General features: G+C 69.3%; 41 protein-coding genes. 15 read left to right on the forward strand and 26 right to left on the reverse strand.

All coding sequences use genetic code 11. The annotated features are described in order from the left end of the window. Positions 1-225 (reverse strand): response regulator transcription factor (locus tag KBX39_RS00525; RefSeq protein WP_210868669.1); only part of this gene is annotated, 225 nt, incomplete at its 3' end. Then, on the reverse strand, positions 222-1,442 hold the full coding sequence (locus KBX39_RS00530; RefSeq protein WP_210868671.1) for a sensor histidine kinase: 1,221 nt from the start codon (positions 1,440-1,442) through the stop codon (positions 222-224). The genes KBX39_RS00525 and KBX39_RS00530, both read right to left, overlap by 4 nt. A gap of 171 nt (positions 1,443-1,613) precedes the next feature. On the opposite strand from KBX39_RS00530, the gene KBX39_RS00535 reads away from it, so the two are divergent. The 4 genes from KBX39_RS00535 (at position 1,614) to KBX39_RS00550 (ending at position 6,720) form a co-directional block, all read left to right on the forward strand. Continuing rightward, the gene (locus tag KBX39_RS00535; RefSeq protein WP_043325348.1) at positions 1,614-2,705 is read left to right on the forward strand and encodes an FtsX-like permease family protein; all 1,092 of its coding nucleotides are present in this window, start codon (positions 1,614-1,616) and stop codon (positions 2,703-2,705) included. Next, positions 2,702-3,385, forward strand: a complete 684-nt coding sequence (locus KBX39_RS00540; RefSeq protein ID WP_210868673.1) for an ABC transporter ATP-binding protein — start codon at positions 2,702-2,704, stop codon at positions 3,383-3,385. The genes KBX39_RS00535 and KBX39_RS00540 overlap by 4 nt, the downstream gene beginning before the upstream one ends. Positions 3,386-3,514: 129 nt before the next feature. Next, entirely contained in the window at positions 3,515-4,264 is a 750-nt protein-coding gene (locus KBX39_RS00545) for an ABC transporter ATP-binding protein (RefSeq protein WP_210868675.1), read from the forward strand. Further along, positions 4,261-6,720 (forward strand): ABC transporter permease, encoded by a 2,460-nt coding sequence (locus KBX39_RS00550; protein ID WP_210868677.1) that lies wholly within the window; start codon positions 4,261-4,263, stop codon positions 6,718-6,720. Before KBX39_RS00545 ends, KBX39_RS00550 begins: the two co-directional genes overlap by 4 nt. A 42-nt stretch (positions 6,721-6,762) precedes the next feature. Here KBX39_RS00550 and KBX39_RS00555 read toward each other — a convergent pair whose 3' ends face one another. The 5 genes from KBX39_RS00555 to KBX39_RS00575 form a co-directional block, all read right to left on the reverse strand. Beyond that, positions 6,763-7,545, reverse strand: a complete 783-nt coding sequence (locus KBX39_RS00555; protein ID WP_210868679.1) for an aminoglycoside adenylyltransferase domain-containing protein — start codon at positions 7,543-7,545, stop codon at positions 6,763-6,765. 67 nt (positions 7,546-7,612) lie between these two features. Beyond that, the gene (locus tag KBX39_RS00560) at positions 7,613-7,822 is read right to left on the reverse strand and encodes a hypothetical protein (protein ID WP_043325343.1); all 210 of its coding nucleotides are present in this window, start codon (positions 7,820-7,822) and stop codon (positions 7,613-7,615) included. A 179-nt stretch (positions 7,823-8,001) separates the two neighbouring features. Beyond that, complete coding sequence (locus KBX39_RS00565) at positions 8,002-9,231, reverse strand: nitroreductase family protein (RefSeq protein ID WP_198033290.1); 1,230 nt, start codon at positions 9,229-9,231, stop codon at positions 8,002-8,004. A gap of 77 nt (positions 9,232-9,308) precedes the next feature. Beyond that, positions 9,309-10,559, reverse strand: a complete 1,251-nt coding sequence (locus KBX39_RS00570; protein WP_209960892.1) for an amidohydrolase family protein — start codon at positions 10,557-10,559, stop codon at positions 9,309-9,311. Further along, on the reverse strand, positions 10,556-11,536 hold the full coding sequence (locus KBX39_RS00575) for a hypothetical protein (RefSeq protein WP_147265147.1): 981 nt from the start codon (positions 11,534-11,536) through the stop codon (positions 10,556-10,558). Before KBX39_RS00575 ends, KBX39_RS00570 begins: the two co-directional genes overlap by 4 nt. 445 nt (positions 11,537-11,981) lie before the next feature. Between KBX39_RS00575 and ileS the strand changes: the two genes are divergently transcribed. Next, a complete protein-coding gene (gene ileS, locus KBX39_RS00580) occupies positions 11,982-15,101 on the forward strand; it encodes an isoleucine--tRNA ligase (RefSeq protein WP_043325338.1) in 3,120 nt (1,039 codons plus the stop codon). A gap of 90 nt (positions 15,102-15,191) precedes the next feature. On the opposite strand, the gene KBX39_RS00585 is transcribed toward ileS, so the two are convergent. The 11 genes from KBX39_RS00585 to KBX39_RS00635 all read right to left on the reverse strand — a co-directional run bounded on the left by KBX39_RS00585 (position 15,192) and on the right by KBX39_RS00635 (position 26,394). Next, the gene (locus KBX39_RS00585) at positions 15,192-15,716 is read right to left on the reverse strand and encodes a flavin reductase family protein (RefSeq protein WP_233514709.1); all 525 of its coding nucleotides are present in this window, start codon (positions 15,714-15,716) and stop codon (positions 15,192-15,194) included. A gap of 134 nt (positions 15,717-15,850) precedes the next feature. Beyond that, positions 15,851-16,120 carry a phosphopantetheine-binding protein gene (locus tag KBX39_RS00590; protein ID WP_069087898.1) on the reverse strand — a complete coding sequence of 90 codons (270 nt, stop codon included), beginning with the start codon at positions 16,118-16,120 and terminating at the stop codon, positions 15,851-15,853. Between the two features lie 10 nt (positions 16,121-16,130). Continuing rightward, positions 16,131-17,702: a class I adenylate-forming enzyme family protein gene (locus KBX39_RS00595; RefSeq protein ID WP_210868681.1), complete on the reverse strand. Its 1,572-nt coding sequence runs from the start codon at positions 17,700-17,702 to the stop codon at positions 16,131-16,133. Next, on the reverse strand, positions 17,699-18,583 hold the full coding sequence (locus KBX39_RS00600) for a hypothetical protein (RefSeq protein ID WP_147265146.1): 885 nt from the start codon (positions 18,581-18,583) through the stop codon (positions 17,699-17,701). The genes KBX39_RS00595 and KBX39_RS00600 overlap by 4 nt, the downstream gene beginning before the upstream one ends. Positions 18,584-18,620: 37 nt before the next feature. Next, entirely contained in the window at positions 18,621-19,409 is a 789-nt protein-coding gene (locus tag KBX39_RS00605) for a hypothetical protein (protein WP_210868683.1), read from the reverse strand. Positions 19,410-19,431: 22 nt separating this feature from the next. Next, a complete protein-coding gene (locus tag KBX39_RS00610) occupies positions 19,432-20,610 on the reverse strand; it encodes a YcaO-like family protein (RefSeq protein ID WP_210868685.1) in 1,179 nt (392 codons plus the stop codon). Positions 20,611-20,619: 9 nt separating this feature from the next. Beyond that, positions 20,620-21,549 (reverse strand): nitroreductase family protein, encoded by a 930-nt coding sequence (locus KBX39_RS00615; protein ID WP_064447342.1) that lies wholly within the window; start codon positions 21,547-21,549, stop codon positions 20,620-20,622. After that, a complete protein-coding gene (locus KBX39_RS00620; protein WP_210868687.1) occupies positions 21,549-22,703 on the reverse strand; it encodes a hypothetical protein in 1,155 nt (384 codons plus the stop codon). The genes KBX39_RS00615 and KBX39_RS00620 overlap by 1 nt, the downstream gene beginning before the upstream one ends. Before the next feature lie 155 nt (positions 22,704-22,858). Then, positions 22,859-23,029, reverse strand: a complete 171-nt coding sequence (locus KBX39_RS00625; protein WP_157539106.1) for a hypothetical protein — start codon at positions 23,027-23,029, stop codon at positions 22,859-22,861. 215 nt (positions 23,030-23,244) lie between these two features. Continuing rightward, on the reverse strand, positions 23,245-24,216 hold the full coding sequence (locus KBX39_RS00630; protein ID WP_210868689.1) for a ParB/RepB/Spo0J family partition protein: 972 nt from the start codon (positions 24,214-24,216) through the stop codon (positions 23,245-23,247). Positions 24,217-24,741: 525 nt separating this feature from the next. Next, on the reverse strand, positions 24,742-26,394 hold the full coding sequence (locus tag KBX39_RS00635; protein ID WP_210868691.1) for a condensation domain-containing protein: 1,653 nt from the start codon (positions 26,392-26,394) through the stop codon (positions 24,742-24,744). A 75-nt stretch (positions 26,395-26,469) separates the two neighbouring features. Here KBX39_RS00635 and KBX39_RS00640 point away from each other — a divergent pair, with 75 nt between their 5' ends. Genes KBX39_RS00640 through KBX39_RS00670 form a run of 7 tightly spaced genes read left to right on the forward strand, consistent with a single transcriptional unit; the run spans position 26,470 to position 32,580 of the window. Beyond that, positions 26,470-27,558, forward strand: coding sequence for an ATP-binding cassette domain-containing protein (locus tag KBX39_RS00640; RefSeq protein WP_312245201.1), 1,089 nt, complete (start codon positions 26,470-26,472; stop codon positions 27,556-27,558). A 5-nt stretch (positions 27,559-27,563) separates the two neighbouring features. After that, the gene (locus tag KBX39_RS00645; protein ID WP_307851547.1) at positions 27,564-28,397 is read left to right on the forward strand and encodes an ABC-2 family transporter protein; all 834 of its coding nucleotides are present in this window, start codon (positions 27,564-27,566) and stop codon (positions 28,395-28,397) included. Further along, positions 28,387-29,190, forward strand: coding sequence for an ABC transporter permease (locus KBX39_RS00650; protein WP_210868693.1), 804 nt, complete (start codon positions 28,387-28,389; stop codon positions 29,188-29,190). Before KBX39_RS00645 ends, KBX39_RS00650 begins: the two co-directional genes overlap by 11 nt. Positions 29,191-29,248: 58 nt before the next feature. Further along, positions 29,249-30,187 (forward strand): hypothetical protein, encoded by a 939-nt coding sequence (locus tag KBX39_RS00655; RefSeq protein ID WP_210868695.1) that lies wholly within the window; start codon positions 29,249-29,251, stop codon positions 30,185-30,187. Further along, a complete protein-coding gene (locus tag KBX39_RS00660; protein WP_210868697.1) occupies positions 30,184-31,521 on the forward strand; it encodes an AMP-binding protein in 1,338 nt (445 codons plus the stop codon). Before KBX39_RS00655 ends, KBX39_RS00660 begins: the two co-directional genes overlap by 4 nt. Then, positions 31,518-32,252, forward strand: a complete 735-nt coding sequence (locus tag KBX39_RS00665; protein WP_069087888.1) for an SDR family NAD(P)-dependent oxidoreductase — start codon at positions 31,518-31,520, stop codon at positions 32,250-32,252. The genes KBX39_RS00660 and KBX39_RS00665 overlap by 4 nt, the downstream gene beginning before the upstream one ends. 49 nt (positions 32,253-32,301) lie before the next feature. Further along, positions 32,302-32,580, forward strand: a complete 279-nt coding sequence (locus KBX39_RS00670; protein WP_051611113.1) for a phosphopantetheine-binding protein — start codon at positions 32,302-32,304, stop codon at positions 32,578-32,580. A 78-nt stretch (positions 32,581-32,658) separates the two neighbouring features. Here KBX39_RS00670 and KBX39_RS00675 read toward each other — a convergent pair whose 3' ends face one another. Next, positions 32,659-33,135, reverse strand: a complete 477-nt coding sequence (locus KBX39_RS00675; RefSeq protein WP_231915556.1) for a MarR family transcriptional regulator — start codon at positions 33,133-33,135, stop codon at positions 32,659-32,661. 8 nt (positions 33,136-33,143) lie between these two features. After that, a complete protein-coding gene (locus KBX39_RS00680) occupies positions 33,144-34,391 on the reverse strand; it encodes an NAD(P)/FAD-dependent oxidoreductase (RefSeq protein WP_210868699.1) in 1,248 nt (415 codons plus the stop codon). Between the two features lie 91 nt (positions 34,392-34,482). On the opposite strand from KBX39_RS00680, the gene KBX39_RS00685 reads away from it, so the two are divergent. Both KBX39_RS00685 and KBX39_RS00690 read left to right on the forward strand, forming a co-directional pair. Beyond that, the gene (locus tag KBX39_RS00685; protein WP_043325311.1) at positions 34,483-34,866 is read left to right on the forward strand and encodes a PadR family transcriptional regulator; all 384 of its coding nucleotides are present in this window, start codon (positions 34,483-34,485) and stop codon (positions 34,864-34,866) included. Then, positions 34,863-35,759 (forward strand): hypothetical protein, encoded by an 897-nt coding sequence (locus KBX39_RS00690; protein WP_210868701.1) that lies wholly within the window; start codon positions 34,863-34,865, stop codon positions 35,757-35,759. The genes KBX39_RS00685 and KBX39_RS00690 overlap by 4 nt, the downstream gene beginning before the upstream one ends. A 178-nt stretch (positions 35,760-35,937) precedes the next feature. Here the strand turns inward: KBX39_RS00690 and KBX39_RS00695 are convergent, their stop codons facing one another. The 3 genes from KBX39_RS00695 to KBX39_RS00705 form a co-directional block, all read right to left on the reverse strand. Next, positions 35,938-36,885, reverse strand: a complete 948-nt coding sequence (locus KBX39_RS00695; RefSeq protein ID WP_124778781.1) for a matrixin family metalloprotease — start codon at positions 36,883-36,885, stop codon at positions 35,938-35,940. A 231-nt stretch (positions 36,886-37,116) separates the two neighbouring features. Continuing rightward, positions 37,117-37,332 (reverse strand): hypothetical protein, encoded by a 216-nt coding sequence (locus KBX39_RS00700; protein WP_166457144.1) that lies wholly within the window; start codon positions 37,330-37,332, stop codon positions 37,117-37,119. A 73-nt stretch (positions 37,333-37,405) separates the two neighbouring features. After that, complete coding sequence (locus KBX39_RS00705; protein WP_210868703.1) at positions 37,406-38,494, reverse strand: epoxide hydrolase family protein; 1,089 nt, start codon at positions 38,492-38,494, stop codon at positions 37,406-37,408. Between the two features lie 406 nt (positions 38,495-38,900). On the opposite strand from KBX39_RS00705, the gene KBX39_RS00710 reads away from it, so the two are divergent. Further along, positions 38,901-39,878, forward strand: coding sequence for a phosphotransferase family protein (locus tag KBX39_RS00710; RefSeq protein WP_210868706.1), 978 nt, complete (start codon positions 38,901-38,903; stop codon positions 39,876-39,878). Positions 39,879-39,886: 8 nt separating this feature from the next. On the opposite strand, the gene KBX39_RS00715 is transcribed toward KBX39_RS00710, so the two are convergent. From KBX39_RS00715 to fmdA, 3 genes are all read right to left on the reverse strand, one after another. Beyond that, positions 39,887-40,300 carry a nuclear transport factor 2 family protein gene (locus KBX39_RS00715; RefSeq protein ID WP_209964135.1) on the reverse strand — a complete coding sequence of 138 codons (414 nt, stop codon included), beginning with the start codon at positions 40,298-40,300 and terminating at the stop codon, positions 39,887-39,889. A 75-nt stretch (positions 40,301-40,375) separates the two neighbouring features. Beyond that, positions 40,376-40,705 (reverse strand): cupin domain-containing protein, encoded by a 330-nt coding sequence (locus KBX39_RS00720; RefSeq protein ID WP_210868708.1) that lies wholly within the window; start codon positions 40,703-40,705, stop codon positions 40,376-40,378. A 13-nt stretch (positions 40,706-40,718) separates the two neighbouring features. Beyond that, a partial coding sequence (fmdA, locus tag KBX39_RS00725) for a formamidase (RefSeq protein ID WP_210868710.1) occupies positions 40,719-41,966 on the reverse strand: 1,248 nt, incomplete at its 5' end.

Consider the following 41,966-nt stretch of genomic DNA (forward strand, 5'->3'; position numbering starts at 1 on the left):
GATCCGGGCGGTCGCCTCGGCGCCGCCCATGCCCTTGCCGAACTGCAGGTCCATCAGCACGACGTCGATGTCGCCCGCGGCGGCGCGGGTGACGGCCTCCTCGGCGGTGGCGGCTTCGGCCACGACGACCAGGTCGGGTTCGGTTTCCAGCACGGCGCGCAGTCCGGCCCGTACGACCGGGTGGTCGTCGGCCAGGAGGAGGCGGATGGGAACGTCGTCGGTCACGGTCGGCCCTCGGGCTCGGTCCTGGTGGTCGGGGCGAGGGGAAGCTCGGCGGTCAGGGCGGTGCCCCGGCCGGGCGCGGACGCGACGGCCAGGGTGCCGCCGAGGGCGGCCATGCGGGCGCGCATGGCCGCCAGGCCGAAGCCGCCGCCGTCGACGTCGGGAGCGGGCAGCTGTTCCGGGTCGAAGCCGCGCCCGTCGTCGACGACGTGCAGGGCGATGCGGTCGCCGAGATAGCTGAGGGTGACCTCGGCCGTCGTGGCCCGGGCGTGGCGGACCGTGTTCGCGACTGTGGACTGGGCGATACGCAGGAGCGCCACCTCGTGGGCGGTCGGCAGCGACACGGGGTCGCCGGTGAGGTGGAAGCGGGCGGTGAGGCGGTGGCGGGCGCTGGTGGTGCTGCACAGGCGTTCCAGGGCCCCGGCCAGGGTGGTGCCTTCCAGGGTGGGCGGGGTGAGCGCGGCGACGAAGCGGCGGGCCTCGGCGAGGTTGTCCACGGCGACCTGACGGGCCGCGTCGACGTGACCGGAGGCGGCGTCGGGCCGGCCGGGCAGGGCGCGCTCGGCGGCGCGCAGCAGCAGCTGGATGCTGGACAGGCCCTGGGCGAGGGTGTCGTGGATCTCGCGGGCCAGACGCTCGCGCTCGGCGAGTACGCCGGCGGTGTGCTCGGCCCGGGCCAGGTCGGCCCGGGTGGCGGTGAGTTCCTCGATCAGCTGCCGGCGCTGTTCGCTCTCCCGGTACAGGGCCTGGTATCCCCACACCACCCCGACGGCGACGGCGGCGCCGAGCGCGGGACCGATCACCGTGGCCGGGGTGAAGGAGCCGGTGTGGGCGCCGAACCCGGCGACGGCCGCCACGGCGGTGACGATCACGGCGGCCAGGCCGGCGCGGCGCGGCAACAGGTGGAGCTGGAGGATGTACAGCGGGAACGCCACCCAGATCGCGTCGGGGGACAGGCCCAGCAACACCAGCCACACGGCGCCGACGGCGGCCAGCCACCACGCGGCGGCCCGCCGCGAGCGCCGGATGCGGGGGAGGAGCGGCCCGACGGCGTACGCCAGACCGCACGCCACCGCCACCGCCACGATCGATCCGGCGTGCGGCCGGTCGTCGGCCACCGCCCGGCCCGCGGCCAGGACGAGCAGGCCGATGATCAGCAGGTGCAGGCACCAGGCCAGGGCTCGGGTGGTCGGGGTCAGGGCAGGGGCAGCGGTGCTCACAGTGCGTCCCACGTTACCGACGCCGGCGCCCCGGGGGCCTCTATCGAAAGTTAGAACCCGGGCGTCGCCTTTCGGCCCGCGAAGTGCTGTCCCACGCCGGACGCGCACGCCGGCGCCGGCCGCGATCGTGGATGCATACCGTTCCACCGCCCGAAAGGACAGGCCACTGCCGTGTTCGTCGCCTGGAGAGACCTGAAGTTCGCCAAGGGGCGCTTCGCCCTGATGGGGACCGTCATCGTGCTGATCACCCTGCTGGTCGGGCTGCTGTCCGGGCTGACGGCCGGACTGGGCCGGCAGAACATTTCCGCCATCACCGGCCTGCCCGCCGACAGGATCGCCTTCCAGGCGCCCGGCGACGGCCAGGACGTGTCCTACTCCAACTCCACTGTCACCGAGCGGCAGTGGCAGCAGTGGGCCGAGGCCCCCGGCGTGACCGGCGCCGAACCGCTGGGCATCACCACGACCAGGGCCACCGCCGGAAACCGGAGCGTCGGGGTCTCCGCCTTCGGCGTCCGGCCCGGCTCCCGCCTGGCCCCCGACAGCGGCCGGATCGACGACCGCTCGGCGGTGCTGTCCACCAAGGCCGCCGCCGACCTCGGTGTGCGGGCCGGCGACTCCGTCACCCTGGCCGGGCAGCAACTGACGGTGGCGGCCGTACGCGGCGACGCCTCCTTCAGCCACACCCCCGTGGTGTGGATCAGCCTGGACGTGTGGCAGAAGAGCGCGCCTCCCACCGGCACCGGTGACGGCAGCCAGACGGCCACCGTCGTCGCCCTCACCACCACCGCGGACGCCGACCTGGGAGCCACCGACCGGCAGGCGGGCACCAGGACGGTCTCCGTGGCCGACTCGCTGTCCGCGATCGGCTCCTACACCTCCGAGAACGGCTCCCTGCAGCTGATGCGCGGCTTCCTGTTCGCCATCTCCGCCCTCGTCATCGGTGCCTTCTTCACCGTCTGGACCATCCAGCGCAGCGGCGACGTCGCAGTGCTCAAGGCACTCGGCGCCCCCACCGCCAACCTCCTCAAGGACGCCCTCGGACAGGCCGTCGTCCTGCTCACCGGCGGCACCCTGCTCGGCACCGGCATCGCCGCCGCGCTCGGCGCCCTCGTCGCCGGGTCCACGGTGCCGTTCCTCCTCACCCCGGTGACCGTCCTCCTTCCCGCGGCCGTGATCGTCGTCCTCGGCGCCCTCGGCGCCGCTCTGGCCATCCGCCGCATCACCTCCGTCGACCCGCTGACCGCCCTGGGGAGCGCCCGATGAGCCTGAACCTGACCGACGTCACCCTCACCTACCCCGACGGCGAGGGCCGCCTGACCGCCCTCGACCGCGTCACCCTTGACGTACCCAAGGGCAGCCTGACCGCCGTGATCGGCCCCTCCGGCTCCGGCAAGTCCAGCCTCCTCGCGGTCGCCGCGACCCTCATCACCCCCGACTCCGGCACCGTCACCATCGACGGCACCCCCACCACCGGAATGACGCGGGGCGAACTCGCCGACCTGCGCCGCCACAAGATCGGCATCGTCTTCCAGCAGCCCAACCTGCTGCCCTCCCTCACCGCCGCCGAGCAACTCCAGGTGATGGTCCAGATCGACGGCCGCCCACCGGCCGGAGCCCGTACCCGGGCCGTAGAACTCCTCGACGCGGTCGGCCTCGCCGGTCAGGCCGACCGCCGGCCGCACCAGCTCTCCGGCGGCCAGCGCCAGCGCGTCAACATCGCCCGCGCCCTGATGAACGACCCCACAGTCCTGCTCGTCGACGAACCCACCAGCGCGCTCGACCACGAACGCGGCGCCGCCGTCATCGAGCTGATCACCCGCCTCACCCACCAGCAGACCACCGCCACCGTCCTGGTCACCCACGACCGCACGCACCTCACCGCCGTCGACCAGATCGCCGAGGTCCACGACGGCCGCCTCCACCTTCCGGCGCCGGCCCGCTGAGATACGGGTCGGAGGTGGTGCCTGCTGTACCCGGACTGGGCAGCCCGCTGGATGGTCGCTGTTCCACCAGCTCAATAGCGTTTCTGGTGCGCGCAGTTGCTGCCGATGACACGGAGAGAGGCCACCAGAATGGGACAGACCGTCGAGCCGGCGGTACGCGTCGAACAACTCACCCGCGTGTACGGCGCCGGCCGCAACCAGGTGACCGCGCTCGCGGGCGTCGACGTCGGCTTCGGCCGGGGCACCTTCACCGCGGTGATGGGACCGTCGGGCTCCGGCAAGAGCACGCTGCTGCAGATCGCGGCCGGGCTCGACCGCCCCACGAACGGCCGGGTGCTCCTCGGCGGCACCGACCTGTCCGGGCTGTCCGAGACGCGCCTGACCGAGCTGCGTCGTACCCGGATCGGGTTCGTCTTCCAGGCGTTCAACCTGATCGGCGCGCTCACCGTCGAGGAGAACATCGTGCTGCCCCTGCGTCTGGCCGGCGTCCGTCCGGAGCGGGCCTGGCTGACCCACGTGGTCGAGCGGGTCGGCCTCGCCGACCGGCTGCACCACCGGCCGGCGGCGCTCTCCGGCGGCCAGCAGCAGCGGGTGGCGATCGCCCGGGCGCTGGCCACCCGCCCCGAGGTCATCTTCTCGGACGAGCCCACCGGCGCCCTCGACTCGCGTACCGCGACGGAGGTGCTGACGCTGTTGCGCGCGGTCGTGGACGAACACGGGCAGACGGTGGTGATGGTGACCCACGATCCGATCGCCGCGTCGTACGCGGACCGGGTCCTCGTGCTGGCCGACGGCGCGATGGTCGCCGACCTCCCGCAGCTCGGCGCCGTCCGGATCGCCGAGCACCTGGCGTCGCTGGACCGGCGGGTCCTCCGATGACCGGCCTCGCCGCCCGCCTGCTGCGGCACCGCACCGGCCCCGCCGCCGCGACCCTGCTGGCCCTGATCGTCGGCGTGCTGATCCTGGTGGCGATGGGCACGCTCGTCGAATCGGGGCTGCGGTTCCGCCCGGAGCCGCGGCTCTGGGCGAGTGCCGACGTGGTCGTCGCCAACCGCACGATCAGCCACACGTTCCGGGAGTTCGACGGTGACACCACCACGAGCACCGTGGCGCTGCCCGAGGGCGGCACCGTGGACGCCGACCTGGTGGACCGGATCCGCCGGGTGCCGGGCGTCGTGGCCGTCACCGGCGACGACCGGGTGCCGATCGGCTCACCCGCAGCCGTGGGACACGGCTGGGACACGTACGTCTTCACCGGTCGTCGCCTCGCCGCGGGCGCCGCGCCCCGGACCGACGACGAGGTGGTGGCCGACACCCGGCTCGGGGTGTCGCCCGGCGACCCCATCGAGCTGGTCGTCGGCGGAATCAACCGGTCGTACCGGGTGAGCGGAACCGCCGAGACCGGTACGGCGGCGGTGTTCTTCACCGACGCGCAGGCCGCGCGCCTGTCCGCCCACCCGGGCCGGGTGGACGCGATCGGCGTACGGATGGCGCCCGGCGCCGACCTCGGCGCGGTGCGCGAGATCGCGACGGCGGCCGGCGCCACGACGTACGCCGGAAAGGACCGCGGGAAGGCCGAGCAGTCGGAGAACCTGGCCGCCCAGAGCCTGCTGGTCGGGGCCGGGGCGGCCTTCGGCGGGTACGTCGTCCTGTTGATCGTGTTCGTGGTGGCCGGCACCATCGGGCTGTCCGTCCGGCACCGTCGACGTGACCTGGCGTTGCTGCGCGCGGTCGCCGCCACGCCGGGGCAGGTGCGCCGCATGCTTGTCGCCGAGGCCGCGCTGCTCGCCCTGGCCGGCTCCGCGATCGGCGGCCCGGTCGGCCTGCTGGCGGCCCGCTGGGTGCACGGCGAACTGTTCGTGCCGGCCGGCTTCCCGATGGCGGGCGGTCTGTTCGCGGTGCCGGCCGCCATCGGTACGGCCGTCCTGGTGGCGGTGGTCGCCGCGCTGATCGCCGCGCGCCGGGTCACCGCCATCAAGCCGATCGAGGCGCTCGGCGAGATCGCCGTCGAGCCCCGGCGCAGCGGCCCGGCACGGATGATCGCCGGCGTGCTGACGCTGATGGCGGCCGGCAGCGCCGGGGCGTTCACGCTCGGCGGCGCCGGGTCGGCCGGGGCGCTGGCCGGTGCGGTCGGCATGCTCTACCTGTTCGTCATCGCGGTGGCGCTGCTCGCACCGATGATCAACGCCTACGCGGCACGCCTGCTCACCCCGGTGCTGCCGCGCATCTGGCGGGCCGGCGGCTACCTGGCCGCAGCCAACCTGCGGGCCAACGCGCAGGGCATGGCCACCGTCCTGACGGCCCTCGTGCTGTCCGTCGGGTTCGGCGGCTCGGTCTGGTTCCTGCAGGACAACCTGGAACGGCAGACCGCCACGCAGAGCAGCGCCGGAACGCTCGCCGAGCGGGTGCTCACCGCTCCGGGCGGACTGCCGGCGGACGCGGCCCGGGAGATCCGCGAGCTGGCCGGGGTGCAGGCTGCCACCGGGGTACGCCGCACCCAGGTCGTGGTGCGGGCGCTCGGCGGCATCGAGCCGGTCGGCGCGCAAGCGGTCGACCCGGAGGGCCTCACGTCGACGATGGACCTCACCGTGCGCAAGGGCGCCCTGGCCGAGCTGCGCGCCGGTACCGTCGCACTGTCCACGACGCAGGCTTCCTCGTCCGGCTGGGACGTCGGCGACAAGGCGGAACTCTGGCTGGGCGACGGCACCCCGGTCACGTTGGACGTGATCGCGATCTACGACCGTGGCCTCGGCTTCGGCGACGTCACGGTGGCCGCCGAGACGGTCGCCGGGCACACCGCGGCGAACACCGTCGACGAGGTGCTGGTCCGCGGCGGCCCGGACGCCGGCACCGCGTTGGCCACGTGGGCGGCGGCGCGGCCCGGCGCCGAGATTCTCGACGCCGCCACCCGTACGCGCCTGCTCAGCACCGATCTGGCGCTCGGCGCCTGGCTGAACCGGCTGCTGATCGGCGTGATGGTCGGGTACGCGGCGCTGGCGGCGGCCACCACGATGGTGATGGCGGCGCTGGCCCGCCGCCGCGAGCTGGCGTTGCTGCAACTCGTCGGGGTCACCCGCCGTCAGATTCGCGGGATGGTCCGGGCCGAACAGGCCGGGCTGCTCGGCACCGCGGTACTGATCGGCGCGACGATCGCGGTGCTGACGCTGGCCGCGATCGTCAACGGACTGACCGGCAGCCCGATCCCGTACGTGCCGCCGCTCGGGTGGGCGGCGGTGCTCGGCGGTACGGCACTGCTGGCGCTGGTGAGCACGGTGTGGCCCGTCCGGCGGCTGCTCGGCGCTCCGCCGATCGACAACATCGGCCTGAAGGAGTAGGTCCATCGGGACGTGCGGCAGCCTGATCGTCAGGGCGTCGAACTACAGGTGTCCGCCGGATGCTTCCGCCTTGCGTTCCTCGGCCAGGACGGTGGCGCTGACCTCGTGCACGAACGCCCGGACCTCGTCGAACCGGCCGGGATCGCTGTCGTGGCCGGAGTCGTACCACCAGTCGCGCGCCCAGACGATCAGGTCCGCCCATCGCGGCAGGTCGTCGGCGGTCTGCTGGGCGGCCTGCCGCTTGGACAGTTGCCGCCCGTCGCACAGGCGCTGGTAGGCGCGGCAGAGCGTGAGCACCGCGTACGACTGGGCTCCGGGTGGGGTCATGTCGAGCACCCAGTCCGGCCAGTCGCGCACGTGGTCCCGCAGGGCGGCGCGCACGAGGCCGGGTTCGACGGCGGGCAGCAGCCCGCCGGCCGGCGGTCCCAGCAGCGTACGGCCGTAGTCGTGCACGGCGGCCCAGGTCACGACGCGGTGGGTGGTGGCGGGCAGCAGGTGCAACGACTCCCCGGGACTGATCCGGGCGATCACGTGGTCCCGGCCGGGAACGAGGCGTACCGCGTCCAGTGACACGTATTCCACCTCGATCCGGCCGGCCCACAGCGGGTGCCGCCGGTCGAGGTCCGCGTGCAGTTCGGCGAGGACGCCGAGGAGCTTCCCGTCCGGGTCCCTCGCGAGCACCGCGAGCAGGTCGAGGTCGCTGCGGTTCATGTCGAAGTCGCCTGCCACGAGCGACCCGTGCACGTACAGGCCGAGAAGGTCGTCCGTCAGCGTGCGGCGCCACGCCTCGCGGAGGTCGGAGAGAACCGTGTCGGGTGGGACCACCGGGTGATCCTGCACGGTGGGTCGCCGCGGGGCCACCGATAAAACCGGCCCGCACCGCCGGTCGTGCCTACGTGCTCGGCGGGTTGCGGTGCCGCTCGGCGAGGCCCGACGCGATCTGCCGCTGCGCGTCGTGCCGGTGCTGGTCGGCGCCGGCCTGGCGAACCGCGGCCGGATCCTCGTCCGACGGGCGCCTCGTCCGGTCGCGGCGGGCGACGAAGACGACGAGCGCGAGCACCACCACCACGATCACCGCGAGCGACACCAGCATCGTTCTCATGCCGTCGACGCTACGGCGTACGCGCCAGCCCCGCCGTGGTGACGGTCGGAGGGCTGCTGCGTTCGCCGCAGGACGGCAGGCTCACGTGTCGTGATCGATGACGTCGCGCAGCGAAGCCGGGCCGTTCCGCCGATGACCGACTCCCGGCCCGGCGAATGAACGCCCGGTCTCCCGGGGCGTCATTCGCCGGCTCGTTCGGTCCCTTTTGGCCGCCCCAGCACTGCCTCACCGATGACGGCGCCGGTTCGGATGCCCTCTCCCAGTCCCGCGGTCGTCGCGAAACCTCCACCCATCGGGCAGAAGGACAGCCCTCGATCGGCGCTCACCAGGGCCATGGCCTGGAGCGCGGCACCCACCTCTTTCAACGCGGTCGCATAGACTATGGAGTCGTAGGAACGGGCGGGGCGGGCGTAGTCGAGCACGAACAGCACCATCGCCTGAATCGACGTGTGCGGGATGCCCGTCAATCGATGGGCGAGGCCCAGCCACCGGTCGATCGCCGGCGCGGGTCCTGACGCCGGCGCGAGTTCGTGGCTCACGGCGTCGTATTCATATGCCCCGCGTTCCAGGTCATGGGCCGAAGCCGCGATGACGACGGCGGACAGCCCCGACAGCGCCCCGCCGGTCGGCATCGAACGCCACGCTCGCTCGCTCGCGACGGTACGCTCCAAGCGGCGAATCCGAAGTGACGCATCGAGGACGGCGCTGATCTCCGCGCTCCCGATGGGCGGACCGCCATGGTCGCGCAGCGATGACCTGGCGGAAATCGCCTCCTGGAGCGTCATGCCCTCCTGCGAGCGGTCGTCGTGGCCGAGAGCGATGCGCTCCGCTGTCATCGGGCGCCTGACCGGGTTGTCGATCTCCCAGTGAGTTGTTCCGATCTTGGCACCGTACAGCCCGAAGCTCGTGTCCAGGCGCGTCGCCCCGTGGAAGAGCGAGTCGTGAAACTCCCACTCCTCCGAATGCTGGTTCCGCCCGGTGACCAACAGGCCGGCCCGGCTCAGCAGGTCGAGCAGTTCACTCTCCGGGGCAGAGTCGACCTCGACATCCGCCCGTGCGATCAGACGTGCGGCGAACTCGACGGCCCATGTCGAGGTCAGGACGACGCGATCTGCCGAGTTCCCGCCGGCCAGTTCCGGCCCGTCGGGACCGAAGCGCATGTGGGCCGACGGAAGGGCGCGAACCGGCCGCACGTACGGCGACGGCGGGGAGTGGCGGACCCGGCGGGCGCCCGGTTCATGTCGCGCGAGTACGTGCTGTTCATGGACGACTTCTACGCCGAGGACGCCGCGGGCGTCGAGTTTGGCCAGCTCCTCGCCACCTCGCGAGGTGAGCTCCCGGGCGGACGACAGCCCGCCGACGGCCGCGACGATCTCCCTGCCGACCTCGGGCGGCATGCGGACGGTCATCCGGCGGCCGCTGTGGGTCAACGCGAGGCCGTCGGCGTCCGGTTCGATGCTCCACCCCGCTGCCGGGGCCCAGCGCCTCATGAGGTCGACCCGATGGGCGGAAGGACTGTGCCCGGAGCGGAGGACACCGCCATTCCGTGTAGCCGCGACAGTGTGTCCAGGCGAACGAGACGCCCGGCCTGGATCACGGCTTCGACCTCTCTGCACGCGGATATGTCGACGAGCGGATTCGCGCGGAGCAGAACGACGTCTGCCATCGTGCCGTCGCACAGGGAGCCCAGATCCGGACGACGGAGGGCCTCGGCTGCCCTGCACGTCGCTGCCGCGAGCGCTTCGTGCGGGGAGGCGCCCCAGTCAACCATGGCCTCCAGCTCGGACGGCAGGGAGTCGAAACCCACCCCGGCGGCTCCGGCGTCCGTCCCCGCGATGAGTGTGACGCCGGCCGCCAGAGCTCGCTCGAAGCTGCGTCGTGCCTCCGGGAGTTGCCTGACGGCCATCTCCACCAGACTTTTGCCTCCCTGCCGGATCCAGAGCTGCGGCCGCCTCACTATCGATTGGAGCGCTACAGCGGTGGAGCAGAGGGCGGTGCCTTGTTTCGACATCGCACCGGCAGCGGCCTCCGATATCGCGAAGCCGTGCTCCAAGGTGTCGCAGCCGGCTTCCACGGCCGCGTCGATCGAACGCTCCGAGAAGTTCGCGTGTACGGCTACGGGGATGTCCAGCCAACGGGCCTCGGCGACCGCCTCCCTCAGTTCCTCCGGCCGGAGTTCCATCCGGCGCGCCGCGCTGCGCATCACCAGCTTGATCACATCCGCGCCGTCGGCGGCGTTTCGACGCACGAGCGCGCCGATGGATCCGGCTCCTTCGGATTCGACACCGAGCCAGCTTCCGTGCCCGCCGACTGCGGTGATGACCGGACCGGCGACGAACGGCCTGGCCCCGACGAACAAGTCCCGGGCCCAGGCGTTGCGGATGGAGTACCCGAGGTCACGCGGAGCACCCAGGTCGCGGACCGTCGTGATCCCACTGCGCAGCGCGGTCGCCAGATTCGCGACAGCCGTCAGCGTCATGGTGGTGGCCGAGATGTCCGACCAGCTCGACGCGGTCCGGCCATGAGGATCGCTGGTCGCGTGGACGTGCATGTCGATGAGCCCGGGAACGGCGAACAAACCGGTGCCGTCGAGGTGTGGGAGGTCGGCATCTGCGGTGGTGCGTGTGCTGACTGAACCGGAGATGATCGACAACGAGCCGAGGGTGGTGGTGCCGGAATCCGGATCGATGACGGTGCAGCCGGCAATGGTGAAATCCGCGGTCGGCGTGGCCGTCACGACGATCCTTCGGAGACGCGGGCAGCGCGCACTGCCTCCCCGTGCCATCCCCGCGCGCGCGACAGATTCACGGCCAAGTCCACCAGTTCGTCCGCCTCCCGGCCGCGGCCGGCCATGTGGTGCCAGCGCGCCAGCTCTGCCAGCGCGAGGATCCGGGCGCCCAGGTAGGCGTGCCGGCCGGTGCCCGTATCAACAGGCGACGTCATGGCGTCGGTCGCCTGACGGACGGCAGCGAGCAGCCATGACTCCGGGTCTGGAGCGATGCCCACCAGCGCCTCGAGCGCGTTCGCCTCGTCCTCGGGCACCTCGCGGGAAGCGGCTAGGGCGATTCCCGGCGCGAGGTAGGCGTAGACCGGCTCACGGTGGGCGCCGGTAAGCCGGACGTGGTCGAAGTATCGTCCTGTCGCTTGAAGGGCGGCGCGGGCCGAGTCGTGACGTGCGGCAGCGAACGCCTGGTGCGACAGGATGAAACCGAACTGGCGGAACGCCTTCGAGGCGAGTTCGGTGTCGCCGCCGTCGCGAACCTGACGGAGGAGATCTGTCGCGTGCTCGTACGAGGACCAGGCGCCCGCGACGTCACCGGATGCCAACTGGACGTATCCCATGTTGTGCCACGACTGGGCGGCAGCCATCAGATCTCCGGTGCCGAGGCGCACCTGGATCGCCTCGCGGAAGTCGTTCACGGGCGGATCGTCGTCGAAGTGGTGAAACCGCCATACGCCGATGGAGTGGCAACATTCGGCGAGAGCCGACAGGGCCTCCGAATCACGGAGAAGATGTCTCGCTGTCTCCGCCAGCTTGATTGCCTCCGCCCCTCTGCCCTGCTTCTCCACCGCCCACGCCGTGTTGAGCAGTGCTCGCCCCTCCCCGGCGACATTCGCGGAAGCGGCGCATTCCGAAGCGGTCCGGGAAAACCGTTCCTCTGCCTCGACGTAGCGAGCGGGATCGTCCAGACCTAGCTGAGCTGGCGTGAACAAGGGCGGTCACCTCGACGTCGTCGACTGATTGCTGAGATTGACGCCGATCGTAGCGTTCGGGTGGCTTGTTCACGAGGGTGTGCGACCTGTCGGCAGTTGATGCGCGCCGTGCCTGTGAGGCACGTTCACCACCCACTTTCGCGTCCGTCATCCTCCTTGCCGCCGCCATCGGCCGAACGGCGCGATGGGCTACACTGGCCCGGAAAGGCGTCGATAGGGACGAGTACCACTGCACGCAGCCAGCAGAGACCCGGGGATGGTGGAAGCCCGGGGGTGTGCGCAGCGGGAAGATCACCCTGGAGCCGTCGGAAGAAAGGCGTCACGCCGAGTAGACCCGACCACAACTTAACGAGAGGGCCGCGCGCTGTGGCCAAGGAGGGTGGTACCGCGGGGCCCGGGCCTCGTCCCTCCACCGAAGTTCGGTAACCGCTTCGTTGGAGGATCCATGTACCGCGCTGTGCCCGCGCAGGCGAGCTTTCCCGATATCGATCACGGCATCCTCAAATTCTGGAGTGATCGTAAGGTCTTCGCCCTCAGCCTGGAAAGATCGCAGGGGCGGCCGGAATGGGTCTTCTACGAGGGGCCCCCAACGGCGAACGGCATGCCAGGGGCGCACCACATCGAAGCCAGAGTGTTCAAGGACGTCTTTCCCCGGTACAAGACGATGAAGGGCTTCCATGTCGCGCGGAAGGCCGGCTGGGACTGCCACGGACTTCCGGTGGAACTGGCTGTCGAGCGCGAACTCGGCTTTTCCGGTAAGCGCGACATCGAGGCCTTCGGTATCGCGGAGTTCAACGCCCGGTGCCGCGAGTCGGTGACCCGGCATACCGACGAGTTCGCCCGGCTGACCGAACGCATGGGCTACTGGGTCGATATGGACGACGCCTACCGGACGATGGACCCGGAATACATCGAGTCGGTGTGGTGGTCGCTGAAGCAGATCTTCGAAAAAGGGCTGCTCGTCGAGGACTTCCGCGTGGCGCCCTGGTGTCCTCGTTGCGGGACGGGGCTGTCCGATCACGAGCTCGCCCAAGGGTACGAGGTGGTCACCGACCCGTCGGTGTTCGTGCGGTTCCCACTCACCTCGGGCCCCCTGGCGGGCCAGGCTTCCCTGCTCGTGTGGACCACGACCCCATGGACGCTGGTCTCCAACGTCGCGGTCGCGGTCAATCCCGACGTCACCTACGTCGTAATGACCGACGGCCAGGAGCAGCTCGTTGTCGCGGAGGCGCTGGCGGGCAGCGCACTCGGTGAGGGATGGACCGTCGTCGGCGACTCCTTCAGTGGCAAGGACATGGAACGCTGGACCTACCGGCGGCCATTCGACCTGGTCCAGGTCGAGGACGCGAACTTCGTCATCCTCGGGACGTACGTGACGACCGAGGACGGCACCGGCCTGGTGCACCAGGCGCCGGCATTCGGCGCTGACGACCTCGCCGCGTGCCGTGCGTATGGTCTTCCGATGGTCAACCCCGTCCGTCCGGACGGCACGTTCCAGTCCGACCTCGCGCTCGTCGGCGGCACGTTCTTCAAGAGTGCCGACGCGGTCCTGGTGGCGGATCTCGCCGAGCGGGGACTGCTCTTCCGCGAGGAGGCGTACGAGCACAGCTACCCGCACTGCTGGCGTTGTCACACGGCGCTGTTGTACTACGCGCAGCCGTCCTGGTACATCCGCACCACGGCCATCCGGGAAGCGCTGCTGCGCGAGAACGAGGCGACGACCTGGCAGCCGCAGAACATCAAGTACGGCCGCTACGGGGACTGGCTGAACAACAACGTCGACTGGGCGTTGTCCCGCAGTCGGTACTGGGGCACGCCGTTGCCTATCTGGCGCTGCCCGGACAACCACCTGACCTGCGTCGGCTCGCTGGCCGAGCTGAGCGAGCTGGCCGGGACCGACCTGTCCGAGCTGGATCCCCACCGTCCCTATATCGATGACGTCACCTTCGACTGCCGATGCGGCGCCACCGCGCGCCGGGTGCCCGAAGTCATCGACGCGTGGTACGACTCGGGCTCGATGCCTTTCGCGCAATTCGGGTATCCGCACAAGAACGTCGAACTCTTCGAGAAGCGGTACCCGGCGAACTTCATCTCGGAGGCGATCGACCAGACCAGGGGATGGTTCTACACCCTCATGGCGGTGGGCACCCTCATCTTCGACAAGTCGGCCTACGAAACGGTCGTCTGCCTGGGCCACATCCTCGCCGAGGACGGCCGCAAGATGTCGAAACACCTGGGGAACATCCTCGAACCCATCCCGCTGATGGACGAGCACGGTGCCGACGCGGTGCGCTGGTTCATGGCCGCTGTCGGTTCCCCATGGTCGGCCCGGCGCGTCGGGCACAACACGCTTCAGGAAGTCGTCCGCAAGACTCTTCTGACCTACTGGAACACCGTGTCCTTCGGGGCGCTGTACGGCCGTGCCGCCGGCTGGTCGCCGTCGGCGGCAGATCCCGCGCCCCGTAGCCGCCCGCTGCTGGACCGATGGCTGTTGTCGGAGCTCAACAGCCTGGTACGCGACGTGGACGCCGCGATGGAGCGCTTCGACACCCACGAGGCCGGCCGGCTGCTGTCCACGTTCATCGACGATCTTTCCAACTGGTACGTTCGCCGCAGCCGCCGGCGTTTCTGGCACGGCGACCCGGCCGCCCTGGCCACGCTCCACGAGACGTTGTCCACCCTGACGCTCCTCCTCGCGCCGATCACACCGTTTGTGACCGAGCGGGTATGGCAGGACCTGGTGGTTCCGGTCACGCCCGGTGCGGCGGAGTCCGTGCACCTCGCCGCATACCCCACCGGCGACCTGTCCCTGATCGACCCGGAACTGTCGGCGCAGATGCTTCTCGTGCGTCGGCTCGTCGAACTCGGCCGCTCCGCCCGCGCCGACTCCGGCATCAGGACGCGCCAGCCGCTGTCTCGCGCGGTCGTGTCCGCGGCAGGTTTCGCCGACCTGCCGGCGGAACTCCTCGCCGAGATCGCGTCGGAGCTCAATGTCGTCTCGGTGGCACCCATCACGGCCACCAGCGGTTCACTCGTGGACACGACGGTGAAGGCGAACTTCCGTCCCCTGGGCAAGAGGTTCGGCAAGGCGGTCCAAGGCGTCGCCGCGGCGATTATGGCGGCCGAGCCGACCGCCCTCGCCAACGCCCTCCGTACGAGAGGTGAGGCGACCGTCGACGTGGACGGTGAGGCGGTGGTCGTCACGGTGGACGAGGTCGTCATCACCGAGACTCCACGCGCCGGATGGGCGGTCGCCAACGACGCAGGTGCGACGGTGGCGCTGGATCTGGACATCACGCCGGAACTCCGCCTCGCCGGGATCGCGCGGGACGTGATCCGCCAGATCCAGGAGGCCCGCAAGGCCACCGGCCTGGAGGTCGCCGATCGCATCGAACTCCGCTACGAGGCGACCGCTGACACCCTGACGGCGTTGACGGAGCATCAGAAGCTGGTGGCCGACGAGGTGCTCGCGACGGACTTCACCCTCGGGCGGCCGACGTGGGCAGACGCGACGTCCTTCACCGACGAGACGCTCGGCCTGACGTTCTGGCTGCGTAAGGCATGAGGAGCGCCGGGGCCACGAGCACGCCGCCCGTTCGGCCGTGCGTCGTGGCCCCGGCCCGTCGTATCGGCCGGCGGTGGGCCGAGCGGCGGGTCAGCGAACCCCGTGGACGTCCGTGGCCAGAACACTGAACCGCCCGGTGTGGAACACCAGTGCGTCGGTGCGGTCGCCGTGGCCGATGTCCAGCACCGAGCCGAGGAATATGGAGTGGTCGCCGCCCTCGTACACGGCGGCGAGCTCGCACTCCACCCAGCCGAGGTTGCCCTCGATGATGGGGGAGCCGGTGTGCTCGCCGGGCCGGAAATCGACGGTACGGAACTCCCGCTCGTCGCGCGGCCGGCTGGGACTGGCGAAGTAGCGCGCCAGTTCTTCCTGTCCTGCGGCGAGGATCGACACCGCGAACATCCCGTTCGCCAGGATTGTGCTGTGCATTGCGGCGGACTGCTTGACGCACACCAACACCATCGCCGGGTCGAGCGAGACCGACGTGAACGCGTTGGCGGTCATGCCGTGCGGGAGTTCCCGCCCGGACGTCACCACCGTGACGCCCGTGGCGAACGCACCCATCACCGCCCGCATGTCGACGTGACGGTCACCGCCGCAGCGGTCGCGGGACACGGGCTTCTGCTTCGCGGCTGTCACCGTTCACCTCTTCCGTCAGCCACCGGGGCCGTCAGCACGTCGCGCATCATCCACAGCGCTCCCTTCCCCGTCAGGTGAGTGGTCGGCGGCATGCGCGCACCGGCCTCGGCTCAGTCGCCGGAGCCGGCATCGATCGCCGACCGGGTGGAACTCCTCGCCACTATCTGCTCGGCGGTCGCTCGTATCGTCAGCCAGCCGACGTTCGCGGGGTCGTCGAAGCCGGCGTCGGGGAAGGTTCCTTCCAGCCGCGCCAACAGCTCCACTGCGAGGAGGGAGTCTCCACCCGCCGCGATGAAATCGTGGTCGACGTCCACCGCATCCGTCTCCAGCAGTTCCCGCCAGAATCCGCTAACTGTTTCGAGTACCTCAGACGAATCCACGTCGCTCTCCTCAGCGAAGCTCCGAAAGCGTGCCCTCGCCGCGCGCAATCGAATTCTTTAAATCGTTCTTCAGGATCTTGCCGTTCTCGGTCACGGGCATCGATCCGACAGCGAACACGCGGCGCGGTATCTGCTTCGGTGGCAGACGCTCGAGCAGGTGCACGCGAATGTCGTCCAGGCTCGTCCGGCCCGGCCGGAGCACCACGACCGCGGCGACGTACTCACCCAGCCGGGGATGCGGGAGTCCGAGCACGGCTGCGGCCTCGACCATCGGGTGCGAGAGGAGGGCGATCTCGACCGGGCGTGCCGAGAGCTTCTCCCCGCCGACGTTGAGGACGTCAGAGACGCGGTCGCTCAGATGCAGGTTGCCCTCCTCGTCGAGATGGCCGATGTCTCCGGTCGCCGTCCAGCCGTCCGGAAGGAAGGTTTTCGAGGGCACTGAGTCGTGCAGGTAGGAGCGGCGTCCGCGGAACCGCGGACAGGACATCTCCACGCGGCCGTGGACGCCCGGGCCGACGACGAGCCCCGTCTCCAGGCTCCTGATGCGGATCCGGGTGCCTCGTGCCGGTCTCCCGACGACATCGGGATCCGCGCCCGCTGACGGCATCTCCACCATCGCGGGCCAAGCCTCGGTGGTTCCGTACGCGTTGACCACCCGAACGGACGGCAGCATCCGGCGGATTCGTTCCACATGAGCCGGATTCAGCGGCGCCGAACCGCAGTGGATTACCTCCAGAGACGCGAGCATCTCACGTTGCGACGAGGTGAGCGTCGTGAGATGTGCCAGCATGGCAGGCGTCAGGAACAACAGGGTGACCTGACAGTCGGCGACTGCCTTGCACACGTCATTGGTGTTGAACTCCGGCAGCGCCGCGACCGCCCTGGTGATGGGATGCGTGAGCCCGGGCCCGTCGATGCCCTGGAACGGGGCGTACAACATCATGAGCGCGGCCGCCGTACCGATCGGGAAGGCGTGCAGGATCGGCGGGCCGATGCCGCCGTGAGCGGACGGCGGGCGGGCGTAGACCTCCGTGAAGAGCGCGTGCGGCGTCACGACCGCCTTGGGCAGGCCGGTCGTGCCGGACGTGTAGAGGATGTCGGCCGTCTGCTCGGGGCGGGTCGTCGCCGGCGGGGGAACCCGGTCCCCACAGCGCGGAGGCTCGACCGGAAGAACCTGATACGGATCGCCGCCCGGGCCGTTCCCCACCGGCGACGGGTCCGCAGCGATCCATGCGGAGATGCCGGCGTCCTGGGTGATGAAGTCGCGGACGGACGCCGGAGCTCCCGCCGAGACGGTGACAGTGACCGCGCCCAGCCGTTGCACCGCGAAGTAGGCGACGCACAGATCGATCCAGTGCTTGCGGTCGAACAGCAGACCGACACGCATGCCACTGGTGATCCCTGCCTCGGAAAGGCGCGCGGCCAGCGCCACCGAGTCGTGCAGCCACTCCGCGAAGGTGAGACCACGCACGAACGGTTCGACCAGCGCGAGGCGGTCGGGAACCTCCCCGGCGACGCGCTCGAGCAGCCCGAACGTCCCCGGGCAACGGTCCGTCGCGCCGCCTGCCCCTCTCGTCGTCACGGTGCCACCCGGGTCGCGACGTATCGGTGGCCGGCGCCCTCCTCGTCCGCGACGTAGGCGGCTGCGAGGTGATGGACGAACGGCTGGAGGCCGAGCGCTGACAGAAGAGCGGGGTCGGTGAAGCCCGTGCGGGTGGTCGAGCTGACGCCCTTCGCGCGAAGAGCGCGACCGACTTCCGCGCTCAGCCGTCCGCCGTCGACGAGGAAGCCGCGGAACGCCTTTTCGTGGCGATAGCGTCTCCGGTAGGCGGCGAGATCGCCGAAGACCCCGATGGCGAGGGGAGCCAGGACGTCAAGTCGCGGATCCGCCGCGGCGTCCATGGACGCCAGGCGGACTCCTGAACCGTACGAGGCGGGGTCGGCCACAGTGACCAGGACGCGACCGTCCACGCGCGACACGATCAGTAGCCCGTGGGCCGCTCCGTAGCTGTAGAGCAGCTCGGCCGGGTGCACCGCCTCGCGCAACCGTCGGCGATTGGCGCGCACCCGGGTGAGAGCGGTCCAGACCACCGCCGCCCACGGTTCGGGAATCTGCTCCCGGCGACCCTGGGGGACAGCCGGCTCGCGCAGGGCATCGAGGTCGTCTTGCGAGAACAGCCGCAGCGCCGATGCCCGGAGGCCACCAGTCGAATCCGCTCCGTCGCGAAAATGATCGATTCCGCTCCAGGCGTGGTAGCGGCGCACCGGCCCCCACGACGTGCCGTCGGCACCTTCGCGTTCGACCAGGAGACCGAGGCGGATCAACTGCTGTACGGCCGGGTCCTCGAACTCCTCGGCGACGACCTGGTGCAGAAGCCGCTCGACGCGGCCCGCGTCCAGGCGCCACGACCGGCCCAGCGCCGGTGCGCTGATCCGGATGGTGTCGGAGCCCTCGTTCTCCATGGTCGTTCCCGCAGCCCACGTGTACGCGGCTCCCATGTCACAGCCCTGCCCAGCAGACAGCACCGACAGCCAACTGTCTGCCGGAGTCCAGCCCGACGACGTCATGGAATCCGGCGAGCACCGCATAGTTGCCGCGCGTCGCCCATCCCAGGTCCGAGCCGTACCCTTCGAGCTCGCCTATCGCGAGTCCTCCGATCCAGAGTTGCTCCATGTACTCGTCGGCAGCGTCCCGCTCGGCGTCGACGGACACTGATACGACGACCGATGCGCCGACGTCGAACTCCGCCCGGCCGTACGCGACCGGAAGAAGGGAGGACAACTCCTCGCCGAGGTCGTGCCGGCTTCTCGGGATCAGCAGGGTCCCGTCCGGGCTGTACCACCCGGGACCCAGTTCGCCGGCGTCGACAACCGCGACGTGGAACCCGACCCCCTTCGCCGCATACCGCCGGCGGCACCGACCCACCGCGCCGAAGAGTTCTGCGGGCGACAGACGTGCCCCGCTCACGACAGGCGGGTAGTGCTCGACCACCGCTCCCATGTTCGACGGGTCGGGAAGCGCCTCGGGCATCGACAGCGTGCGCGGCGACGAGCCGTTCCTCATCGCGTCGCTGACGAGGTCGAAGGCGGCGCCCCATCCGTGCTGCTGCCACGGTGCCCGATCACTGCCGGACGTGGGATATGACCGCCACCCATCCGACTCGAAGACGACGACGGCCTGATCGGTCGGCAGCACCGGCGGGCCTCCGCCATGCCGCGACGCGCCAGGCGCCCCGCCGCCGGTGAACGGCGCGTCGGCGATCTGGCGCTCCTCGACGACCGCGGGCACCGGTTCCGCCGGAGTTCCTGGACTAGACAAACGGATGGTCATTGTTCACCCCGCCACCCGAGCGACGGAGGAACGCCTCTACCTCGGACGGGAAGCGCGGAGCGTAAAGCAGCGGGAACGGATTGATCTGGAGATGGAGCAGGGCAGGGACCACCGCGCGAGCGACCACGGCGCCGGCGGCCCATGCCGGGGTGATGTCGCTGTACGCCCAGCGGAACCCCTCTGCGGAGATGGCATCGCCGATCTCGGTCCAGGTACGTCCGCCCGAGGTCGGGCCCTGGGCTTCAGCCACCTGGTCGACGAAGTAGTCGCCCAGGTGGGCGCGCCCGTGCCTCGCCCACCACAGCGCCCGGGTGTTGATGCCCACCGGCCGCTCCTCGGGGTCTCCCCGGCGGAGCAGACGCCAGCCGAGGTGAAAGATGTGCACCGCTTCGATCGCCGCTGAGCGGATCGCATCCGCCGCGTCCGCATGGGCGGCCGACCCGAAGGCCACCTCCGGCAGTCCGTCGCGGGTGCCGACGATGGCGGCCAGCGCGACCTGCAATCCGAAATGGCTGCCGGGCAGCAGCCCGACGACCACGTCAGCCGCACCGCCGAGAATTTCCGCGATGTCGTGAACGGAGTACCGGTCGTCGCCGGGACGGACTCGGGCCGCGCGGCGCCCGGAGTAGACGGCCGCCGCAACGGCGTGCCGTTCCACGACCTCAGTGAGCGCGCGGGTGAGGGCCGTGTCCCAGTCGACCCCGCAGGCGGCGCCGATCGAGGTCATCGGTTTGACGCGGGTCGGATCCGAGTCGTGGACCCGCATCCGCTCGACGTCGGCGGGTACGAACACCTCGCCGTGCGGAGACTGCATCGTCACCCAGGTGTTCTGGGAGTGCGCGTTCCATGCGAACGGGCGGAGCAGCGGCTCTTGCGAGCACTGTTCCGGGCTGAAGGTCGCCCGGTCGTCGAGACGGATGGCCTTCGAGTCGAGCTCGTTCGCGGACGCACGCACAGGTGCGAGGGCTGGCTCGTGCAGCGCGGCGCGCTCGACAGCCTCACCCAGTGCTCTCTCGTCCGCCCGTGCGGGGTCAAGATCCCACGCGACGCCGAGCACGTCGTCGTCCGCCTCGACGACAGAGCCGAAGAGCCCGTCGAAAGGACTCGTGAATCGGACGCATTTCCAATCATCGCGGACGACCGCAGCGGTGAGTGCCATTTTTGTGGGTCAGCCTTTCCTGCTGGTCTTCCGACCGAAGGTGATGGTGTAGACCGGTGCCTCGTCATCCGAGAGCCCGAGCAACTCCGCCAGCACGTTGTCATTTGTCGCCGGGGTGATCAGCGCGCCGCAGTCGTACGACTCCGCCGCGATGATGAATTTCTGCGCGACTCGACCTACCTCGACGTACAGTTCGCGCAAGGCCCTCTCGTAGGGGAACATTTCCTGGCGGCGGGGGAAGTCGACGATCAGCACGATCGTGGCGCTTGCCGTCATGGGTGCCTGCATGCCGCACATCAGATCGGCCATCTCCTGGCGGAAGCTGCCGGAGGTCAGCTGATCGGCTCGCTCGCCGGCGAGGTCGAGAGCCCAGATGCCCGAATCGACGCCGTTGATCGCGTACACGACGGCGGCCATACGCACGCCTGCCAGCGAGCCGGACGGCTCGAAGGGTGCCATGAGCGCGGAGAAGCAGCGGAAGATGGCGGCGACGGTCTCCCGCGACAAGGGCTCCGGCTCGAATTGGCGGGCCGTGCGTCGTCGTACCAGCAGTTCACCGACGCTGACCCCGCCGGTGCCGGCCGTAGTGCCTTCTTCTGCCCAGTTCCACTGCGGCGTCGACGTCGCTGGACGCGTCGGCTGAGCCTGACTGCCGCGGGCCGGATACCGGGCCTCCCGCCTGCTCTCCGAGATCTGCTCGGACCAGTTGAAGTAGTCGAGGCTCGGACGCCACCCGTTCGTGACCCAATCGGTCGAGATCGAATCGAGGTCGTCCGACGGAGACAGTTCGCGGGCCCCGACCTCGGGGGCGTCCGACACGAGTTTCCGGGCGAGTTCGGCGGCGTCGAAGCGGACCGACTGCGCCGACTGGGAGTCTTCGAGAACGGCGGCGTCACGGTCGGGTCGGATGACGAGGAGTGGCGACCATGTCGTGGACATCAATCCCGGCTTTCTGCAGGCTGATCGGCTGCGTGTACGAGAGTCGCTGCGATTGTCGCCTCGACGCGGTGGTCGGTGCCGAGCGCGTCCGCGACCTTTTTGCCGTCGAGGTGCTGGGCATGCCGGACCGCCCAACCGTTCGCGCGGCTCAGGTACTCGGCAGTACCCATGAGGTGGCCCACATCCATGTGCACCGTCCGGAAGGTCCTTGGTTCCCGGTAGCGGTAGCGGTTCCGGGCGAAATAGGAGTTGAAGAATATGAGTGCGTAGGGGCGGTTGTCGTCGGCGATACCCGACAGGTCCGCCAGGTCGCGTGACGAGGCGTCGAGGTGATCCATGCGGTCTAGCGCACCGTCGACGGTCGCGACTTGGTAGACACCGTCGTCGATCCCGTCGACGGCATGCGTGACGACGGAGAACTCCGTCGGATGGCGACTACCGCCGGAAGGGCTCGTCTTCCGCAGCAGGTTGGCCGATTCCGCGAACGGCATCCTGGCCTGACGAATCGGTCGGGTCAGCAGGGAGAGCAGCGACGCAAGGCGGTCGTAGTCCAGCGGCTGCGCCGCTACCGCAAGGTTCGTCGCCGCCGAAGCGGTCGCGGGGAACAACTCCGGAGCGGGGTCCGGCAGTGCGTACAACTTCTCCTGGTCGTGCAGCCGGGGCCGGGCCCGATCGACGTCGGGCTGCTGCGCGTTGTACGCGACCATCCGGCGTACGTCCTCCGCGGAGTTGCCGTCAGCCTCGTAGAACTCGAAGGGGTATCCGTAAGTACGCGCGTGATAGCGGGAGGCGGCCCGCCATCCATTCTCGGCCCACGATTCCAGCCACCGCCGCGTCTTGATCGCCTCGGCGTCGTCATCGCGCACCAGGTACTCGTGGGCGACCAGCCACTCGGCGATCAGCTCGGCCCTGCGCACGGAGCCGATCGCCGCCATGATCGGCTCCGACAGGGAGTAGATGGTTCCCGGAGCGAAGGCGGCAACGAGCAGACCCGCAGCCGACGCGGGAACCTTGTGTCCGTTCAACCTGTCGTCTCGGCTGATGAGCCACAGGTCACTGGCCGCCGGCTCGATGCGCACAAGAGGGTGCGCGCGATACGTTGCGGAACGGGCGTCGGTGCCGTTTTCTGCGGCAGCCTCAGCTAGCGTCTCCAAAGCAGGGTCCTATCTCTTGTACGCTCCGACCGGTTGACTTTCTGGACAACCTGAATGATTGACATCCTGTCGGCGTTCCCGGATACGGCTGCCCGATGACAGGAAAGCGCGTGCTAACCGGCCGAAAGACGGCCGGTTAGCACGCGACAGTTGGATCACAGGGACGTGAAGCCGCCGGTGCAGCCGCCCTGGATGAGGGCCGTCGAGAAGAGGTCGACCTCCTCGAAGAGACCCTCGATGTTGTCGATGGACGATTCCTCGGCGGTCTCGTTGAGGGAGACCTCTGCGTTTTGCGCGGACATTTCCTGCGCGGTGGTTGTCATCATGCAAAAAGCATTACAGGGCTATTTAGCTATGTCAATGAGTGCAGCTGCGGCGGGCGCAGTCCTGGCTCTTCCGGACATATTTGCGCCTCGACGTCGACGCGACGAGCGAGCGTCCGGCCACCGCCCGGCGCCGGGCGGTGGCCGAAGAAGTGCCAAGGCTGAGGTGCGGTGGGGCGGACGATCGCGGCGTGTGGACGGTCGGCGGGTTTGGCCGCTCAACCCACCTCGGTCTGGACGCGGATCGCCGCTCGCGCGGAGAGTTGCTCCCACTGCTGCGACAGTCCGCGACTGAGGCGGGCCACCAGCGGGAGGCAGTGCGGTGGAAGAGCGTTGATGATGTCGTGGTCGGAGACGAGGCTGAGTTGTTGATGCAGCATGCGCAGCAGGGTGCGCCCGGCCTCGGTGTAGCGCACGGACGGATCCTTGGCGAGGTTCTCCAGCGCCAACGCGGTGACGTCCCGGCTCGGCTCGGGCGCGCCGGGCGCCTCCTTGACCGCGGACAGTGCCGGTGCCGGCGACGGTGAACCCGCCGCACCTTCGTTCTGTTTGCGGCGTATGGTGCGGACCGTGTTCGGTGAGACGCCGGCCAACCGGGCGATTTCCCGCAGCGAAGCATCAGGTCGTTCGGCCAGGAGCGCGACGACAGCTTTCCGGCCGGCGTCGGCGTCTGTCGGCCGGACCCGTCCGTCCCGGCCGGTCCGCTCGGCCGGCATCGGCTGGCCGCTGCGCTGCCTCAATGTGCTGATCGTCTTGGCCGACAGCCCGGTGGCGCGGCCGAGTGACCGGTCCGACCAATGCGCGAACATCTCCAGCAGACGTTCGGCCGCCGCCCGGCGGTCGGCCAGGGTCAGCGGCAGGCCGTGCTTGATGTTGCTCGTGACGCTGCGCAGGAAGGCCATCTGGTCGTCGTCGTCGAGCATCAGCGCGTGAATCGAGTCCGCACCACGGAGCAGTGCCGCCTGCAGACGATGCATCCCGTCGATGACGCGCATGGTGCTGCGCTGCACCAGGATCGGCGGGTGCTGGAGTTCGGACTGGGCCAACAGCTGTACGTGCGTCTCGTCGACCCCGTGCCGGCGGGGGCCCTGACCGGGCAGGAGCGACCGGATCGGTACCGATACGGCCTCCTGCTGGCTTCCTTCGGTCCAGCTCTCCACAACCTGCAGCGGATCGTTGGCGTCGATCAACCTGTCCTCCCCGTGAACAGCTGCTGATGCCTCGCTGACCGGCTCTTCGTGGGCTCAGTCGTCGCCTCTCGTGAGTGGAACCGGTCCGATAAATCAGAGAACAACTTGTCGGAAATTTCGGGCTCCGGTGATGCTGCTGGTAATGGGCCGATCCTGAGTGCTCTGGCGGCCCGCGGCATGTGCAACTGTAGCTTCTGACCGCTTGCACAGGTGCCCCGTGGCACCCGGAAATTTCTCGGATTCAATGCGTCGACGCTCTTTTCCCTGCTTGGCGGTCGGTCTCGCTGTGGTGTAGGGCAGGGGGTCACCTACGCGGTCGCGGGTGGCATGCCGTGCGACCCGGTGTCGCGTGCGCAGCTGCGGAACCGCATCACTGCCGCGCCGGGATTCTCGGTGCCTTTCCGTAACTTCCGGGAGTGAGAGGGCCATGGCGACCTGGGCGCCGCCTACCGGTTCGAGAGCGACTGCGGCCTGCTGTCGTCGCGTGCCCGGGCACCCGGGCCGCGAGGCGGTCCACGTCGCTGATCAGTCCTGTACATCCCCTGCCCTCGAGACGAACCGGTGCGGGCGCATGCCGACCCGGCAGCCACGAAGCGCCTCGACGACAACGGCGTCGGAAGGAGCGCTGGTCTCGCGGCCGCTCTGAGGACTGGCCACCATCGCCACCAGGGAAGCCTCACCACCGGGAGTCTCAACCGCAAGTCGTAGGGTCATGCCCGGAAGCGCCGCATGCAGGCGTGCCGCCGTGGTGGGTAGGTGGATCCAGCTGTGGTCGATCTTGACCCAGTCGTCCGTCGCGCGGAACGACACGACGCCGGTCTCCGCGACGAGAGCGTCCGCGCTGAGCTCCGGTCGCAGGACCGCGGTGACGAGAATCGACTCGAACGCACGCAACCACTGCTCCGCCTCGGCGGGAGCGACATAGGCGGTGTCGACGAGCATCAGCACTTCGAGTATGTCGTCGCGGCGGTCCAGGTAGCAGAAGAGGGTGCTCGTGCTGCACTGGTCGCCGCCCAGCCACCGGACGGAGGTCCTGGCCGCTTCCTCCCGTATCCGCGCGGCGTTCGGTGCCTCCGCGGGGAGCGGCACGAACAGTCGGCTGTTGAGCCAGTAGGAGAGATCCAGCGGGAAGCCGCGCCGCTTCTCGACGCGCTCGCGCACCTCCATCAGGCCTCGGTGCGGGAAGCGCCCGGTCAGTGTCGCGTGGTGGATGGCGCCGGCGGATCGCCGCAGCAGTGCGTCGAAGTCGGCGTCGTCGATCGCCACGCAGGTGGGAACGTCCTGGGTGAGGCAACCCACCACGGCAGCCGTGTCCCGACCGGCCCGGTTGCTGACGCACACCTGGAGGTGGGCCCGGCTCAGCCCGCTGACGTGGGCCAGCACGAGGGAGAGGGCCGCGTGGCCGACCGCCGTCTCGCTGACCCCGTGCCGCTTGGCCAGGTGACTCAGGCACCACGCGCCGGCTGACGTCTGCATCACCACGTACCGATAGCGGGGATGCAACGGCTCGACCGGGAGCCGGGGCAGCATGCTCTGAGGCATGCGTGCAAGGCTCCGTTCGTGCCGGAGCAGCGCACGGGCCCCTTCCCGCCGGCCGGCCTCACTGCTCTCCCAGTGGCTGACATCGACGGGGTGGATCGCCGACGGCTCGCCGTCGGAGAAGTCAGCCTGGAGGACGTGGCGGAGGTGCCAGGTCATCCAGTGAGCGCCGAGGTAGTCCGACGCGAGATGGTTGATGGCCAGCAGGACGAAGGCCGGGCCACTCCGATCGGTCAGGATGCCCACGCGAACGGGGAGGTCGTCGGCCCCGAACGGGGTGCCCGCCAGCTCGGCTGCCGATTCGAGAGCCGATGTGAAGGTGGCTGTCACGGCGGTGATCACCGCGACGTGCAGGACTCCCTCGGTTGTGACCCTTTGCTGTGCGGAGGGCGCGTCCGGCTCGAACAGGGTTCGCGCGGACTCGCAGGCCTCGACCATTCCTCTGATGGCGGACGCGACCTCGTCGGCTTTCAGACCCGGCTTGATCCGGTGAGCGAACTTGAGGTTGAGTGAGGCGTTGTTCGGCTGGAGATCCGCCATCAGTTGCGCCATCCTCTGCTGTCCCCAGGTCAGATCGGCGGTTCGCCCGGACGGCGCACGAAAACGAATTTCCAATTTTTCTCCGTCCCGCAGTGACATCTTCTCCGTTGAACAGGACACCGAAAACAATTCGATTCAGAGAGAGGCTTGCGTCGAAGGCTATCGCTGGCATCCGTGCAGGGCAAGGTGGTTGGCGCGGCGATGGAAATGGTGCATGCTCGTCCGGTGACATTGATCCAAGTCGCAGGACTGCGTAAGGTCTTCCGCAAGCCGGAGAAGGCGCCGGGGCTACGCGGTTCCCTCCGGCACCTGCTCCAGCGTAGATTCTCCGAGCACGTCGCTGTGGACGGCATCGATCTGTCTGTGGCACAGGGCGAGGCAGTGGCCTACGTCGGTCCGAACGGCGCCGGCAAGTCCACCACGGTGAAGATGCTTTCCGGGATCCTGGTCCCGACCGCTGGACAGGTCCTCGTCGACGGCTTGGTGCCGTACCGGGCGAGGGTGGAGAACGCGCGACGCGTCGGCGTCGTCTTCGGGCAGCGAACGCAGCTGTGGTGGGACCTGCCCGTACGTGACTCGCTCGAACTGCTGCGGGACATGCACGGTCTGGGCGCCGCGCGGTACCGGGAGACACTGGCCCGCCTCGACGACGTCCTCGGCTTGGCCGACCTTCTCCCGGTGGTCGCCCGTAAGTTGTCGCTGGGGCAACGCATGCGGGCCGACCTCGCCGCGGCGCTGCTCCACGAACCGCGGATCGTCTACCTGGACGAGCCGACGATCGGCTTGGACATCGCGGTGAAGGACCGGGTGCGTTCCTTCGTGCGTCGGCTGGTGGCGGACGGGACGACGGTCATGCTCACCACCCACGACCTCGCCGACATCGAGGACATCTGCCGGCGCATCGTGATCATCGACGCGGGACGTGTGGTGTACGACGGTGACCTGCAGTCGGTGAAGGACACCCATGTCCGCGAGCGGTCGATGTCCTTCGAGCTGGCCGCCGGCTTGGCGGGCGTCGATCGGATCGCCGCGCGACTGCCGGGCGCTCAGGTCCGCGCGGGGTCGGACGACCGCGAGCTCACGGTCACCTTCGACCGGATGACGCTCGGCGCGCGAGAGGTGCTGGCGGCAGTGCTCGCCGAGGCGGAGATCGTCGACATGCACATCGACGAGCCGGCCATCGAGACGGTCGTCCGGAAGGTGTACGCGGGGCAGTTGCGGCCCGAGCCCGGCGGCGGGGTCGATCGGGAGACCGTGTCATGACATTCGTGACCGCCGGTGCGGTGCCGTTGCCGGCTGATACCCGATCACGCCGGATACGTGCCTATCGGAGCATGGCCCGGATGGCGCTGAAGAGCCTTCTCGCCTATCAGACGAGCTTCCTCTTCGGCATGCTGGCCTCGGCGTTCGGCGTCCTGTCCATGCTGTACCTGTGGCGCTCGGCACTCGCCGCCGGCCCTCGGCAAGGATTCGACTGGCCGCAGATGAAGGCGTACCTGTTGGTGGCGTTCGTCGTCGGTTCGCTGGTGTCCAGCTATACCGACTATCGAATGGCCAATCGCATCCAGCAGGGCGACGTGGCCATGGACCTGGTTCGGCCGGTCGACTACCAGTGGTCGCGCCTGGCCGAGAGCGTCGGGTTCGCCGTCTACGAAGCCGGCACGGCGATCGTGGTCGTCCTGGCAGCCGCCGCGATCTTCGGCGGCATGTCGCCGCCGGACCGGGACACCGTGCCGCTGTTCATCCTGTCCGCCTTGCTGGTGCTGCCCCTGCGGTTCGGAATCGTGTACCTGAGCGGTCTGCTCGTCTTCTGGACACAGAACTACGTGGGTGTGCAGGCCGCCCGGATCGCCCTGATCACGCTGTTCTCCGGGGCACTCGTACCGCTGGCCTTCCTGCCCGAGTGGATGCGGGTCATCGCCACGTACCTGCCGTTCGTCGGAATGGCGTCGACCCCGGCGCTGCTCTACACCGGCTCACTGGACGGCAGCGACGCGACGACCGCCGTGCTGGTGCAGGCGGCCTGGGCGGTCGCGCTGTGGTGGTTGGCGCGGTTGATGTGGTCGGCCGCCGCTCGGAAGCTGACGGTCCATGGTGGCTGAAGTACGACGAGCGCTGTGGCTCTACCGCCGTCTGCTCGGTGCCCAGGTGCGCGCCACTCTCCAGTACGAGGCCGACTTCTGGATCATGAGCCTGTCGGCAGTTCTCGTGCAGGCCGTCGGCGTGGTCTTCCTGTGGGCGATCTTCCGGAGCATCCCGGAGATCAACGGCTGGCAGTTCTGGGAAGTCGTGCTCATCTACGCGCTGGTGGTCGTCGCGGAAGGGCTGAGCGTGCTGGTCGCGCAGGGAGCCTGGACTCTCGCGGTGACTGTCAACTTCGGACAGCTGGACGCGATGCTGTTGCGGCCCTATCCACCGGTCCTCCAGGTGCTCAGCTCCGCGGTGGGAATGAACGGACTGGGCAATCTCGTCCTCGGCACCGGTCTGCTGATCGCCGCGGTGCGGCACGTCGACGTCAGTTGGAACGTCGGTCGCGTCGCGCTCGGGCTGCTGCTCGTGGTTGCGGCGGCCGGTGTGAAGATCGGGCTCAACCTCCTCACGAACTGCGCCGCCTTCTGGTTGCGTTCCCCGTACTCCATGTTCGCGTTCTCCATGCACAGCTTCGGGGAACTGGCTCGTTTTCCGGTCACCATCTACGGCCTTGGGGTCCGGATCACCCTTACCGTCGTCCTGCCCTATGCGTTCATGAGCTTCTTCCCCGCCGCGGCTGTCCTCGCGCACGGGCCGGCTCGTTGGCTGGGGCTGCTGACGCCGGTCGTCGCCCTCTACTGCCTGTGGATCGGGACGACCGTCTTCCGGCACGGGCTCTCACGATATGAAAGCTCCGGTCACTGATGTGCGAACACATCGGCCGCCACGCCGATTCCGTCGTCCAGTCTCTCGGAGCCCTCGGATGAGTCTCCTCGGAGGGCTGCGGGACGTCGTGCCGACTCCACCCGAGCACCGGGTGTGGATCAGCAGGGCCGAGGCGCTGGACACCTTGCGGTGTACGCCTGAGGAACTGGCGCAACTGGTTGCCGCCGGCCTCGTGGAGGAGGACGGCCGACACGACTACTGCGACGTGTGGAACGTGGGCCTGCTCAGCGGCACCGGACGCAGCAGTCCGGAGCGGATCATGATCTTCTTCGCGAGGATGCTGAAGTCGTACGGCGCGGACTGGGTCTCCGCGCGGGCCTACGAGATCGTCGGCTGGGCCCAGTGTCCCCGCGCGGAGCACTGCCCGTCGTCCGAGTGGAGCGCGCCTGTCCTACCGGACGTGCAGTGGCAGCATGAAGAGATCCAGGCCGGCAGGGCGGAGTGGCGCGGCAGGGTCGAACTGACCGGGAACACCGCCACGGTGCGAGACCCGAGGGTGCGGGAGGTCTGGGACGACCTGCTGCGGCGGTACCGCTTCCACTTCACACCCATGACCCTGTCCTCCGATGTCGCCGGCACCAGGCACCGGGGCGTCGGCGACTGCGACTCGCTGTGCCAGGTACTGATGTCTGAACTGCTGGACCGTGGTGTGGCGGCCGAGCAGGAGTCGGGTTACATCTTCGGAGGCGCACGCCTGGGCCTGCATTCCTGGGTACGGCTCGTGGACGCCGACGGGGAGGTCAAGATTCTCGACCCGGCCATGGCCCTGTTGTCCGACCTCTTCTTCACGCCCGAGTACAAGGCGTTCTGCTGCGGGTCCGGCAGTAACCGGGTGCTACGTCGCGCGAGTCGCGAGGGCATGTTCGCGGCTCATCCGTGCGTCACCGAAGACGGCAGGATCTTCTACGAGTTCACGCTCCGGTCGATCCGCCCCGGTCGGGCGCCGGGCCCGCGGTGCAGTGAGGGAGCAGGATGAACGGTCCTGAGGTGGAAGTCGCAGACCATGACGGGACGCGCGGCGGAGCGGGGGCCGCTGCCGTCGGTCGTCCGGTCGTCATCGACGGCCGGTCTCCGCCGCTCACCTCGCACGACCTGCACGCTGACGTTCTCGGCCTGCGACGTCGCGTACCCCGGGGTGCGACCGTGGCCCTGGTGGGGCAGAGTTCCCGCCTGGTCGCCTCAGCCATCGTCGCACTCGAGGGCTGGGCCGCCCGGGTCGAGTTCGTGGGTGACCTGAGTCCGACCGTAGGCTCGGCGGAGGCGGTGGTCCTGCGCGAGGCCGGGGATGATGCCCCAGCTGCCGCCTACGCATCCCACGGCGAACTGTCGGCCGGGGACGCGAGCACCGACGTGCGTACGCTCTGGCGTGTCTTCTCCTCAGGCACGACGGGGACGCCCACCCCGACCGACCACAGTCTCGACTCGCTGACGCGGCGGATTCGCCCGGTACGCCCGGCGCGGAATCCCGGCGACCGCGAGCAGCGGCGGTGGGGTCTCCTGTTCTCTCCTACCCGGATGGCGGGCATCCAGGTCGTCCTCCAGGCGATCCACGGCGACACCCTGGTGGACGCCCACCACGCCGCCGGGCTCGACGAGCGCCTCCAACTGTTCGCCGGAGCCGGCATCGACGCACTGTCCGCGACTCCGACGATGTGGCGGATGATTCTGCGCAGCAGGGCCTGTGACGACCTCCGGCTGCAACAGATCACGCTGGGTGGTGAGATCGCGACACAGTCGCTGATCAATGCGTTGCGGCGGCGGTTCGATGCGCGCGTCACGCATGTCTACGCGTCCACCGAGGCCGGTGCCGCCTTCTCGGTGAGCGACGGCAGGGAAGGTTTCCCCCGGCATTTTCTCGAGCCGGCTCCCGGCCGTGTGGCACTGGAGATCCGCGACGGCATCCTGTTCGTCCGGGCGCCGGGAAGCAGCACGGCGCAGCCGGACGGATTCGTCTGCACGGGCGACCTCGTCGAGCCTCGCGGTGACCGGGTCTACTTCGTCGGCCGGAAGTCGCAGACGGTGAACGTCGGAGGGGACAAGGTCTCGCCGGAGCGGGTCGAGGAGCTGATCCGGCGGCATCCCGCAGTACATGATGCCGTGGTGACGCCCAGGCGCAGCCCGATCACGGGCTGGATCCTGACCGCCCGGGTTGTGCCTTCGCCTCTCGGCAGTGGGCTCGACCCCGACGAACTGCAGTCGGCGCTGCGGTCATTCGTCGCCGACCATCTGCCCCGGTCGCATACTCCTGCCTCGATCACCGCGGTAACCGAGTTCTTCTTGTCGCCCACCGGAAAGGTCAGCAGAGCGTGAACGAGGCGGAATCCCGCGGCGACTGTCCGTACGCGGTAGTGACCGGAACCAGCAGTGGCCTGGGGCGGGCGGTGGCCCGGCGGCTCGGCAGCGACGGATACCGGGTGGTGGGCCTGGCCCGCCGCGAGGTCGAGCCGGAGGAGGTGGGTCCGGGCTATGTCCACGTCCGTGCCGACCTGAGTGATCTGGAGTCCTTGCCCGGCCTGGCACGCGCAATCGTGGAGGCGCACGGCGCCCCCTACGCGCTGGTGAACAACGCCGCTCGCGGCACCGACGGTCTCCTGCCGCTGGTGAAGGACAGAACCATCTGGGAAACAGTGCAACTCGATCTTGTGTCGCCGATGGTTCTGACGAAGCATCTTGTCCGCTCGATGATCTCAGCGGGCCGGGGACGCGTGGTCAACGTCTCCTCGATCGTTGCCTCGACGGGATTCCGCGGTCTGTCCGTCTACGGGGCGGCGAAAGCGGGTTTGGAGGGGTTCACCCGTTCGCTGGCCCGCGACGTAGGGCGGCGCGGCGTGACGGTCAATGCGGTGGCGCCGGGCTTCCTTGACACCGAGATGACCGGCGCCCTGGGGGCGGAGAGCCAGGCGCGCATCAAGGGGCGCAGTCCGATCGGCCGGTTCGCACGTCTCGACGAAGTGGCCGCCGCAGTGACCTACCTTCTTTCCCCGGATGCCGCCGGTGTGACCGGAACGCTGATCACCGTGGACGGCGGCTCCACCGCATGAGGCCCGGACCGGAAATGTGGACGGACAAACACGTAGGGAAGGTGGCGCAGTGCTCGAGCGGGAACGTGTAGCGGAGATCGTTCTTCGTGAAGTGGTCAAGCTGATCAAAGAGGAAGGGGGCGAGGACGGCGAGGTCAGCCTGCAGAGCGGCCTGGCCGACAGCGGCTTGGACAGTCTCGCCTTCGCCGTCCTCGTTACGCGGCTCGAACAGTCGATGGGATTTGATCCCTTCCTCGCGTTGGAGGACGAGATCTTCCCCCGGACGGTGGGGGAGTTGGTGGAGGTCTACGTCGGCAATCAAATGGAGAGCGTCCCACCTCACAGGTGATGACTGCCGCTCCCCGGCAGGTTGGACGACTTCCCAAGGGCGCCCATCGGCGCGCCGTCGTCACGGGCGACGGCCGGGCTACTCGGTGTCGCCGTCGCGGAGGTGGTCCAACTCGGCGAGGTACATCGCCTGCAGGCGGTCGTGGTGCCGGACCAGCAGCCGGACCTCCTCGGCGCTGTAGCCCTCGACGAGCCGTTCCGCCCGCTCGGCGAAACGCTCGTACGGCCGCTCCAGGTCGGCGATCCGCTCCGGCCGTATGGTGACGACGACCCGCCGCCGGTCTGCCGGGTCGCGCTCGGCTGTCACGTAACCGGCCTGCTGGAGCCGGCGGAGCATGCTGGTGACCGCACCGGTGGTGAGGCTGGTCCGCTCGGCGATCTGCCCCGCGGTGGCGGAGCCGATGTCCGCCAGGTAGTCCAGGCACTCCAGGTCGCTCACGGCGAGGCCCAGCCGCTCCGCGATGGCGTACCGGAACACCATGGACAGCCGCGACGTCTCCCGCCCGGCGCGCATGAGGTCGGTGATCGCGGAGGCGCGGGCCGGATCGTGGGACATGCGGGCAATCATGCCTCCGGCACGGTGACCCGGTGCAGCCGAGGTAGCACGCGGGTCAGCACCCAGTGTGGCGCGGCCGCGCCCCCGGTGAGGCGGCGCATCAGTCCGGAGGCGGTGTCGACGGCGCGGAAGGCGTAGTCCGTCATCTCGTCCTGGTAGGCGGCGATCGCCTCCTCCGCCGAGGTGGCGCCCGCCCGCGCCTCGACCAGCCGGCGGCCGAGCAGGGCGGCGTCGCGGAGCGCGGTGTTGCCGCCGTGGGCGCCGAACGGTGGCATGACGTGTACGGCGTCACCCATAATCGTGGCCCGTGGCACCGCCCACCGGTGCGGCCGTCGGCCGGTGGCGAAGAGGTTGAGCACCGTGGCGTCCAGCTCGGCGGTGTCGACCAGGCGCCGGATGAGCGGATGGAAGTCCGTACTCAATCGGTCGGCCAGTTTCCACAGCGCCAGCAGGTTCCCGCGGACGTCGGCCGGCAGTTCCTCCTGCCGGAGCAGCAGGCCCCACATGACGTAGTCGTCGCCGCTGGGCGCGTAGTTGCCCGGGGCCAGGCGTGCGAACGCCGCCTGCGGGCTCTCGCCGAACCGCATGGAGGTGAAGAAGAAGGCGCTGCCGGGCCGGTCGGCGATGGCCAGGACCCCGCTGGTACGCAGTGCGTCGGGGATGACGCTCTCGCCGTTGCGCAGCAGGGGAGAGCGGCCGTAGATGCCCGCCATCGAGGTGTTCGCCGGGTCCGCGTCCGGCATGAGCTGTGGTCGCAGGGCCGAGCCGACGCCGTCCGCGCCCACCACGACGGTTGCCGCGGCGGCCTCGCCGTCGGAGAACCGCAGTCGAAGCCCTGCCGGGCCGCCGCTCTCCACCGCGACGGCGTCCTTGCCGTAGTGGATGCGCCCGTTCAACCCGGACTGCAGGATCGACCGCAGGGTCAGCCGGTCGACCTGGCGGGTCGCGCCCGGCTCGTCCTTGAACGTGATGGTGAAGGCGTCCCGCAGCCGGCTGTTGGTGAAGCGCAGGTGACCGCCGGGCTCGTCGCCGGTGGCCAGCGCCAGGTGGTAGAGCGAGCGGGGCAGGCTCTCGCGAAGCGCCTCCAGCCCGTACCGGTCGAGAATGATCCGGTAACCCTGCCGCCGGATGAAGGGGCCCGGGTCCCGCTCGTAGACGTGCACGTCGATGCCGGCGCGCGTCAGGTACTGGGCGAGGCAGAGGCCGGAGAGGCCGGCGCCGGCGATCGCCACCGAGAAGTCCGTCGATGTGCTCATGCAATTACCTTAATCATTAAGATAATTTGGGCAAGGGTCACTGTGAACAGTCACCTTGGACGGATACTCAAGTTGGTTGTATATTCGGCTCATGGGATCGGCTTCGCGTCCCGCGCTACGGGAACCGTCGTACTTCGTCCTCGCCGCTCTGCTCGGCGGGCCGCTCCACGGCTATGCCGTGATCAAGCGGGTCAAAGAGCTGTCCGACGGGCGGGTGACCCTCGCCGCCGGGTCGCTGTACTCCGTGATCGACCGGCTGCTCGGCGAGGGCCTCGTCACCGCCGACGGTGAGGAGATCGTCAACGGGCGTGCCCGTCGCTACTACCGGCTCACCGACGAGGGCTGTCTCGTACTCACCGAAGAGGCCGACCGGCTCGCCCAGGCCGCCCGGGTGGTCATGGATCGCCTGCCGCGCCGGGTCCAATCGCAGGCAAGTGCCCGTCACCCTTCTACCGCGAGGATCAGACCAGCATGAGTTCCGATGTCCTGGAGAAGCGCTACCGGATGCTGCTGCGGGCCTACCCCGCCGACTACCGCCGCGAACGCGCCGACGAGCTGATCGACACGCTGATCGGCGACGAACCCACCACCCGCCGCTGGCCCAGCGCCCGGGAGGCGGCCTCGCTCGTCCGGGGCGGCCTGCGGGTGTACGGCGGCGGCACCGCGCCCCGGCCCACCGCCGTGCTGTTCTGGCAGGGCATCCACCTCGGCGCCCTCGCGGTGCTGGCGCTGGGTGTCCTCATCGGCCTGGACGACATCGTCGAGGCGTTCCAGTTCGGCGGACTCTCGGACCCTCTGACCGTCCTGCGGAATCAGGGCATCCACGAGATCGTGCTGATCGCCGCGCTGGTGGCGCTCGTCGCGGGCCGCGCCCGTACCGCCGCCGTTCTGGCGGTGACCGCGGCGGTGGTGCCGACCGTGATCTCGCAGTACCTGTTCCTCAACGGCCTGCCGCAGTGGTGGGCGCCGGTCGTCGCCGCGCCGCTGATCGTGCTGGGGCTGCGGCGCCCGGCGGACGTGCCGCCGGCGCCCCGGGCCAACGCCGTCCTGGTCACCGCCGGCATCCTCGCCCTGCATCTCATCCCCGCGGGCGGCCTCCGCATGGCCGACGCCGGTCCGCGGATCGTCGTCGCCGTCATGGTCGTCGCCGGGATTGCCGCATTCCTGTGGGTGGCCACGGCCGACCAGCGGCTGCTGATCGCCGTCGTCCCCACCCTCCTGCTGGGTACGCTCCACCAGTTGGACAACAGCGGGTTGACGGGGGAGTTGCTGCGCCGGCCGGACGCCCTGCCGTCCCTGGTCGTCGCGGTCCTGATGGCTGTCGTCGCGATCGTGTCGACCCGGCAGCGGCAGCGCACCCGAGCCTGACCAACTCGCGGGTGGTCCACAACGGCGGCCGGCAGGGATCTGTAGCCGACTGTGGCACACGGCCACCGCACGTTCATCGGCGGTCCTCAGACCATCGATGAACGTGCGGTGGCCGTCCTCATGGCTCGCCACACCCAACGCCGAAGTCGAGCGACGCCGGAGTTCTACGGCTTGCCTGTCAGTACAAGGTGCCCATCCCGGTAAGATCACCGCTTCGCTTGACTCGCTTATTCACTCCCGTGCCGAGCGTCGGGAACATCACCGGATAAGAGCTGCCCGTGTAGTGCGCCAAGCCAAAGCCGTGCCCAGCCTCATGCGTGGCAACGGAGATGAGGTCGAAACGCCCCGCAGGGACAGTCCCGGAAAGGCCGGTGAACCAGTTCGTGACCCGGTTGTTGAATGCTATGTCGACCTCCACCCTGAGGCCGGAGCCGTCGACCCACGAGTAGGTGGCTCCCAAGATGTCCGGATCAAATCCGGCCCATCCGACTACATTTCCGTTGTCCCTCGTTCCCCACGTGTAGCGGGTGGTTGACCCTCGATAGTCGGCGAAGGCGAACGTGTAGTACGTGCCGCATGCGGAAGAAGTGTCAGTTATGAATTGGAAGCCGTACTTGATGGCTTGAAGCGCGTCCGAGGCCGGCTGCGACCGGCTGTTGTAGGTCCACGGAAACACAGATTGCTGCCATACGCCGCCGCTGAAGTTGTATTCGTAGGAGCTTCCGCAGTACGCAGGCACAGCTGCGAGCCCAGATGACTGAGTCTTCGCTGCCCCGGCTGATTCTGGGTGCTTGGTGGCTGGTTCTGCGCGTTTGGCGAGGATGCGCTTGAGAGCGCCCGCTGTGGCAGTGGATCCAAGCGCGGGCGTCTCGTCGATCTGCAACGCCAGCTGACCGTCGGTCGCCCGATAGACAGAAGCAGCGCTCGGGCCCGTCGAGCCGGGCGTCCGCAGAACCTGCACGATGGCGACCATGCCTGGCTCCGGAACTGCAACCTCGAGACCCTCGGCGACTCGGACGACGGTGTCCGAAGCCAATTGGCAAGAAGTGCCGACCGACTTGATCTCGCTTGGTGACAAGGTTGAGCTGCATGGAATCTCGGCAGCGAACGACGGCGTCGTCGGCATCAAAGCGACCGCAGGCATCAAAGCGGTTAATGCGATTACGGTGCCAACTGACCTACTACGGCCTTCTTTTCGAGCCATGGAACACCCAACCCCCGTTGAGAGACATAGTCTTAAATTTTTGGATGTCTGGACACTGTACGAGGCCGGATTCCCTTAGTCAAGATTCAGGTCCTTCGCCCGTGCGCGACAACTGGACAGGACGAGGCAGCAGGAAGCTCCTCAGTGCGGAAATTACGTCTGGTCGATCATGTGTCTACGCAGGAGCTTCAGCGTGACGCTCCTGATAACCCCGTACGCGATGAGGCCGCCGCCTCCACCTGCCTTCGGGCGGACGGAGGCGGCGGCCTCTTTGGTCGTTTCCGCGCCGGCTGCCGCAGCATGCCCGCGCGCCATCTCCGAGCGGCGGGCGCGTAGCTGGTCGACGTGGGCGGCGACGATCGCAGCCACCCGGCTCCTGCGGCGCGCCAGCTGGCACCACCAGGTTCCGGTCCGGGTCGGCGCCGCCGGTTGAGCTACTGGATCACCGCAGCGCGCTGAAGAAGGCGCGCAGGTCGGCAGCGAGCAGGTCGGGCTCTTCCTGGGCGAAGAAGTGGCCGCCGACGCTGGGCTCGCGCCAGTGGGCGAGGTTGGCGTAGGTGCGTTCGGCGAACGACCGGGGCAGGCCGGCATCCTCCACGCTGACCGTGATACCGGCGGGCACGTCGATGATCGGCAGCGGTGGGGCCAGGTGGTCGTCACGGTAGGGTCGGAAGGACGTGCCGATGCAGTTGGTGACCCAGTACAGCATCACGGTGGTCAGCAGTTCGTCGAAGCCGAACCGGCGCGAGATGTGGCCGCCGCAGTCGCTCCAGCGCTGGTACTTCTCGATGATCCATGCGGCCAGTCCGGACGGCGAGTCGCTCAGTGCGGCCGCAAGGGTGTCGGGCCGTGTTTCCTGGAGGATGCCGTAGCCCCAGTCATCCTGGGCCTTCGCGTCGAGCATGGCGACGAACGCCTCCTCGGCTGGGCTGAGGTCGCCCCTGCGGTCCGCCGGCGGGAACTTGATGTGCTGCGAGAAGACCCCGATGACCCGATCTGCGTGACGGGCGCCGAGCCACGTCGACACGCCGGACCCGATGTCGCCACCGTAGGCGCCGAAGCGGTCGTAGCCCAGACGGGTCATCAGCTCAGCCCACACGTCCGCGACAGCCGGCTCGGTCGTCGGGCCCTCGGCGAGTGGTCCGGAGAAGACGAAGCCCGGCAGGCTCGGTATGACGAGGTCGAAGTCTGTGAGCCGGGACACCAGGGGCAGCATCTCCGTGTACGTGCTGGGCCAGCCATGGGTCAGGATCAGCGCCGTGGCGTCGGGCGATGCCGAGCGGACATGAACGAAGTGGACCGGCGTGCCCCGGACCGTGGTGACGAACTGAGGGTGCCGATTGAGGGCACGCTCGACCGCACGCCAGTCGAATCCGTCGAGCCAGTACCGCACCAGATCTGCCAGGTACGCAGGGTCGGTGCCGGCGGCCCACGGCTCTCCTGGGGCGGCCGGCGCGAGCCTTGTCCGCGAGAGCCGAGCCCGCAGGTCGTCCAGGACGGCTTCGGGCACATCGATGTGGAAGGGCGTCACCTGATCATGATTCCATCGCAAGGAGTCACTCGGCAGCCGCCCGAATGGGCAGGCTGCAGACTCGATCTCCGATCCGGGCGAGACATCCCCGACACCGAGGTCCTCGTCGACGGCTACGCCTACGGCTCGTTGTCCATGACGGCCTACACCCTGGGCATGTCCTGTCCACCGGCTGCCGGCCGGGGCGGATCCCCGCAGCCACCGCCCGGGCTGCCGCCGGACGGCTCCAACATCTGCGGAAGCGCCGGCTGCTCGGTGGCACCACCGATGAAGCCGACCTGCATCAGCAGCGCGAACACGGTCAGCGCCGGGGCGGGCCGGTCCGCGAAGTCCGCTGCGTCAACTCGGTTGTGTGCCGCTGCCCCGGCCTGGCAGCCTGGCTGCCTCGATCTGACGAGAGGCGGCCATGACGCGGACCTTCCTGCAGCCGGACGATCTGCACGACCTCGTGTCGGACCAGTTCGGCTCCGACCGGCGGCTCGTTGCCCTGGACCGGCTGACGGGCGGCACCAAGAAGGGCGTCTACCGGCTCCGGCTGGACGACCGGACAACAGTGATGCTGTACGTGTGGGCCGCGGACGAGAACTACTGGCCCCCGTCACCGACCGTCCCGGACGACCCGTTCACCGATGCGTCGGGCGCGGATCTCTTCGCCGCCGGTCACGCGGCGCTCACCGCGGCAGGAGTGCGTGTCCCGCATCTTATGATGATCGACCGGGACGGCCGCTACCTCGAGGCCGACATCGCGCTTGTCGAAGACGCCGGCGCGCTGCGGCTGGAGGCGGTGCTGGAACACGATCCGGCCACCGCCGCCGCCCCGCTGGCCGCGCTCGGTGACGCCCTGCGCCGGATGCACACCGCCTTCGGACCGCACTACGGCAAGGTCGCGGCCGTCGCGCGAGGTGAGGCGTCCCAGACGCGGCGCGCGGAGGACGTTGTCGTCGACCGGGCGCTCGGCCACCTCGACGCGGCAGCGGCCCGCGACGCCCGGCTGGCCGACGCCCATCACCGGATCGCCGCCCACGTACGCCACCTCAGGAGCGCGGTCACCCCGCGCGTGGAGTACGGGCTGGTGCACGGTGAACTCGGCCCGGATCACGTGCTCGTCACGCCGGCCGGCGAGGCCGTCATGATCGATTTCGAGGGGCTGACGTACTTCGATGTCGAATGGGATCATGCCTGGCTGCAGATGCGCTTCGGCGAAGCGTATTCGGCGCTGCGTCCGGTCGATCTCGATCCCCACCGGCTGGAGCTCTACCGGTACGCGCAGACGTTGTCCTTGATCGAAGGGCCACTGCGGATCGCGGACACCGACTTCCCGGACCGGAAGTGGATGCTCGACCTGGCCGAGTGGAACATCACCAAGGCGCTCGCCGCGACCTGACGGCAGCCTCAGTCGGCCGGACCGACGTGTGCCGCGAGCAGGCGCCACCCCTCGTTTTTGTCGAGGATCCATGTGCGCGTGTAGCGGACCCGGGCGAGAAACGGCTCGCCGGCGAGGGTGCCCTCCACGGTGCCGAGGAACCACGTCACACCGGTGCCGCCGGCCACGAGGACCGCCAGGTGCTCCTCGTCCACCCGGGTCATCGTCTGCTGCCCGGATCGGTGCACGTGCAGGTCGTCCTGCTTGGAGTAGAGGCGGCCGTCCGGCCCGGTGAACACGAGCCGGTCATCGATCAACCGATCCAGCGCCGCGACGTCGGAGGACAGTTGAGCACGTTGAAGACGCCGTTCGGCGGCGCGTAGAGCTTCGACGCCGGGGAGATCCGCGCCGCCGTTCCCCGTGGGGTGATCATCGGTGTCCATCGACGACAACGTAACAGCGATTATCCGGGAGCGCTGACCGCCTGTACTGGTCAGCGGGGACGGCGGGTTCGCCGGTCAGCGCTTGGCGACGGTGAGCAGCACCGCCGAGTCCTCGAGCGCCTCCAGCGTGTGCCGGCGGTCCGGCACGATCAGCAGATCGCCGGGTGCGCCGTCCCAGGACGTCTCGCCGGCGCCGAGCCGGACCCGGCCGTGCAGCACGTGGACGGTGGCCTCGCCGGGGTTCTCGTGCTCGCCGAGCGCCTGGCCGGCGGTCAGCGCGATCACCGTCTGGCGGAGCCTGTGCTCGTGGCCGCCGTAGACGGTGGAGCTGCTGCGGCCGTTGGGCGCGGCGTGCGCGAGCTTCAGCTGTTCGCGGGCCAGTGCGGTCAGGGATGCCTTCTGCACGAGGGTCACCTGCTCACGGCATGGTGGCTTTCGGGGCGCCCTTGCCCGGGTCGATCCGGGTCGGACCGGCGGCCGAGGGTCGGATGTCGAAGTCGAAGATCTCGGTGGGCAGGTAGACGGTCGCGCAGGAGTTGGGGATGTCCACCACGCCGGAGAGCCGGCCCTCGATCGGTGCGGCGCCGAGCAGCAGGTACGCCTGTTCCGGCTGGTAGCCGAAGCGGGTCAGGTAGTCGATGGCGTGCAGGCACGCGCGCTGGTAGGCGAGCTGCGAGTCGAGGTACCGCTGTTCGCCGTCGAGGGTGACCGAGAGCCCGGAGAAGGCCAGCCACTGGGAGTACTGCGGCGGCGTGTCACCCGGCATGAAGATCGTGTTCTCGGCGACGCCGTACGTCTGCATGCCGTTCTTGATCAGGTCGACGTGCAGGTCGACGAAGCCGCCCATCTCGATGGCGCCGCAGAAGGTGATCTCTCCGTCGCCCTGGGAGAAGTGCAGGTCGCCGAGGGACAGGTTGGCTCCCGGCACGTACACGGGGTAGAAGACCCGGCTGCCGACGGTGAAGTTCTTGATGTCCTGGTTCCCGCCGTTCTCCCGAGGCGGCGCGGTTCGCGCCGCCTCCGCGGCCACCCGGTCGAAGTCGGCGCCGGTGAGGCTGCCGAGGATCGCGTCCTGCGGCTCGGGGGGCAGGGCCAGGGGCGGCACCCGGTCGGGTGCGGTGGCGATCAGCGCCCCCTCCCGCTGGTTCCAGGTCGCGAGCAGCGACGCGGACGGGGCGGTGCCCATCAGTCCCGGGTGGGCGATCCCGGTGAACGAGACCCCGGGGATGTGCCGGGAGGTGGCCTTGCGGCCGGTGAAGTCCCAGACCGCCTTGTACGCGTCGGGGAACTGTTCGGTGAGGAAGCCGCCGCCGTTGCCGGTGGGGAAGATGCCCGTGTAACCCCAGCCCTGACCGGCCAGCGGACCGGACTCCTGCGGGATCGGGCCCATGTCGAGGATGTCGACCATGAGCAGGTCGCCCGGCTCGGCGCCCTCGACGGCGAACGGGCCGCTGAGCGCGTGGACCCGGGTCAGCGGAGCGTCCCGGATGTCCTCGGCGGAGTCGTCGTTGTGGATCGCGCCGTCGAACCACTCGCGGCAGTGGACGCGGAACGACTGTCCGGGCCGTACCGTCGCCACGGGCGGGATGTCGGGATGCCAGCGGTTGTGCCCGACCTTCTCCTGGTCGGTGAACCTCTTCGTGGAGTCGAGGGGGAACAGCAGTTC

It is taken from the genome of Micromonospora sp. D75 (assembly GCF_018070405.1).
GTDB lineage: Bacteria > Actinomycetota > Actinomycetes > Mycobacteriales > Micromonosporaceae > Micromonospora > Micromonospora chalcea.

Excerpts from the sequence above, each read along its gene's own strand:
- KBX39_RS00540 (WP_210868673.1), top strand. The coding sequence starts at position 2,702 with ATGAGCCTGAACCTGACCGACGTCACCCTCACCTACCCCGACGGCGAG.
- KBX39_RS00545 (WP_210868675.1), top strand. The coding sequence starts at position 3,515 with ATGGGACAGACCGTCGAGCCGGCGGTACGCGTCGAACAACTCACCCGC.
- KBX39_RS00550 (WP_210868677.1), top strand. The coding sequence starts at position 4,261 with ATGACCGGCCTCGCCGCCCGCCTGCTGCGGCACCGCACCGGCCCCGCC.
- KBX39_RS00560 (WP_043325343.1), bottom strand. The coding sequence starts at position 7,822 with ATGAGAACGATGCTGGTGTCGCTCGCGGTGATCGTGGTGGTGGTGCTC.
- KBX39_RS00565 (WP_198033290.1), bottom strand. The coding sequence starts at position 9,231 with ATGACCGTCCGCATGCCGCCCGAGGTCGGCAGGGAGATCGTCGCGGCC.
- ileS (WP_043325338.1), top strand. The coding sequence starts at position 11,982 with ATGTACCGCGCTGTGCCCGCGCAGGCGAGCTTTCCCGATATCGATCAC.
- KBX39_RS00600 (WP_147265146.1), bottom strand. The coding sequence starts at position 18,583 with ATGGAGAACGAGGGCTCCGACACCATCCGGATCAGCGCACCGGCGCTG.
- KBX39_RS00610 (WP_210868685.1), bottom strand. The coding sequence starts at position 20,610 with ATGGCACTCACCGCTGCGGTCGTCCGCGATGATTGGAAATGCGTCCGA.
- KBX39_RS00615 (WP_064447342.1), bottom strand. The coding sequence starts at position 21,549 with ATGTCCACGACATGGTCGCCACTCCTCGTCATCCGACCCGACCGTGAC.
- KBX39_RS00625 (WP_157539106.1), bottom strand. The coding sequence starts at position 23,029 with ATGATGACAACCACCGCGCAGGAAATGTCCGCGCAAAACGCAGAGGTC.
- KBX39_RS00635 (WP_210868691.1), bottom strand. The coding sequence starts at position 26,394 with ATGTCACTGCGGGACGGAGAAAAATTGGAAATTCGTTTTCGTGCGCCG.
- KBX39_RS00650 (WP_210868693.1), top strand. The coding sequence starts at position 28,387 with ATGGTGGCTGAAGTACGACGAGCGCTGTGGCTCTACCGCCGTCTGCTC.
- KBX39_RS00655 (WP_210868695.1), top strand. The coding sequence starts at position 29,249 with ATGAGTCTCCTCGGAGGGCTGCGGGACGTCGTGCCGACTCCACCCGAG.
- KBX39_RS00660 (WP_210868697.1), top strand. The coding sequence starts at position 30,184 with ATGAACGGTCCTGAGGTGGAAGTCGCAGACCATGACGGGACGCGCGGC.
- KBX39_RS00675 (WP_231915556.1), bottom strand. The coding sequence starts at position 33,135 with ATGTCCCACGATCCGGCCCGCGCCTCCGCGATCACCGACCTCATGCGC.
- KBX39_RS00680 (WP_210868699.1), bottom strand. The coding sequence starts at position 34,391 with ATGAGCACATCGACGGACTTCTCGGTGGCGATCGCCGGCGCCGGCCTC.
- KBX39_RS00685 (WP_043325311.1), top strand. The coding sequence starts at position 34,483 with ATGGGATCGGCTTCGCGTCCCGCGCTACGGGAACCGTCGTACTTCGTC.
- KBX39_RS00690 (WP_210868701.1), top strand. The coding sequence starts at position 34,863 with ATGAGTTCCGATGTCCTGGAGAAGCGCTACCGGATGCTGCTGCGGGCC.
- KBX39_RS00695 (WP_124778781.1), bottom strand. The coding sequence starts at position 36,885 with ATGCCGACGACGCCGTCGTTCGCTGCCGAGATTCCATGCAGCTCAACC.
- KBX39_RS00710 (WP_210868706.1), top strand. The coding sequence starts at position 38,901 with ATGACGCGGACCTTCCTGCAGCCGGACGATCTGCACGACCTCGTGTCG.
- KBX39_RS00715 (WP_209964135.1), bottom strand. The coding sequence starts at position 40,300 with ATGGACACCGATGATCACCCCACGGGGAACGGCGGCGCGGATCTCCCC.